Annotated in this window: 59 protein-coding genes and 1 tRNA gene (1 of these 60 running past the window's edge); 46 read left to right on the top strand and 14 right to left on the bottom strand. The window is 67.9% G+C overall.

Translation table 11 applies throughout. The annotated features are described in order from the left end of the window. The 25 genes from rpsS to O7R11_RS07985 all read left to right on the top strand — a co-directional run. On the top strand, window positions 1-104 hold the final stretch of the coding sequence (gene rpsS / locus O7R11_RS08105) for a 30S ribosomal protein S19 (protein WP_337997003.1). Its footprint begins 175 nt before the window's first position; only the last 104 of its 279 coding nucleotides appear in the window; the start codon falls outside the window, past its left edge; its stop codon occupies window positions 102-104. 1 nt (window position 105) lies between these two features. Further along, window positions 106-486 carry a 50S ribosomal protein L22 gene (gene rplV / locus O7R11_RS08100; protein WP_337997002.1) on the top strand — a complete coding sequence of 127 codons (381 nt, stop codon included), beginning with the start codon at window positions 106-108 and terminating at the stop codon, window positions 484-486. Then, window positions 486-1,157, top strand: coding sequence for a 30S ribosomal protein S3 (rpsC, locus tag O7R11_RS08095; RefSeq protein ID WP_337997001.1), 672 nt, complete (start codon window positions 486-488; stop codon window positions 1,155-1,157). Before rplV ends, rpsC begins: the two co-directional genes overlap by 1 nt. Window positions 1,158-1,171: 14 nt before the next feature. After that, complete coding sequence (rplP, locus tag O7R11_RS08090) at window positions 1,172-1,594, top strand: 50S ribosomal protein L16 (protein ID WP_337997000.1); 423 nt, start codon at window positions 1,172-1,174, stop codon at window positions 1,592-1,594. Between the two features lie 3 nt (window positions 1,595-1,597). Beyond that, entirely contained in the window at window positions 1,598-1,804 is a 207-nt protein-coding gene (gene rpmC / locus O7R11_RS08085; protein ID WP_337996999.1) for a 50S ribosomal protein L29, read from the top strand. Next, entirely contained in the window at window positions 1,797-2,036 is a 240-nt protein-coding gene (gene rpsQ / locus O7R11_RS08080; RefSeq protein ID WP_337996998.1) for a 30S ribosomal protein S17, read from the top strand. Before rpmC ends, rpsQ begins: the two co-directional genes overlap by 8 nt. A gap of 36 nt (window positions 2,037-2,072) precedes the next feature. Further along, window positions 2,073-2,441: a 50S ribosomal protein L14 gene (rplN, locus tag O7R11_RS08075; protein WP_337996997.1), complete on the top strand. Its 369-nt coding sequence runs from the start codon at window positions 2,073-2,075 to the stop codon at window positions 2,439-2,441. Further along, the gene (gene rplX, locus O7R11_RS08070; protein WP_337996996.1) at window positions 2,441-2,761 is read left to right on the top strand and encodes a 50S ribosomal protein L24; all 321 of its coding nucleotides are present in this window, start codon (window positions 2,441-2,443) and stop codon (window positions 2,759-2,761) included. The genes rplN and rplX overlap by 1 nt, the downstream gene beginning before the upstream one ends. 14 nt (window positions 2,762-2,775) lie before the next feature. Then, window positions 2,776-3,318 carry a 50S ribosomal protein L5 gene (gene rplE / locus O7R11_RS08065; protein ID WP_337996995.1) on the top strand — a complete coding sequence of 181 codons (543 nt, stop codon included), beginning with the start codon at window positions 2,776-2,778 and terminating at the stop codon, window positions 3,316-3,318. A gap of 16 nt (window positions 3,319-3,334) precedes the next feature. Then, a complete protein-coding gene (gene rpsN, locus O7R11_RS08060) occupies window positions 3,335-3,640 on the top strand; it encodes a 30S ribosomal protein S14 (protein WP_337996994.1) in 306 nt (101 codons plus the stop codon). A 13-nt stretch (window positions 3,641-3,653) separates the two neighbouring features. Further along, window positions 3,654-4,052: a 30S ribosomal protein S8 gene (gene rpsH / locus O7R11_RS08055; protein ID WP_337996993.1), complete on the top strand. Its 399-nt coding sequence runs from the start codon at window positions 3,654-3,656 to the stop codon at window positions 4,050-4,052. A gap of 13 nt (window positions 4,053-4,065) precedes the next feature. Next, complete coding sequence (gene rplF, locus O7R11_RS08050; protein ID WP_337996992.1) at window positions 4,066-4,599, top strand: 50S ribosomal protein L6; 534 nt, start codon at window positions 4,066-4,068, stop codon at window positions 4,597-4,599. A 10-nt stretch (window positions 4,600-4,609) separates the two neighbouring features. Then, on the top strand, window positions 4,610-4,972 hold the full coding sequence (rplR, locus tag O7R11_RS08045) for a 50S ribosomal protein L18 (protein ID WP_337996991.1): 363 nt from the start codon (window positions 4,610-4,612) through the stop codon (window positions 4,970-4,972). Between the two features lie 14 nt (window positions 4,973-4,986). Beyond that, a complete protein-coding gene (rpsE, locus tag O7R11_RS08040; RefSeq protein ID WP_337996990.1) occupies window positions 4,987-5,568 on the top strand; it encodes a 30S ribosomal protein S5 in 582 nt (193 codons plus the stop codon). Window positions 5,569-5,574: 6 nt separating this feature from the next. Continuing rightward, window positions 5,575-5,760, top strand: coding sequence for a 50S ribosomal protein L30 (rpmD, locus tag O7R11_RS08035; protein ID WP_337996989.1), 186 nt, complete (start codon window positions 5,575-5,577; stop codon window positions 5,758-5,760). A gap of 27 nt (window positions 5,761-5,787) precedes the next feature. Beyond that, window positions 5,788-6,282: a 50S ribosomal protein L15 gene (gene rplO / locus O7R11_RS08030; protein ID WP_337996988.1), complete on the top strand. Its 495-nt coding sequence runs from the start codon at window positions 5,788-5,790 to the stop codon at window positions 6,280-6,282. 157 nt (window positions 6,283-6,439) lie between these two features. Beyond that, window positions 6,440-7,798 carry a preprotein translocase subunit SecY gene (secY, locus tag O7R11_RS08025; RefSeq protein WP_337996987.1) on the top strand — a complete coding sequence of 453 codons (1,359 nt, stop codon included), beginning with the start codon at window positions 6,440-6,442 and terminating at the stop codon, window positions 7,796-7,798. A 62-nt stretch (window positions 7,799-7,860) separates the two neighbouring features. After that, a complete protein-coding gene (locus tag O7R11_RS08020; RefSeq protein WP_337996986.1) occupies window positions 7,861-8,517 on the top strand; it encodes an adenylate kinase in 657 nt (218 codons plus the stop codon). 137 nt (window positions 8,518-8,654) lie between these two features. Next, window positions 8,655-9,023, top strand: coding sequence for a 30S ribosomal protein S13 (gene rpsM, locus O7R11_RS08015; protein ID WP_337996985.1), 369 nt, complete (start codon window positions 8,655-8,657; stop codon window positions 9,021-9,023). Between the two features lie 14 nt (window positions 9,024-9,037). Next, entirely contained in the window at window positions 9,038-9,430 is a 393-nt protein-coding gene (gene rpsK / locus O7R11_RS08010) for a 30S ribosomal protein S11 (RefSeq protein WP_337996984.1), read from the top strand. A 105-nt stretch (window positions 9,431-9,535) separates the two neighbouring features. Further along, on the top strand, window positions 9,536-10,552 hold the full coding sequence (locus tag O7R11_RS08005) for a DNA-directed RNA polymerase subunit alpha (protein WP_337996983.1): 1,017 nt from the start codon (window positions 9,536-9,538) through the stop codon (window positions 10,550-10,552). Between the two features lie 132 nt (window positions 10,553-10,684). Further along, window positions 10,685-11,113, top strand: a complete 429-nt coding sequence (rplQ, locus tag O7R11_RS08000; protein ID WP_337996982.1) for a 50S ribosomal protein L17 — start codon at window positions 10,685-10,687, stop codon at window positions 11,111-11,113. A 79-nt stretch (window positions 11,114-11,192) separates the two neighbouring features. After that, window positions 11,193-12,620, top strand: a complete 1,428-nt coding sequence (locus O7R11_RS07995) for a DegQ family serine endoprotease (RefSeq protein ID WP_337996981.1) — start codon at window positions 11,193-11,195, stop codon at window positions 12,618-12,620. Window positions 12,621-12,870: 250 nt separating this feature from the next. Further along, on the top strand, window positions 12,871-14,217 hold the full coding sequence (locus tag O7R11_RS07990) for a replication-associated recombination protein A (protein ID WP_337996980.1): 1,347 nt from the start codon (window positions 12,871-12,873) through the stop codon (window positions 14,215-14,217). Beyond that, window positions 14,214-15,230, top strand: coding sequence for an RluA family pseudouridine synthase (locus O7R11_RS07985; RefSeq protein WP_337996979.1), 1,017 nt, complete (start codon window positions 14,214-14,216; stop codon window positions 15,228-15,230). The genes O7R11_RS07990 and O7R11_RS07985 overlap by 4 nt, the downstream gene beginning before the upstream one ends. A gap of 89 nt (window positions 15,231-15,319) precedes the next feature. Here O7R11_RS07985 and O7R11_RS07980 read toward each other — a convergent pair whose 3' ends face one another. Further along, window positions 15,320-16,819 carry an SLC13 family permease gene (locus O7R11_RS07980; RefSeq protein ID WP_337996978.1) on the bottom strand — a complete coding sequence of 500 codons (1,500 nt, stop codon included), beginning with the start codon at window positions 16,817-16,819 and terminating at the stop codon, window positions 15,320-15,322. A 182-nt stretch (window positions 16,820-17,001) separates the two neighbouring features. On the opposite strand from O7R11_RS07980, the gene O7R11_RS07975 reads away from it, so the two are divergent. The 3 genes from O7R11_RS07975 (at window position 17,002) to O7R11_RS07965 (ending at window position 20,625) form a co-directional block, all read left to right on the top strand. Further along, on the top strand, window positions 17,002-17,667 hold the full coding sequence (locus tag O7R11_RS07975; RefSeq protein ID WP_337996977.1) for an HAD-IA family hydrolase: 666 nt from the start codon (window positions 17,002-17,004) through the stop codon (window positions 17,665-17,667). Window positions 17,668-17,753: 86 nt separating this feature from the next. Beyond that, window positions 17,754-19,874, top strand: a complete 2,121-nt coding sequence (locus O7R11_RS07970; RefSeq protein WP_337996976.1) for an AsmA family protein — start codon at window positions 17,754-17,756, stop codon at window positions 19,872-19,874. Window positions 19,875-19,881: 7 nt separating this feature from the next. After that, the gene (locus O7R11_RS07965; protein WP_337996975.1) at window positions 19,882-20,625 is read left to right on the top strand and encodes an ATP12 family chaperone protein; all 744 of its coding nucleotides are present in this window, start codon (window positions 19,882-19,884) and stop codon (window positions 20,623-20,625) included. A gap of 180 nt (window positions 20,626-20,805) precedes the next feature. On the opposite strand, the gene O7R11_RS07960 is transcribed toward O7R11_RS07965, so the two are convergent. Together O7R11_RS07960 and O7R11_RS07955 are read right to left on the bottom strand one after the other, a co-directional pair. Next, window positions 20,806-22,380 carry an HVO_A0114 family putative DNA-binding protein gene (locus O7R11_RS07960; protein ID WP_337996974.1) on the bottom strand — a complete coding sequence of 525 codons (1,575 nt, stop codon included), beginning with the start codon at window positions 22,378-22,380 and terminating at the stop codon, window positions 20,806-20,808. Further along, complete coding sequence (locus O7R11_RS07955) at window positions 22,373-22,750, bottom strand: toxin-antitoxin system TumE family protein (protein ID WP_337996973.1); 378 nt, start codon at window positions 22,748-22,750, stop codon at window positions 22,373-22,375. Before O7R11_RS07955 ends, O7R11_RS07960 begins: the two co-directional genes overlap by 8 nt. Window positions 22,751-23,173: 423 nt before the next feature. Between O7R11_RS07955 and O7R11_RS07950 the strand changes: the two genes are divergently transcribed. The 6 genes from O7R11_RS07950 to O7R11_RS07925 all read left to right on the top strand — a co-directional run bounded on the left by O7R11_RS07950 (window position 23,174) and on the right by O7R11_RS07925 (window position 29,791). Next, entirely contained in the window at window positions 23,174-25,561 is a 2,388-nt protein-coding gene (locus O7R11_RS07950) for a glycyl radical protein (RefSeq protein ID WP_337996972.1), read from the top strand. A 13-nt stretch (window positions 25,562-25,574) separates the two neighbouring features. Beyond that, a complete protein-coding gene (locus tag O7R11_RS07945; RefSeq protein WP_337996971.1) occupies window positions 25,575-26,453 on the top strand; it encodes a glycyl-radical enzyme activating protein in 879 nt (292 codons plus the stop codon). 257 nt (window positions 26,454-26,710) lie between these two features. Beyond that, window positions 26,711-28,195 (top strand): methyl-accepting chemotaxis protein, encoded by a 1,485-nt coding sequence (locus tag O7R11_RS07940; RefSeq protein ID WP_337996970.1) that lies wholly within the window; start codon window positions 26,711-26,713, stop codon window positions 28,193-28,195. A gap of 142 nt (window positions 28,196-28,337) precedes the next feature. Beyond that, entirely contained in the window at window positions 28,338-28,631 is a 294-nt protein-coding gene (locus O7R11_RS07935; protein WP_420792979.1) for an acylphosphatase, read from the top strand. A 36-nt stretch (window positions 28,632-28,667) separates the two neighbouring features. Further along, on the top strand, window positions 28,668-29,573 hold the full coding sequence (gene purU / locus O7R11_RS07930; protein ID WP_337996968.1) for a formyltetrahydrofolate deformylase: 906 nt from the start codon (window positions 28,668-28,670) through the stop codon (window positions 29,571-29,573). A 77-nt stretch (window positions 29,574-29,650) separates the two neighbouring features. Further along, window positions 29,651-29,791 carry a hypothetical protein gene (locus O7R11_RS07925; RefSeq protein ID WP_337996967.1) on the top strand — a complete coding sequence of 47 codons (141 nt, stop codon included), beginning with the start codon at window positions 29,651-29,653 and terminating at the stop codon, window positions 29,789-29,791. Window positions 29,792-29,975: 184 nt separating this feature from the next. Here the strand turns inward: O7R11_RS07925 and lipB are convergent, their stop codons facing one another. Next, window positions 29,976-30,656 (bottom strand): lipoyl(octanoyl) transferase LipB, encoded by a 681-nt coding sequence (lipB, locus tag O7R11_RS07920; protein ID WP_337996966.1) that lies wholly within the window; start codon window positions 30,654-30,656, stop codon window positions 29,976-29,978. 126 nt (window positions 30,657-30,782) lie between these two features. On the opposite strand from lipB, the gene O7R11_RS07915 reads away from it, so the two are divergent. Both O7R11_RS07915 and mgtE read left to right on the top strand, forming a co-directional pair. Then, a tRNA-Leu gene (locus O7R11_RS07915) sits at window positions 30,783-30,869 on the top strand. 184 nt (window positions 30,870-31,053) lie between these two features. Next, on the top strand, window positions 31,054-32,499 hold the full coding sequence (gene mgtE, locus O7R11_RS07910) for a magnesium transporter (protein ID WP_337996965.1): 1,446 nt from the start codon (window positions 31,054-31,056) through the stop codon (window positions 32,497-32,499). Here mgtE and O7R11_RS07905 read toward each other — a convergent pair. After that, complete coding sequence (locus O7R11_RS07905) at window positions 32,496-32,936, bottom strand: C-GCAxxG-C-C family protein (protein WP_337996964.1); 441 nt, start codon at window positions 32,934-32,936, stop codon at window positions 32,496-32,498. The genes mgtE and O7R11_RS07905 overlap by 4 nt on opposite strands. A gap of 22 nt (window positions 32,937-32,958) precedes the next feature. Then, entirely contained in the window at window positions 32,959-34,407 is a 1,449-nt protein-coding gene (locus O7R11_RS07900; protein WP_337996963.1) for a hypothetical protein, read from the bottom strand. Between the two features lie 241 nt (window positions 34,408-34,648). Between O7R11_RS07900 and cobD the strand changes: the two genes are divergently transcribed. Together cobD and O7R11_RS07890 are read left to right on the top strand one after the other, a co-directional pair. After that, entirely contained in the window at window positions 34,649-35,674 is a 1,026-nt protein-coding gene (cobD, locus tag O7R11_RS07895) for a threonine-phosphate decarboxylase CobD (RefSeq protein WP_337996962.1), read from the top strand. A 50-nt stretch (window positions 35,675-35,724) separates the two neighbouring features. Further along, window positions 35,725-36,150 (top strand): hypothetical protein, encoded by a 426-nt coding sequence (locus tag O7R11_RS07890; protein WP_337996961.1) that lies wholly within the window; start codon window positions 35,725-35,727, stop codon window positions 36,148-36,150. Here the strand turns inward: O7R11_RS07890 and O7R11_RS07885 are convergent. From O7R11_RS07885 to O7R11_RS07870, 4 genes are all read right to left on the bottom strand, one after another. Continuing rightward, window positions 36,140-37,819, bottom strand: coding sequence for an AMP-binding protein (locus tag O7R11_RS07885; protein WP_337996960.1), 1,680 nt, complete (start codon window positions 37,817-37,819; stop codon window positions 36,140-36,142). The two genes, O7R11_RS07890 and O7R11_RS07885, sit on opposite strands and share 11 nt — an antisense overlap. An 18-nt stretch (window positions 37,820-37,837) precedes the next feature. Then, window positions 37,838-38,941 (bottom strand): hypothetical protein, encoded by a 1,104-nt coding sequence (locus O7R11_RS07880; RefSeq protein WP_337996959.1) that lies wholly within the window; start codon window positions 38,939-38,941, stop codon window positions 37,838-37,840. A gap of 95 nt (window positions 38,942-39,036) precedes the next feature. Next, window positions 39,037-39,558 carry a queuosine precursor transporter gene (locus O7R11_RS07875; protein ID WP_337996958.1) on the bottom strand — a complete coding sequence of 174 codons (522 nt, stop codon included), beginning with the start codon at window positions 39,556-39,558 and terminating at the stop codon, window positions 39,037-39,039. A gap of 122 nt (window positions 39,559-39,680) precedes the next feature. Then, window positions 39,681-40,619 carry an AEC family transporter gene (locus tag O7R11_RS07870; protein WP_337996957.1) on the bottom strand — a complete coding sequence of 313 codons (939 nt, stop codon included), beginning with the start codon at window positions 40,617-40,619 and terminating at the stop codon, window positions 39,681-39,683. A gap of 268 nt (window positions 40,620-40,887) precedes the next feature. Between O7R11_RS07870 and O7R11_RS07865 the strand changes: the two genes are divergently transcribed. From O7R11_RS07865 to pgmG, 4 genes are all read left to right on the top strand, one after another. Further along, the gene (locus O7R11_RS07865; RefSeq protein WP_337996956.1) at window positions 40,888-41,694 is read left to right on the top strand and encodes a division plane positioning ATPase MipZ; all 807 of its coding nucleotides are present in this window, start codon (window positions 40,888-40,890) and stop codon (window positions 41,692-41,694) included. A 116-nt stretch (window positions 41,695-41,810) separates the two neighbouring features. Beyond that, window positions 41,811-42,683, top strand: a complete 873-nt coding sequence (gene galU, locus O7R11_RS07860) for a UTP--glucose-1-phosphate uridylyltransferase GalU (protein ID WP_337996955.1) — start codon at window positions 41,811-41,813, stop codon at window positions 42,681-42,683. Between the two features lie 36 nt (window positions 42,684-42,719). Next, on the top strand, window positions 42,720-44,051 hold the full coding sequence (locus O7R11_RS07855; RefSeq protein WP_337996954.1) for a UDP-glucose dehydrogenase family protein: 1,332 nt from the start codon (window positions 42,720-42,722) through the stop codon (window positions 44,049-44,051). Beyond that, window positions 44,048-45,442: a phosphoglucomutase/phosphomannomutase PgmG gene (pgmG, locus tag O7R11_RS07850; RefSeq protein ID WP_337996953.1), complete on the top strand. Its 1,395-nt coding sequence runs from the start codon at window positions 44,048-44,050 to the stop codon at window positions 45,440-45,442. Before O7R11_RS07855 ends, pgmG begins: the two co-directional genes overlap by 4 nt. Here the strand turns inward: pgmG and O7R11_RS07845 are convergent, their stop codons facing one another. Beyond that, window positions 45,443-46,243, bottom strand: coding sequence for a substrate-binding periplasmic protein (locus O7R11_RS07845; protein WP_337996952.1), 801 nt, complete (start codon window positions 46,241-46,243; stop codon window positions 45,443-45,445). A 40-nt stretch (window positions 46,244-46,283) separates the two neighbouring features. Further along, window positions 46,284-47,585 (bottom strand): D-alanyl-D-alanine carboxypeptidase family protein, encoded by a 1,302-nt coding sequence (locus O7R11_RS07840; RefSeq protein ID WP_337996951.1) that lies wholly within the window; start codon window positions 47,583-47,585, stop codon window positions 46,284-46,286. Window positions 47,586-47,801: 216 nt separating this feature from the next. On the opposite strand from O7R11_RS07840, the gene O7R11_RS07835 reads away from it, so the two are divergent. The 4 genes from O7R11_RS07835 to O7R11_RS07820 all read left to right on the top strand — a co-directional run bounded on the left by O7R11_RS07835 (window position 47,802) and on the right by O7R11_RS07820 (window position 52,293). Then, a complete protein-coding gene (locus O7R11_RS07835) occupies window positions 47,802-48,443 on the top strand; it encodes a hypothetical protein (protein ID WP_337996950.1) in 642 nt (213 codons plus the stop codon). A 155-nt stretch (window positions 48,444-48,598) separates the two neighbouring features. After that, window positions 48,599-48,919: an ATP-dependent Clp protease adapter ClpS gene (clpS, locus tag O7R11_RS07830; RefSeq protein WP_420792978.1), complete on the top strand. Its 321-nt coding sequence runs from the start codon at window positions 48,599-48,601 to the stop codon at window positions 48,917-48,919. Window positions 48,920-48,924: 5 nt separating this feature from the next. After that, a complete protein-coding gene (gene clpA, locus O7R11_RS07825) occupies window positions 48,925-51,243 on the top strand; it encodes an ATP-dependent Clp protease ATP-binding subunit ClpA (protein ID WP_337996949.1) in 2,319 nt (772 codons plus the stop codon). A 258-nt stretch (window positions 51,244-51,501) separates the two neighbouring features. Then, entirely contained in the window at window positions 51,502-52,293 is a 792-nt protein-coding gene (locus O7R11_RS07820) for a tetratricopeptide repeat protein (RefSeq protein ID WP_337996948.1), read from the top strand. Between the two features lie 2 nt (window positions 52,294-52,295). Here O7R11_RS07820 and O7R11_RS07815 read toward each other — a convergent pair whose 3' ends face one another. Both O7R11_RS07815 and O7R11_RS07810 read right to left on the bottom strand, forming a co-directional pair. Further along, window positions 52,296-52,886: an LOG family protein gene (locus tag O7R11_RS07815; protein WP_337996947.1), complete on the bottom strand. Its 591-nt coding sequence runs from the start codon at window positions 52,884-52,886 to the stop codon at window positions 52,296-52,298. 96 nt (window positions 52,887-52,982) lie between these two features. Next, window positions 52,983-54,251, bottom strand: a complete 1,269-nt coding sequence (locus O7R11_RS07810) for a glycerate kinase type-2 family protein (protein WP_337996946.1) — start codon at window positions 54,249-54,251, stop codon at window positions 52,983-52,985. Window positions 54,252-54,539 lie beyond the last annotated feature (288 nt).

The following is a 54,539-nucleotide window of genomic DNA, read 5'->3' as shown; positions in this document are numbered from 1 at the left end:
CGGTGCTGGTCACCGAAGAGATGGTCGGTCATAAGTTCGGCGAGTTCGCTCCGACCCGTACCTACTACGGGCACACCGCCGACAAGAAGGCGAAGAGGAAGTAACATGGGCAAGCAGCCGGCCAAACGCGCGCTGCCGGAGAATTCGGCGAAGGCGTACAGCCACGTCATCCGCACCAGCCCGCGCAAACTCAACCTGGTCGCCGCGGCGATCCGGGGCAAGAGCGCCGAATCCGCGCTGGCGGAACTGACGTTCTCGAAGCGCCGCGTCTCGGGCGAGGTCAAGAAGTGCCTCCAGTCCGCCATCGCGAACGCGGAAAACAATCATCAGCTCGACGTCGATGCCCTGGTGGTGTCGGAGGCCTTCGTCGGCAAGTCGATCTCGATGAAGCGCTTCCAGGCCCGTGCGCGTGGACGTGCCGGCCGGGTCGAGAAGATCTTCTCGAACCTGACCATCGTCGTTACCGAACGCGAGGAGACCGTCTGATGGGACACAAAGTCAACCCGATCGGCCTGCGCGTCGGGATCAACCGTACCTGGGATTCCCGCTGGTACGCCGACGGCGCCGATTATGCCCAGCTGCTGCTCGAGGATCTGTCGATCCGCGAGCATCTGAAGGGCCGCCTGCAACAGGCGGGGGTCTCGCGCATCGTCATCGAACGCCCGGCCAAGAAGGCGCGCATCACCATCCACTCCGCGCGTCCGGGCATCATCATCGGCCGCAAGGGCGCCGACATCGAGACCCTGCGCAAGGAGCTCTCGAAGAAGGTGGGCAGCGACGTTCATCTGAACATCGTCGAAATCCGCAAGCCGGAACTCGACGCGCAGCTCGTCGCCGAGAACATCGCCCAGCAGCTGGAACGCCGCGTCGCGTTCCGCCGCGCCATGAAGCGCGCGGTGCAGTCGGCGATGCGGCTGGGCGCCCTGGGCATCCGGATCAACTGCGCGGGCCGCCTGGGCGGCGCGGAAATCGCCCGTACCGAATGGTACCGCGAGGGCCGCGTGCCGTTGCACACCCTGCGCGCGGACGTCGATTACGGCGTCGGCACCGCCAAGACCACCTATGGCACCTGCGGCGTCAAGGTCTGGATCTTCAAGGGCGAGATCATGGCCCACGATCCGATGGCCCAGGACAAGCGCGCGCAAGAGCAGCGCTAAGAAGGGTAAGAACGATGCTGAGTCCAAAGCGCACGAAGTTCCGCAAGCAGCACAAGGGCCGCATTCACGGCCTGGCCAAAGGCGGATCGGATTTGAATTTCGGGGCCTACGGCCTCAAGGCGATGGAGCCGGACCGCGTGACCGCGCGGCAGATCGAGGCGGCGCGGCGCGCCATCACCCGCCAGATGAAGCGTCAGGGCCGGGTGTGGATCCGCGTGTTCCCCGATGTTCCGGTGACCGCGAAGCCCGCCGAAGTCCGTCAGGGCAAGGGCAAGGGCTCCGTGGAGTTCTGGTCCTGCCGGGTGAAGCCGGGCCGGATCATGTTTGAAGTCGATGGCGTTGCCGAAGACGTGGCGCGTCGGGCGTTCGAATTGGCCGCGGCCAAGCTCCCGATCAAGACCCGCTTCGTCGCCCGCCTGATTGCCGAGGAGGCGTAAACCATGGCGAAGGCGGAAGAGTTGCGCGCGAAATCGATCGACCAGCTTCAGGAGGACCTCGTCGCCCTGAAGAAGGAACAGTTCAACATGCGGTTCCAGCGCGCCTCCGGGCAGTTGGAGAACACCGCCCGGGTGCGTCAGGTGCGCCGCGATATCGCGCGCATCAAGACGGTGATGGGCGCCAAGCGTGGAGAGGCGAAGAATGCCTAAGCGTATCCTGCAGGGCGTGGTGGTCAGCGACTGCAACGACAAGACCGTCACGGTCAAGGTCGAGCGCCGCTTCATGCACCCCGTCTACAAGAAGTTCATCCGGCGTAGCAAGAAGTACGCGGCCCATGACGAGAACAATGCGTTCAAGGTGGGCGACGTGGTGCGTATCCGCGAATGCGCTCCGATTTCCCGGACCAAGACCTGGGAAGTCATGGCGGCGGATGCGGAATAAATTCGAATATCTGTTTCAAGATAAAGGAAACGGTCCATGATTCAGATGCAAACCAACCTGGACGTTGCCGACAACTCGGGGGCGAAGCGGGTGCAGTGCATCAAGGTGCTTGGCGGCGCCAAGCGTCGGTTCGCCTCGGTCGGCGACATCATCGTGGTGTCGGTGAAGGACGCGATCCCGCGCGGTCGCGTCAAGAAGGGCGATGTGCACCGCGCCGTCATCGTGCGGACGGCGAAGGAAGTGCGCCGTCCCGACGGCAGCGTCATCCGCTTCGACCGCAACGCGGCGGTTCTGATCAACAAGCAGAACGAGCCGATCGGCACCCGTATCTTCGGCCCGGTGGTGCGCGAGCTGCGCGCCAAGGGCTACATGAAGATCATTTCGCTGTCGCCGGAGGTGCTGTGATGTCCGCTGCGAAGATCAAGAAGGGCGACTTCGTCGTCGTGCTGGCCGGCAAGGACAAGGGCAAGAAGGGCGAGGTGATGCGTTCGCTTCCGTCCGCTTCCCGCGTCGTGGTGCAGGGCGTCAACGTGGTGAAGCGCCATACCCGTCCGAGCCAGATGTCGGCCGGTGGGATCGTGGAAAAGGAGGCTCCGATCCACGTCTCCAACGTCGCGCATGTCGATCCGAAGGAAGGCAAGCCGACCCGCGTCGGGTTCAAGACTCTCGAAGACGGCCGAAAGGTTCGCGTTGCGAAGCTTTCCGGCGAAGTCCTCGACAAGTAAGGGGAGCGGGATCAATGGCTGCTCGTTTGCGCGAACACTACGACACCGTGGTTCGCAAGGAATTGCAGGATAAGTTCGGCTACGCGAACCCGATGATGGTTCCGAAGCTGACCAAGATCGTCCTGAACATGGGCGTCGGCGACGCCGTCGCGGACCAGAAGAAGGTCCAGGGCGCCGCCAAGGAAATGGCCGCGATCGCCGGTCAGCGTCCGGTCGTCACCAAGGCGCGCAAGTCCGTCGCCACCTTCAAACTGCGTGAAGGCATGTCGATCGGCTGCAAGGTGACGCTGCGTAAGGACCGCATGTACGAGTTCCTCGACCGTCTGGTCAACATTGCGCTGCCGCGCGTCCGCGACTTCCGCGGCATCCGCGGCAAGTGCTTCGACGGCCGCGGCAACTTCGCTTTCGGCCTGAAGGAACAGATCGTCTTCCCGGAAATCGAGTACGACCAGGTCGATACCGTCCGGGGTATGGACATCATCATTTGCACGACGGCGCAGACCGACGAGGAAGCCAAGGCGCTTCTGGCCGGTTTCAACATGCCGTTCGCCAAGTAAGGCCGGGAGAGGAACCATGGCGAAAACCAGTGCTGTCGAACGCAACAAGAAGCGCGCCAAAATGGCCGCGAAGTGCGCCGCGCGCCGCGCGCGCCTGAAGGCCGTCGTGATGAACCGTGAGGTCACCCCGGAAGAGCGCTTCGAGGCGACCATAAAGCTGGCCGAGGTGGCGCGTAACTCCGCCCCGGTGCGCCAGCGCAACCGCTGCGACCTGACCGGTCGTCCCCGCGGGACCTACCGCAAATTCAAATTGGGCCGCGTGATGCTGCGCGATCTGGCCTCCTTCGGCCAGATCCCGGGCATGACGAAGTCCAGCTGGTAAGGGGGGCGCATCCATGTCGATGACAGATCCTTTGGGCGATATGCTCACCCGCATCCGGAACGGCCAGCGGGCGCGCAAGCCGTCCGTCGCCGCTCCGGCTTCCCGCTTCCGCAAGAGCGTCCTGGACGTTCTGGTGCGCGAGGGCTACATCCGCGGTTACGAGGAGGTCGAGGTCCGCAAGGGCATCGCCGAGCTCAAGATCGAGCTGAAGTACCACGAGGGCGAACCGGTGATCTCGCAGATCGCGCGGGTTTCCACCCCGGGCCGCCGCGTCTACTCCGGCGCCAAGGGCCTGCCGCGCGTCTACAACGGGCTGGGGATTTCCATCCTCTCCACGCCGCGTGGCGTGATGTCCGACTACGAGGCGCGCCAGGCGAACGTCGGCGGCGAAATCCTCTGCAAGGTGTTCTAAGGAAGGGACGGTCATGTCGCGAGTTGGCAAATATCCGGTCGTGGTGCCGGCCGGCGTGACGGTCTCTGTCGAAGGGCAGACCGTGCGCGCCAAGGGCAAAATGGGCGAGCTTTCCTATGACGTCGTCGAGGACGTCGAGGCGAAGCTCGAAGACGGCAAGGTGTGGGTGAAGCCGCGCAGCGAAACCAAGTTTGCGCGCTCCATGTGGGGCACCAGCCGCGCCCGCATCAACAATCTGGTCAAGGGTGTGAGCGAAGGCTTCACCAAGAAGCTGGATATCGTCGGCGTGGGTTACCGCGCGCAGGTTCAGGGCAGGATCCTGAAGCTCGCGCTCGGCTTCTCCCACGATGTCGATTTCCCGATCCCCGACGGCATCACCATTGCGTGTCCCCAGCCGACGCAGATCGAGATTTCGGGCAACGACAAGCAGCGTGTCGGGCAGGTGGCTTCCGAAATCCGCTCCTATCGCGGCCCCGAACCCTATAAGGGCAAGGGCGTGAAGTATGCGGACGAGAAGATCCTGCGCAAGGAAGGCAAGAAGAAGTAAGGGCTTGATCATGAAGACGGCAAAAGAACTCATGGTACGCCGCAAGGCCCGCAACCGCTGGTCCCTGCGCAAGAAGGCCGCCGGACGTCCGCGTCTGTCGGTGCACCGCACCAACGAACACATGTATGCCCAGGTCATCGATGACGTGAGGGGCGTGACCATCGTCGCGGCCTCCACGCTGGACAAGGACCTGCGCGGCACTCTGGAGAAGACCTCGGATGCGGCCGCGGCCGTCGCGGTGGGCAAGCTGCTCGCCGAGCGCGCCAAGGCGAAGGGCGTCGTCGAGGTGGTCTTCGACCGCGGCGGCTTCATGTTCCACGGCCGCGTCAAGGCGCTCGCCGACGCGGCCCGCGAAGGCGGACTGCAGTTCTGAGGGGATGAAGAAGTATGGCTCGTAATCCGAATTCCGAACGTCGTCCGCAGAAGGGAAACGGTCCCGAGAGGGAGCGTGACCGCGAGGACGATTTCATCGATAAGCTGGTGCACATCAACCGCGTCGCCAAGGTGGTGAAGGGCGGCCGGCGTTTCTCGTTCGCCGCGCTCGTCGTCGTCGGCGACCAGAAGGGCCGTGTCGGCTACGGCACCGGCAAGGCGCGCGAAGTGCCGGAGGCGATCCGCAAGGCCACCGACCAGGCGAAGCGCAACATGATCCGCGTGCCGCTGCGCGAGGGCCGGACGCTGCATCACGACATCCAGGGCCACTTCGGCGCCGGCCGCGTGATTCTGCGCACCGCCGAACCCGGCACCGGGATCATCGCGGGCGGCCCGATGCGCGCGATCTTCGAGACCATGGGCGTGCAGGACGTGGTGGCCAAGTCCACCGGCTCGGCCAACGCGCACAACATGATCAAGGCGACGTTCGACGCCCTTTCGCTCTTGAATTCGCCCCGCATGGTGGCGAACAAGCGCGGCAAGAAGGTCGGCGACATCGTCGGGCGCCGCGACGGCGCCGCCGCGGTGAAGGAGTAAGAAGCGATGGCCGCCAAGACGATCAAGGTCACCCAGACCGGCAGCCCGATCGGCCGCAAGTCCGACCAACGGGCGACGCTGGTCGGCCTCGGGCTGAACAAGATGCACCGCACCCGCGAGCTGGAGGACACTCCCTCGGTGCGCGGTATGATCAACAAGGTCGCCCACCTCGTGAAGGTGGCGGACGAATAAGCGGACGCATAGGAAGGTCATAGAGCGATGAAACTCAACCAGATTGCCGACAACGCCGGGGCCCGCAAGGTCCGTACCCGGGTGGGCCGCGGCATCGGCTGCACCAAGGGCAAGACCGGCGGCCGCGGCGTCAAGGGCCAGAAGTCTCGCACCGGCGTCTCGATCAACGGTTTCGAAGGCGGGCAGATGCCGATCTACCGCCGCCTGCCGAAGCGCGGCTTCAAGAACCCGAACCGCGTCGAGTTCGCCGAGCTGACGATCGCCCGCCTGCAGCAGGCGATCGACGGCGGCAAGCTCGATCTCGCCCAGACGCTGAACGCCGAGGCGCTGAAGGCCGCGGGCGTGATCCACAAGCCTCTGGCGGGCATCCGCCTGATCGGCACCGGCGAACTTTCCGCCAAGGTGACGATCGAGGTGGTGGGCGCCACCCCGGGCGCCATCGCCTCCGTCGAGAAGGCGGGCGGCGCGGTCACCGTGCTGGCTCCGGCCCCGGCCCCGGCCGAGGCTCCGGCCAAGGCCTGATCAGAACGCGGGGACCGGCGCGGCATGCGTCCGCGCCGGTCCCCTTTTTCCTCCGCGGCCCGTCCGCGCCGTTTGGTTTTCCCCGTTTTTCCGCCGCAGGCCGCATCGGGCCGTTCCGCGGTGGATTTGATGGCTTTCGCAACCGAGGTTTTTGCCCATGGCGTCCGCTGCCGAACAACTCGCCTCGAGTATGAGCTGGGACGCTCTGTCGAAGGCGACGGAGCTCAAGAACCGCATCTGGTTCACGCTGTTCGTTCTGGTGATCTACCGTCTCGGCACCTGGGTGCCGGTGCCCGGCATCGACGCGACGGTGCTGTCGCAGGTGTTCCAGCAGCACGGCGGCGGCATTCTCGGCAACTTCGACATGTTCGCCGGCGGCGCGCTGAAGCGCATGTCGATCCTCGCGCTCGGCATCATGCCCTACATCTCGGCCTCGATCATCATGCAGTTGATGGGCGTCGCCTCCGAGACCGTGGCGGCGATGAAGAAGGAAGGCGAGGCCGGCCGCAAGAAGATCAACCAGTGGACGCGCTACCTCACCGTGGTGCTCGCCGCGGCGCAAGGCTACGGCATTGCGACCGGCTTGGAGAACATGGTGACCGCAGGCGGCGTCTCGCCGGTGATGGAGCCGGGCATGTTCTTCCGCGCCGTCACCGTGACGACCCTGGTGGGCGGCACGATGTTCCTGATGTGGCTGGGCGAGCAGATCACCCAGCGCGGCATCGGCAACGGCATTTCTCTCATCATCTTCGCCGGTATCGTCGCGGGCATTCCCGCGGCGTTGGCGCACACCCTGGAACTCGGCAAGACCGGCGCTCTGCCCGCCTTCGTCATCGTCGGTTTTCTGGCGATGGCGCTGGCGGTGATCGCGGGCATCGTCTATGTGGAGCGCGCGCAGCGCAAGGTGCTCATCCAGTATCCGAAGCGCCAGGTCTCGGCGACGCGGATGACCGGCGGCGACACCCAGCACATGCCGCTCAAGATCAACACCTCGGGCGTGATTCCGCCGATCTTCGCCTCCGCGCTGATGGGCCTGCCGGTCACCTACGCGCAGATGGCGGGGGCCAACATGCCGGAATGGATCCGCCCGATCCTCGCGATGTTTTCGCGCGGCAACCCGGTCTACATGATCGCGTTCTCGTCGCTGGTGGTGTTTTTCGCGTTCTTCTATACCACGGTGGTGTTCAACCCGGACGAGACCGCCGACAACCTGAAGAAGGGCGGCGGCTTCGTGCCCGGCATCCGCCCCGGCAAGAACACCGCGGACTACCTGCGTTTCGTGCTGAACCGCCTCACCGCGGTCGGCGCGGCCTACCTGGTGCTGGTGACGCTGTTGCCGGAACTGCTGATGTTCAAGTGGGGCCTGCCGTTCTACTTCGGCGGCACCTCGCTGCTCATCGTGGTGTCGGTGACGCTGGATACGGTGACGCAGGTGCAGTCGCATCTCTTGGCACACCAGTACGAGGGTCTGATCAAGAAAAGCCGCTTGAACAACCGCAGCGGCCGCCGCCGGTAACTTGGGCGGGCAGGGCGTAGGCAAGGGGGCTCCCGCACGGCGGGCGAGTATAGGGAATGGAGATGAAAGGCAAACGGATCATCCTGATGGGGCCGCCCGGCGGGGGCAAGGGCACCCAGGCGCGGATCCTGCAGGATACCTTCGGCATCGTGCAGCTTTCGACCGGCGACATGTTGCGCGCCGCGGTCAAGGCGGGCACCGAGATCGGCAAGACCGCCCAGAAGATCATGGAGGCGGGGGCGCTGGTCCCCGACGCCGTGATGGTGGGGGTGATCGCCGCGCGGATTGCCGAGCCGGATTGCGTGAAAGGCTTCATTCTCGACGGTTTTCCGCGTACCATTCCGCAGGCGGAAGCGTTGGATGCGATGCTTGCGGAGCGTGAGCTTTCGCTGGATGCGGTGATCGAGGTGCGTGTTCCCGATGCGATGATCGTCGAACGCATCACCGGGCGGTATTCGTGCGCCAAGTGCGGCGCGGGATACCACGACACGTTCCAGAAGCCGAAAGTCGAGGGCGTCTGCGACGTCTGCGGCTCGACCGAATTCATCCGCCGCAAGGACGACACCGCGGAAACCGTGGCGACGCGCTTGCAGGCGTATCACGACCAGACGGCGCCGCTGCTGCCTTACTACGAACAGCGCGGCCTGTTGAAGACCATCGATGGCGCTGCACCGATCGAAGACGTGACGCGGCAGTTGGTGGAGACAGTGGCCGGTTAGAACCGGCCGTGGGAATTATTATCCGGTGCCCTCAAGGGAAGCCGTTGACTCGGGAAAAGTTCTTCGTATAATCCCGCGACTTCGGTTTTTCCGCGAAATCAGGCGGCACCAAAGGCAAGTGCTAGGGAGAAGCGGCATTGGCGCGTATTGCAGGCGTTAATATCCCGACCAACAAGCGCGTTTTGATCGCCTTGACCTACATCTACGGCATCGGTCCGAAGATGGCCAAGGAGATCTGCGGCAAGGTCGGCATCGGCGACGAACGGCGGATGAATCAGCTTTCCGACGAGGAAGTGCTGCGCATCCGCGAGGTCATCGACAGTGACTACACCGTCGAGGGCGACCTTCGTCGTGAAACGACGATGAATATCAAGCGGCTGATGGACCTCAAGTGCTACCGCGGGTTGCGTCATCGCCGCGGCCTCCCTGTTCGCGGACAGCGCACGCATACCAACGCGCGCACCCGCAAGGGCCCGGCTAAACCGATCGCTGGCAAGAAGAAATAAGGGGCTGATGGCACATGGCTAAGACAGCTGCCGCGCGTCCGCGTCGTCGCGAACGCAAGAATATCGTTTCCGGCGTCGCGCACGTCAACGCGTCGTTCAACAACACCATGGTGACCATCACCGATGCGCAGGGGAATGCGATCTCCTGGTCGTCGTCGGGCACCATGGGCTTCAAGGGTTCCCGCAAGTCCACGCCGTATGCGGCGCAGATGGCCGCCGAAGACGCCGGCAAGAAGGCCATGGACCACGGCATGAAGACCCTCGAGGTCGAGGTCAAGGGTCCGGGTTCCGGGCGTGAGTCGGCGCTGCGCGCGTTGCAGGCGGTGGGCTTCACCATCACCGCGATCCGCGATGTCACCCCGATTCCGCACAACGGTTGCCGTCCGCGCAAGCGTCGGCGCGTGTAATTCGGCTTATCCGGGATGAGGCGACGGCTTCCCAGGCGGGAATCCGTCGCTTCACCTGTTCGTCTTTGGGGATGAAATCTCCCCCTCTGTCTGATGAGGCACCCCGTGATTCAGAAGAATTGGCAGGAATTGATCAAACCGAACAAGCTGACCATCGAGCCGGGTGACGATCCGACGCGGGTTGCGAAGATCATCGCCGAGCCTTTGGAGCGCGGTTTCGGCATGACCGTGGGCAACGCGCTGCGCCGCGTTCTGCTCTCGTCGCTGCAGGGCGCCGCAGTGACCGCGATCCAGATCGAGAACGTGCTGCACGAATTCTCCTCGGTGCCGGGCGTGCGCGAGGACGTCACCGATATCATCCTCAACGTCAAGAACATCGCGCTGCGCATGCATGCCGAAGGCCCGAAGCGCATGGCGCTGAAGAAGGTGGGTCCGGGCGTGGTCACCGCCGGGATGATCGAGGCGGGCTCCGACATCGAGATTCTCAACCCCGACATCGTGCTCTGCACGCTGGACGAGGGCGCGGCGTTCAACTGCGAATTCACCGTCAACACCGGCAAGGGCTACGTGGCGGCGGCGATGAACCGCCCCGAGGATTGCCCGATCGGGCTGATCCCGGTGGACGCGATCTTCTCGCCGGTCTTGAAGGTCGCCTACGAGGTGGAGAACACCCGCGTCGGCCAGGTCACCGACTACGACAAGCTGATCATGAACATCGTCACCGACGGCACGGTGACCCCGGAAGACGCGGTGGCTCTGGCCGCGCGCATCGTCCAGGACCAGATGCAGCTGTTCGTCAATTTCGAGGAGCCGCAGAGCCAGCCGGAAGCCGAGAAGGCCGACGAGCTGCCGTTCAACAAGAACCTGCTGCGCAAGGTGGACGAGCTCGAGCTTTCGGTGCGCTCCGCCAATTGCCTGAAGAACGACAACATCATCTATATCGGCGACCTCGTCCAGAAGACCGAGACCGAGATGCTGCGGACCCCGAACTTCGGCCGCAAGTCCTTGAACGAGATCAAGGAAGTTCTGGCCTCCATGGGCCTGCACCTCGGCATGGACATTCCGAACTGGCCGCCGGAGAACATCGAGGAACTGGCGAAGAAGCTGGAAGAGCCGTACTGAGGCGCTGCCGGCCTTCGCGGGTGAGAATGGGCTCATGGGGAGCCCGGCGCGCCGTCCCCGGGGCATGCCCCGCGGCGGTGTCGCGAACGTCATCGGTCTCGTGCGCGAGCCGACAGCTTTGAGGAGGATGGAATGCGTCACCGCATGAGCGGCCGTAAACTCAACCGTACCAGCACGCACCGCAAGGCGATGTTCGCCAACATGGCGTCTGCGCTGTTGAAGCACGAGCAGATCAAGACCACGCTGCCGAAGGCGAAGGACCTGCGTCCCATCGTCGAGAAGCTGATCACGCTGGGCAAGCGCGGCGACCTGCACGCCCGCCGTCAGGCCTATGCGCAGTTGCGCGACGAGGCGGTCGTCGCCAAATTGTTTTCGGTCCTCAAGGACCGCTACGCGACCCGTCAGGGCGGCTACTCCCGCGTGCTGAAGGCCGGCTTCCGGTACGGCGACTGCGCGCCGATGGCGATCATCGAACTGGTCGATCGCGATCCGGCGGCGAAGGGCCTGGACTCCGGTCCGACCATGATGCCGGACGAGGAAGAGGCCGCGGCCGAGGCGTAAAGCCCGCCCCGACGAGATCATCGCGAAGGCGGCCCCCGGGCCGCCTTTGTCGTTTCACGGAAAGAAGGAGCCGGACGGGATGATGCGGACGATGCGCGCCTGGGGGATGGGGGTTCTGTTGCTGGCGGCGCTCGCCGCTCCGGCGCAGGCGGAGGACCGGGCGGTCCCGGCCAACCGGGCGGAGGTGCAGCTCTCCTTCGCGCCCCTGGTCAAGGCGGCGGCCCCCGCGGTGGTCAACATCTACACCCGCAAGGTGGTGACGGTGCGCCAGCGGGCGAACCCGCTGATGAACGACCCCTTCCTCCGCCAGTTCTTCGGCGACCAGTTCGGCTTCGGCCAGTCGGTGCCGCGCGAGCGGGTGGAGCGCGCGCTGGGCTCCGGCGTGATCATCCGTCCCGACGGGGTGATCGTCACCAACAACCACGTGGTGGACGGCGCGGACGAGATCACCGTGGTGCTCGCCGACCGCCGCGAGTTCCCCGCCGTGCTGGTCGGCCGCGACCCGCGCACCGACATCGCGGTGCTGAAGATCGACGCCAAGGGCCACGCCCTGCCGCACCTGGAATTCGGCGAGGAGGACGCGCTCGCCGTGGGCGACCTGGTGCTCGCCGTCGGCAACCCCTTCGGCCTCAACCAGACCGTCACCTCGGGCATCGTCTCGGCGCTGGCGCGCACCTCGGTGGGCATCGCCGACTACGGCTTCTTCATCCAGACCGACGCGGCGATCAACCCCGGCAACTCCGGCGGCGCGCTGATCGACATGAAGGGCCGCCTCGTCGGCATCAACTCGGCGATCTATTCCCGCGGCGAGGGCGCGGGCTCCATCGGCATCGGCTTCGCCATCCCCAGCCCGATGGTGCGCGCCGTGGCCGCCAGCATCCTGGCGCACGGCCACGCGGTGCGCTCGTGGTTCGGCGCCAACGGCGATACCGTCTCCGCCGACATGGCGGACAGCCTGGGCCTCGACCACCCCTTCGGGGCGATCATCGCCGATGTCTACCCCGGCAGCCCGGCGGCGCACGCGGGGCTGCGCTCCGGCGACATCGTGCTCGCGGTGGACGGGCGCGAGGTCGCGGACGTCGCCGCCCTGCGCTACCGCCTCGCCACCGTGCCGGTGGGCGACCAGGCGGCGCTCACCGTGCTGCGCCAGGGCCGCCGCATCGCACTCGCCGCCACCCTGATCGAACCGCCGGAGACGCCGCCGCGCGACGCCACCGCCATCGGCGGCCGCCTGCCGCTCTCCGGCGCGGAAATCGCCAACCTCAATCCCGCCCTGGCGGAAGAGGCGGGCCTGCCGCTGGGCACCGGCGGCGTGGTGGTGACCAAGGTGGCGCGCGGCTCGCTCGCGGCGCGCCTCGGCTTCCGCCCCGGCGACCGCATCGTCGCGATCAACCGTCACGGCGTGAAGGCCGTCGCCGCCACGCTCAAGGCGCTGCGCGCCGCCTCCGACGGCTGGCAGGTGGAAATCGACCGCAACGGCGAACGCCTCTCGGTGACGGTGCAGTAAAGCAAAAACTTTGCGGAGGGACTCGGTCCCTCCGCGCCTCCCATAACCGTTTTTTCGCCGCGTAGCGGCAGACAACGCCCCCGTGGCGGACGCACGGGCTTATGGCGCTTCGCGCAAAAAAGAAGAAGGAGCATCGTTGCCTGTAGCGATCGGCTCCTTGGTATATAAGTTATGGGATCAAAGGGCCCGCGGCCCTTTGCGGGGTCCAGGGGCAGCGCCCCCGGCCTGGTTCTAGGAAAGCCTTTGAGCCATGAGCGACGAGTTGTTCGACCGGGACGAGAAGAAGCCGAAGGCGGGGCGCGCTGCGCCGCATCCTTTGGCCGACCGTCTGCGTCCGGCGGAGGTGGAGGGGATTCTCGGCCAGGACCACGTGCTCGGGGCGGATGGGCCGCTGTCGCGCCAGTTGGCGCAGGGGCGGGTGCCGTCGCTGATTCTGTGGGGGCCGCCCGGCTGCGGCAAGACGACGCTGGCGCGCGCCCTGGCGGCGCGCACCGATCTGGCGTTCCGGCCGCTTTCGGCGGTGTTCTCCGGCGTCGCCGACCTGCGCAAGGTGTTCGAGGAGGCGAAGCAGCAGCGCAAGGCCACTGGCCGCGGCACGCTGCTGTTCGTCGATGAGATCCACCGTTTCAACAAGGCGCAGCAGGACGGTTTCCTCCCCTATGTGGAGGACGGCACCGTGGTGCTGGTCGGGGCGACCACCGAGAACCCGTCTTTCGAATTGAACGCGGCGTTGATGTCGCGTTGCCAGGTGATCGTGCTGAAGCGCCTGGACGATGCGGCGCTGGAGGCGCTGCTCGCCCGCGCCGAGGCGGACCTCGGCCGCGCGCTGCCGCTCGACGCCGCGGCGCGCGAGGCGCTGAAGGCGATGGCCGACGGCGACGGGCGGATGCTGCTGAACATGGTGGAGACGGTGACCGGCATGGCCGGGGAGGGGGAGGTGTTCGCACCCGCGGACCTCGCCCGCGTGGTGCAGCGCCGCGCCCCGGTGTTCGACAAGGCGGGGGAGGGGCACTACAACCTGATCTCCGCGCTGCACAAGTCGCTGCGCGGCTCCGACACCGATGCCGCGCTCTATTGGCTGGCGCGCATGCTGGACGGCGGCGAGGACCCGGCCTACATCCTGCGCCGCCTGACGCGCTTCGCCGTCGAGGACGTGGGCCTGGCCGATCCCGGGGCGCTCGCCCAGGCGATTTCGGCGTGGGAGACCTACGACCGCCTCGGCTCGCCGGAGGGCGACCTCGCGCTCACCTACCTCGTCATCTACCTCGGCACCGCGCCGAAGTCGGTGGGCGCGTACAAGGCGCACGGCGCGGCGAAGCGCGCGGCGAAGCGCACCGGCTCGCTGGCGCCGCCGATGCACATCCTCAACGCGCCGACCAAGATGATGCAGGAGCTCGGCTACAGCGCGGGCTACCAGTACGACCCCGACACCGCCGAGGGCTTCTCCGGGCAGAACTACTTCCCCGAGGGCATGGAGCGGGAGACCTTCTACCACCCGGTCGAGCGCGGCTTCGAGCGCGAGATATCCAAGCGTCTCGCCTACTGGAACCGGCTGCGCGCCGAGAAGAAATCCACCGACGAAAGCGGCACCCGATGACCCTCCAGGACACTTCCGGCGTGCGCACGCTCGCCGTCTCCGCCGACGACGACGGCATCCGCCTCGACCGCTGGTTCGCCCGCCACGTGCCGGAATGCGGCCGCATCCAGGTGGAGAAGCTCTGCCGCACCGGCCAGGTGCGGCTCGACGGCAAGCGCGTCAAGGCGGGCGACCGGGTTTCCGCCGGGCAGGCGGTGCGCATCCCGCCGCTCGCGCCCAGGCCGCAGCACGCCGCGCCCAAGCCGCCGCCGCCGCTGCCCGAGGCGCTGGTCGCCGAGCTGCGCGCCGCGGTGCTGCACAAGGACCCTCACGTGCTGGTGATCAACAAGCCCGCGGGCCTGGCGGTGCAGGGCGGCACCGACACCGCGATGCATGTGGACGCGCTGCTCGACGCCTTGAAGTTCGGCCTGGAGGAGCGTCCTCGCCTGGTGCACAGGCTGGACAAGGACACCTCCGGCGTGCTGGTGCTGGCGCGCACCCGCGCCGCGGCGCAGGCGCTCACCGCCGCCTTCCGCGAGCGCCGCACCCAGAAGCTCTATTGGGCGATCGTCGCGGGGGTGCCGCAGCCGCGCCAGGGGCGCATCTCCGCACCGCTCGCCAAGGTCAAGCACGGCCCGGTGGAGAAGATCGCGGTGGACGACGACGAGGGCAAGACCGCGGTCACCGACTTCCGCGTCGTCGATGCGGTGAAGAAGCGCGCCGCCTGGGTGGCGATGATGCCGCGCACCGGGCGGACGCACCAGTTGCGCGCCCACATGGCCCACATCGGCACGCCGATCCTCGGCGACGGCAAGTACGGCGGCCGCGCCGCCTTCTTCCCCGAGGCGGCGGACGGGGTGACGCGGATCAAGCAACTGCACCTGCACGCGCGCAGCATCGTGGTGGCGCATCCGGCGGGGGGCGTGCTGCGCGTCACCGCGCCGCTGTCGCCGCACATGGCGGCGACCTTTGCCGACCTCGGCTTCGAAGAGGTGCTGGGCCGCGACGAGCCGATGTTCGACCTCGACGCGTGAACTTCCGCGCAAAAGAAAACCGGCCGCTCGCGCGGCCGGTTTTTGCATGACCGGCGGCTCCTTGCGGAGCCGCCGGAAATCCGTTCGCTTTACAGCCTCACGCCGAAGGCGATCGGCATCATCACGTACATCGAGATGACGGAGATGACGATACCGATGAGGTTGTAGGTCATGCCCGATTTGAACATGTCGGGCACGCGGATCAGGCCGGAACCGAACACGATGGCGTTCGGCGGGGTGGCCACCGGCAGCGAGAAGGCCAGCGACGCGCCCAGAGCCACCGGGATCGCCATGATCAGCGGCGAAACGCCGAGACCCTGGGCGATGGAGATGGCGAGCGGCACGAAGGTCGCGGCCACCGCGGTGTTGGAGGTCATCTGGGTGAGCAGCATGGCGACCAGGGCGAGGATGGTGATCATCACGATGGAGCTCATGCCCGCCAGGGACTTCATCTGTTCGGCCACGTAGGTGGTCACGCCGGCCTTGGCCAGGGCGCCGCCGAGGGCGAACCCGCCGCCGAACAGCAGGATGGCGTCCCACGGAATGCCCTTGGTGAAGAGGGAGGTGTCGAGCACCATCCTGCCCTTCTTGAAGTCCACCGGAATGACGAAGCAGAGCAGCAGGGTGGTCATGCCGATGGTGGAGTCGGTGATGAACTTCTTGAGCGGCACGATCTTGCCGCCGACATCGACCGACGGCAGAAGGCCGACCAGCTGCGGACGCAGGATCCACGCCAGAGCGGTGCCGACGAACAGGATGGTGGTGATCGTCTCGCCGCGGCTCATCTTGCCGAGCTTCTCGAGTTCCTCATCGACGATCGCGCCGGCGTGGGAGAGGTCGAGCGCGGCGATCGGGAAGAACATCGGGAGCGTCCACCAGGAGATCGCCAGGAGGGCGATACCGGCGGGCGCGCCGACCATGATGAAGTTGGCGAACGGCACCGCGGTGCCGGTCATCTGGGCAACCTGCCCGGCCATCACCGCGTTGGGCGGGGTGCCGATCAGGGTGGCCATGCCGCCCATCGAGGCGGAGAACGCGATACCCAGCATCACGCAGATACCGAAGTTGGTCGCGGCCTTCTTCTCCACGTCGCTCTTGCCTTCGCCTTCCTGCACCATCTTCACGATGGCCATGCCGATCGGCATCATCAGGGCGGCGCAAGCGGTGTTGGACATCCACGCGGAGAGGAAGCCGGTGGCCACCATGAAGCCGAGGATCAGCATCTTCGGGTTGGTGCCGCAAATCTTCAGAACCAGCAGCGACACGCGACGATGCAGGTTCCAGGATTCCATGGCGTAGGCCAGCGCAAAACCGCCGACGAACAGCCAGATCAGATTGCCCGCGTAGTTGGGCGCCACCACCTTGGCCGGCACGACGCCGAGCCAGGGGAACAGCACCAGCGGGACGAGCGCGGTCACCGCGATCGGCACCGCCTCGAGCATCCACCACGTCGCCATCAGCAGGGTGACGCCGATCGCCTTCCAGGCGGTGACGGACAATCCTGTCGGCGGAGTGGTGAACAAGGTGTAGAGCAGGAACGCCACACCCAGAAACAAGCCAACGATTTCCTTCTTGCGGTCCCCGGTCATCGCCGAGTCCGCACTGCTAGCAGAATTACTCATTCTGGCCCCCAGAAAAGTAAATTTATAGGTCTTTGAAAGCCCCAAGGTCCTCGCCGTGCTAGAGTGGCGCAGCGGCGCGAATTGGACCTTTTCCCGGGCCAAGGGATAGTGCAATTCGCCACACATGTAAAGCTAATTGGGGCAAAATAGTGGCAACCAAGTTGGTGGTGTTCGACGTAGACGGAACCCTGGTGGACAGCGCCGCAACCATAGTGCGTTGTATGACCGAAGCTTTTATCGAGTGCGGGCGAGAGCCGCCGGAACCTGCGGCGATCCGCGGCATTATCGGGCTCTCCCTGCCCGAAGCGGTTGGCCACATTGTCGGCAAAATTTCGCCACAATTCGTCGAGGCAATCGTCGCCGCCTACAAGCGCCGCTACCAACTCGACCGCGAAACCCGGCCGATGCCGGACGGGCTTTTCCCCGGCGCGCTCGCCTGCCTGGACGCGCTCGAAGAGGCGGGCTGTCTGCTCGCCCTCGCCACCGGCAAGTCGCGGCGCGGCCTGCTTGCGTTGATGCAACGCCACGGTCTCTTGCACCGCTTCGCCGCGATCGGCACCGCCGACGACGGACCGGGCAAGCCCGATCCCTTCATGCTGCACAAGGTGATGGCGGAGGCGGGCGCGGAGCCCGCGGGCAGCGCCATGGTCGGCGACACCGTCTACGACATCGCAATGGCCCGCGCCGCCCGCGTCGCCGCCTTCGGAGTCGCCTGGGGCAACCACGACGGCGGCGCGATGCTCGCCGCGGGGGCCCGCGCGGTGGCGCCGGATTTCGCGGCGTTGACGGGCATGCTTTTCGAGACATTGCCGTGACGAGGGGGTGTCGGGATACCGGCGAATACCTAAATCCTTGATATGCGGGCGCCTGCGGCGTCATCACCAGAAGAAGGAACGGGAACATGACTATCCGGCGGGTCGTGCAGATCGTGGTGGGGGTCGTCGTGGTGGCGTTGGCTGCCGCCTACGGCATTCTGTCTTCCATCGACGTGGATTCCTATCGCGGCACCATCATCAAGGCGGCCGAGGACGCGACCGGCCGCAAGGTCGAGATTTCCGGCCCGCTCAAGCTCAAGGTCTCGTTCTCCCCGGCGGTGGTGGTGGAAGGCGTCAAGCTGTCCAACGCGCCGTGGGCGAAGGCGCCGCAGATGCTCACCATCGGCCGCGCCGAGGCGGAGATCGGCCTTCTCGCCGCGCTCACCGGCACGGTGCAGGTCAACCGCCTGGTGATCCGCGACACCACGGTGGACCTGGTGCGCCGCAAGGACGGCAGCGCCAACTGGGAGTTCTCGCCCGCCGCCCAGGGCCCGGCGATGACAGGCGGCCCGGCGATGACCGGCCCGGCCCCCGCGCAGAAGGCGGAGGAGAAGAAGGGCGGCGCGATGCCCGCCGTCGCGGTGCGCGAGGTTGACGTGAAGAACCTCACCCTCTCCTTCGACGACGCGGTGAGCGGCCAGACCATCGCGCTCGACGTCAAGTCGCTCTCCGCCGCCGCATCCAGCTTCTCCGACCCGGTGAAGCTCGCCCTCGACGTGGTCTACAACGGCCTGCCGGTCGGGGCGAAGGGCAGCCTCGGGCCGATCGAGAACCTCACCCAGAACAAGCCCGCCACCCTCGACCTCGGCGTCACCGTGCCGGGCGTCACCCTCTCCGCCAAGGGCCGGGTCGGCAAGCCGATGACCGGCGAGGACGCGGACGTCGCGCTCGTCTTCGACGGCAAGTCCTATGCCGAGATCGGCAAGGCGCTGGCGATCGACCTCGCCGCGGTGCCGCCGCTCGCGTTCACCGGCACGGTCAAGACCTCGGCCGCGGCCTACCGCCTGGAGAACGCAGTGCTCCAGCTCGGCGGCCAGGAGATCAAGCTTGCGGCGAACGCCGTGCTTTCCGGCGCGAAACCCAAGATCACCGCAACCCTCACCGCCGAATCCCTCGACCTGCAAAAGCTGCTCGACGGCCTGCCCAAAGCGCAGCCCGCGGCCCCGGCCAAGGGCGGCAAGGCGGCCCCGGCGGCCAGGAGCGACGGCAAGGTGTTCCCGGCCGATCCGCTGCCGCTCGACGGCCTGTTCGCCGCGGATGCCGACGCGCAAGTGAAGATCGCCTCCCTCGTCCTGCCCGGCGGCGTCAAGCTCGCCCCGGCGGCGCTCTCCGTCTCGCTCAAGGACGGCCTCTTCTCCGCCGCGCCGGACCTCGGCGTCGGCGGCGGCACGGTGGGCGGCAAGGTGGTGCTCGACGCGCGGCCCAAGGGCGGCCCCGCGGGCCTCGACATCGCGCTCTCCGGCAAGGACGTCACCCTCGGCCAGGTGGTCAAGGACATGGGCATGACCGGCATGATCTCGGGCGTGCCCACCACCCTGCAGATCAACCTCAAGGGCACCGGCAAGTCGGTGCGCGCCCTGATGGCGGGCCTCAACGGCGACATCGACGTCGAATCCGGCAAGGGCGAGATCGTCAACGCCGAACTGCGCAAGGCGATCGGCGATTGGGCGATGTCGGGCCTCACCCTGGTCGATTCCGGCTTCGCCACGCGGCAGAAGACGGTTCTCTCCTGCCTCGTCGTCAAGGTGCCGGTGAAGCAGGGCGTCGCCACCATCAACAAGAGCATCGCAGCGGAAACCGACGCCCTCAACGTGGTGATGGCGGGCTCCGTGGACCTGCGCAGCGAGGCGCTCGACATCGGCATCGACCCGATGCCGCAGGAGACCGCCAACGTCGGCATCACCCAGACCGCCGCCGGGCTGGTGCGGGTGCGGGGAACGCTCGGCAATCCCTCCACCGGCATCGACATGGTGGGCGCGGGCAAGGCGGCGCTGAAGGTCGGCGCGGCGGTGGCCACCGGCGGCCTGTCGCTCTTGGGCGATGCGCTGATCGGCGAGGCGACCAAGGACCCGCACCCCTGCCTCACAGCAAAAGGCTTGACCCCGGCCAAGAGTTCCGGCACCTCCTCGTCCACCAAGTCGTCGGGATCGTCCAGCAATCCCGTGGACGCCCTCGGCGGCGCGATGAAGGGGCTGTTCGGCAAGTAGGGGGGAGATGACCAAGGACCGCATCCGCGCCGCGGCGTTGCCGCAGGCGCCGAAACCCAAACGCGTCTACACCGCCGTGGGAGTCGCCGTGCATGACGGCGGCTTCGCGGTGGTGCTCGACGGGCGCACCGCGAAAACCCCGAAACGCCGCCCCCTGGTGCTGCCCACCCGGGCGCTCGCCGAGGCGGTGGCCGCGGAATGGGACGCGCAGCAAATCCACGTGGACGCCCGCGCCATGCCGCTGACGCAGATCGCCAACACCGCCATCGACGGCGTCGCCGAGGCGCGCGAGGCGGTGATCGACGCCCTGCACGGCCATGCCGCCGCCGACCTCCTGTGCTACCGCGCCGCCTATCCGCAAAACCTCGCCGCCGCCCAGGCGGAGGCCTGGCAGCCGCTGCTCGATTGGGCGGCGGCGGCGCTCGGCGCGCGCCTGCGCGTCACCGTGGGCATCGTCGCGGTGGACCAGCCGCAGGACTCGCTCGCCGCCATCCGCGACGCCTTCGCCGCCTACGACGCCTGGAGACTCGCCGCGGCGCAGGTGCTGGCCGGGGCCTTCGGCTCGGTCGTCCTGGCGCTCGCCGTGGTGGAAGGCCGCATCGCCGCCGACCGCGCCTTTGCCGCCTCGCGCCTCGACGAAACCCACCAGGCCGCAACCTGGGGCGAAGACGCCGAAGCCGCCCGCCGCGCCGCCGCCATCGCCCGCGAAGTGGAAGCCGCCGCCGCGTTTGCAGCGCTTGCGGTGGGGTGAAAAACCAAAGCTTTCGGAAGATAAAACTTTGCGAGGGGACATTTCCGCCTTGGGAACGCCGACGGGGCGTTCCCACTGCCTCCGGCAGTCGGCTCCAATCCCCTCGCGCACCCCATAACTTCCCGTTTTTGCGCGCAGCGCGGTAAAGCCATCACGTGGCCCGACCATAATCGGACGAGATCAGTGGGTACTGTTCTCATACTGATGTTGCACTACCACCGGCATGACGCCGAAATGCTCGGCAATCCGCGTAACCGGTTGATCCTCCTCTTCCACCATACGAACCACTGCGCCAATCGGGGCCATGAATTCGGCCGCAAAGGCACGCCCGACCGCTTGCCGGTCGGTGTAGAGGTCGGCAACGCACGCGGTCCGACTGCCGAAGGCGAGGAAATCGCCAATTCCACGTGCAAGAATGAATGCACTCGACTGCGGCCCTTCATCTTCGACGATGATCGTGGGCCTCCCATCGTCGAACCCCTGAAAGGCACGCAACGCTCCAGGCGCTTTTGGGCTCAAACCGATGCTATCGTCCGCACCGAACAGTTTCGACAACCCTTCGACACCTCCCACGGGCTGGTCTTCCGCGAGTTGCAGGGCTATACGCGCGCTGCGTGCCAGATCATAACCTTTTCGGTAGGAACGCATGGCTGGGTTGGCGTCACCGCCGCATCGAGCCCGCAAACCGGCCAAGATGGGCATCGCATTGCGTTGCTGAAACCGCTTGAACTGTTCCCTTGTCCAGAGCTGCCCCTCGGCCAAGGAATCGGCCAGTACCGCCGAGCCGAAATCGAGACGGGCATCCTCATCCGGGATAAGTTTCAAGAGGTCGCGAATCTCGATCGCACGGGCATCCTCAAGGTCATAGGCCGTCAACCCCAACGCACCCGCCGTACGGCAAAAGGCACGTTCGGCCGGTTGATCGCGTGAGTCCTCGATCCGTGCCAACAACGCGTGGAATGGACGCGCGCTACGCCCCTGAAGCCGATGGTGTGCGGCAAGCGGCCGCAAAAACTCCACGAGCAAAAGCTCTTCGAACGCATCTATCTGGGATGTTCTCGACGCAACTCCGAGGTCGAGCGCGGGCTTACCGTCGCCTCGCGCAGAGAGCTTGAGCCTGCTTCCGGTGACGGTCGCGAGCAACGCATAGTTCGGCCTGGATTGGTCCTCTAGCGTGAAGTCCCACAAACGGAATGGTGCATCGCGGCGATAGAGAATACGCCACCAGTTCTCAAGCACGCGCCGTCCGAGCGCGTCGAGGTCGGTCTTCGTCTGCGCGGCAACCCGCTCCTCGGATGACGACAGCCAAAGCCAGCACGTCAGCAAGCCATCGACAACGTCATTCTCTTGGTTTTCTGCGTAGCAATTTCCCTCTGTGGTATCAATTGAGAACAGTTCGGCGGTTCGTCCGGAATCTGCATCGCGATTTTTGCCGGGTTCAATCAAACCAAGTTCGCGCACCTTGTCGGTACCGACATCCGTAATCTTCGGAACGGACCGCCTGCCATCCGACACGACCTCAACCAAACCCGCCGACACAAGAGCATTCAACGCCCGGCTGACGTTCGGTTGCGCCCGGCCTGCGAGTTCGGCCAGAGCGCCGATACTCAATGGACGGTGGCGCGCGATCAACGCAAGCAGTTCGCGATGGCCTGGGATACCGAGCACGCGCACCCAATCCTCGCTCTTTCGAGGCGCCTGGAGGCGCGCCAGTAGTCGGTCGCGCATTGCGGAGGCGGGAATCGTCTTACTCATGATCGTCTTCCACTATGAATGCCGACGAAACATTCTGATCTGCACAGTAGTGCTCCACTTTATCGAAAAAATCCGAAATCAGCCGCGAGGCGGAGACGAAATCGTAGCGAAAGCGCTGCCCCATGTGGTCAACTCTGTGCTCATGATCCCAAGGGTCCTGCTCATCGGCGCCGTCAAAACCATGCGAATTGTCAAAACCGAGAATTCGTTCACCGCACTCATTCTGCAGGATAAGCGCGTAACTGAGGCCGTGCGGCTGTTGTTCGGTTACATCGGCCCAATCTGCCCGGATGACCACCTGCCAACCATTTTCCATCCGGCGAACACCGGCCATGTCGATCAGGTTTGACAGTTCTTCATGCCTGAACATATATCACTCTCTGATATGGATTGAAAGGCCCTGTCAATGGAGAGAATCCAGACTCTCCAGCCGGAGCGGAAAATCCATCGTTGATTTAAGGTTTGATCATAATCGATGCCGTGAAAAGGGGGATCCGGGTTTCAGCGATGAGGGCATTTTTGAATTCGACCCTGTGCTCGTTGATTATGGATGGCAGGAGCTGCTCCATCGCGTCCGTCTGTGATGTCTGCTAACCGCAACGCCATCTATAAACCAGACAGGCAGCTTCCAGTCCCTTCCCAGTCATGGGGTCGAGGGGGACTGAGTCCCCTTGCGGGTCCGGGCAGGGCCCGGCCCGGTTTTTGCCGGACCGCCGTTCGCCGTTGCGGTTGAGAATCCGGGCGGGGGGGTGGATAATGCGTGTTTAGAACGCATCGAATTGGGGCGGGATTCATGGACAGTGTGGTGAAGCGGGTGACGGACCGCATCGAGCGGCTGCGGTTGAACTATGTCAACACGAGGCCTTCGATCTGTTGCGAGCGTGCGAAGATCTATACGGACTCGCACAAGAGGACGGAGGGCAAGGCCGTCATTCTCCGCCGCGCCCAGGCGTTCCATGACTTCTGCGCCGAGTTCGAGGTGCGGATATTCTCCGACGAATTGATCGTCGGCACCGCGGGCAAGTTCCGCCGCACTGGGATTCTGACGCCGGAGTATTCCTGGAAGTGGGTGGACCGGGAGATGGATACCTTCCCCTCCCGTCCGCAGGACCCCTACCAGATCACCGAGGAGCAGTGCCGCTTCGTCCGCTCCGAGATTTTCCCCTATTGGCGGGGCAAGTCGCTGGAGGAGCACTTCCTGGCGTCTCTGCCCGAGGCGACGGCGCGGATCGCCGTGGACACCGGGATCATCGACAACGATTCGAAGTGGCGCCAGGCGGTGGGCGAGATCACGCCGGATTACGAGGGGCATCTGTTCCGCCTGGGCTATCGCGGCATTCTGCAGAAGGCCGAGGAAAAGCTCGCGGCGCTCGACTACCTCAATGCGGAGGCGATCGACAGGATCCACTACTACCAGGCCACGGTTCTGACCGCCAAGGGCATCATCCTGCTCGCCAACCGCTATGCGGACCTGGCGGAGGAGATGGCGGCGGCGGAGCCGGACGCCGCGCGCGCCGCCGAACTGCTGGAGATCGCCCAGGTGTGCCGGCGGGTGCCGGAGCATCCGCCGCAGAGCTTCCACGAGGCGATCCAGTTCGTCTGGTTCGTGCAGTTGGGCGGGATCGTCACGGAAAATCCGCTGGCGTTGAATCCCGGCCGCTTCGACCAGTACATGTATCCCTATTACGCCGCGGACATCGCCAACGGCACCCTGAGCCGGGAGCAGGCGAAGGAGCTGATCCACGCGCTGTGGCTCAAGTTCTCGGAGTGGGTGTGGACGATCTCCGAAAACACCACCGGATACTTCGCCGGGTACAACCAGTTCCAGAACCTCACCGTCGGCGGCAGGAAGCGCGACGGCAGCGACGCCACCAACGAGCTGACCTACCTCTGCCTGGAGGCGACCGACGAGGTGCGCACCCATCAGCCGGGGCTGAGCGTCCGCATCCATTCGGACTGTCCGCACGAATTCCTCTATGCGGTCACCGACCTGGTCAGCAAGGGCACCGGCTTCCCGGCGATTCACAACGACCAGGCGGGCACGCAGATGCTGCTGCAGGCAGGCTACGAGCCCGAGGACGCGCGGGACTGGAACAACTGCGGCTGCGTGGTGCCGCACTTCCGCAAGACCGGGCAGTGGACCTCCGCGGTCAACGTCAACTTCGCCGCGGCGATGGAATACGCCCTGAACGGGGGCAAGAGCCGCCTGACCGGGGAAAAGCTGGGCCTCCCCGCCAAGCCGGTGAAGGACTACGCGAGCTATCGGGAGGTCGAGGACGCCGTCTTCGCGCAGGTCGGCAACCTCGTCCATCATTCGGTGATTTCCACCGTCGTCGCGCAGCAGCTGCATGCCGAGATGGTGCCGCGGCCCTTCCTCTCCACCTGCATCGAGAACTGCGTGGAGACCGGGGTCGATCTCTCCCGCGGCGGCGCGAAATACAACGTCGGCCCGGTGCTCACCGGCATCGGCCTCGCCGTGGTGGCGAATTCGCTGGCGGTGATCAAGAAGCTGGTGTTCGAGGACAAGGCCGCCACCCTGGCGGAGCTGGACGCGGCGATGAACGCGGACTGGGAGGGTTATGAAAGCCTGCGCGCCAAGGCCCTGGCGGTGGTCAAATACGGCAACGACGACGACTACGTGGATGCCATCGCCCGCGACCTCGCCAACACCTACTACCGCACCACCCGGTCGTATAAGGACAACTTCGGGTCGCCGTTCAACTCCGCGTTCATGGGCATCTCCAACTACATCCCGACGGGGCGGATCGTCGGCGCGACGCCGTGCGGCCGCAAGGCGCGGAAGCCGATCACCGAAGGCGTGTCGCCCTACGCGGGCAGCGACGTGACCAGCCCGCTCGCCGCGATGCGCTCCAGCGCCAAGATGAACCACGACGTCCACACCGGCGGCACCCTGTTGAACCTGCGCCTGGGCGAGGACCTGGTCGCCACGCCGAAGGGCAAGCGCGATCTCGGCAACGTCATCCGCGCCTATTTCTCCCTCGGCGCGTTCCACGTGCAGTTCAACACGCTCTCGACGGAGACCCTGCGCAAGGCGCAGCAGCACCCGGAAGACTACAAGGACCTGCTGGTCCGGGTCGCGGGCTACAGCACCCAGTTCGTCAACCTGTCGCCGGAAATGCAGGAAGCGATCATCGCGCGTTCGGCACATGGAACCTTCTGAAGGCGCAAAAGGGGTGATCCTGCAAATGCAGGATTACTCCATCCACGACGGCGACGGCGTCCGCACCACGATCTTCCTGGCCGGGTGCGGCTTGCGCTGCCGGTGGTGCGCCAACCCGGAAAGCTGGACGCAGCAGCGGAAACTGGCCTTCCACGCGCACAAGTGCGCCGCCTGCCATCGCTGCGCGCAGGCCTGCCGCGAGGGCCTCGACCCGGCGGCAAAGGATTTCGACCCGGCCCGCTGCACGTTTTGCGGCGATTGCGTCGCGGCCTGTCCGGAACAGGCGCTGCAACTCGCCTGCCTGGAAAGCGGGGTCGAGGCCGTCGCCGCCAAGCTGCGGCGGGACGAGATCTTCTTCCGCCACTCCGGCGGCGGCGTCACTTTTTCCGGCGGCGAGCCGTTCGTGCAGCCCGCGTTCCTGGGGCAGGTCATCGACGCCTGCGAAAGGCTCGGCGTGTCGGTCTGGGTGGAGACGTGCGGCTTCTTCGCGTGGGATGCGTGCAAGGACCTGATGCCGAAAATCGACCATGTGTTCTTCGACATCAAGCACATGGATGCGGAGACGCACCGCCGCTTCACCGGGCAGGGCAATGCGGCGATCCTGGAGAACGCCTGCCGCATCCATGACCTGAAGATTCCGATGACGGTGCGCATCCCGCTGATCGTCGAGGTCAACCTCGACGAAGACAATCTGCGCGCCACCGCGGCGTTCATGCGCGCCCGCCTCGAAGGCAGTACCATCGAGCTGCTGCCCTACCATGAGCTGGGGAAAGCCAAATACCTGTCCTTCCGCATGGCGGAGGACTTTCATTCCTTCTCGACGCCCTCGGCCGAACAGATGGAATGGGCCTACGGCATTTTCGCCGAATACCGGATCGCGCGGCATCGGTAGCCGACGGCCTTCCGCGGCGAGCGCCGCGCCCGGATTCGCGTTTTGCTAAGCCTTCCGCCAAGGGGTGCGTATATTCGCTGCGTGTTGCGCGTGCGCCAAGGCGCGAATGAAAATCAAAAGCAACATGAAATCAAGGCGAAGGCGTGGGGCTTGCGCGGCCGCCGCGTTGCGGCGACTCTTGGCATGCCGGTTGCTCCTCCCGCTGCGTCATAACAGCAACGGGGCACAGCCCCTACGGGAAGGAATACATCATGGGCATGAGGCTCTTTTCTTTCGGGTCGGGGCAGCCGGACGCCGAGGCGGTTCTGGCCGCGATCAGCCGCAGCCAGGCGGTCATCCAGTTCGACGTGAACGGCACGATCCTGGACGCCAACGCCAACTTCCTGGCGGCCATGGGCTACGCCCTGGACGAGATCAAGGGCAAGCACCACAGCATGTTCGTCGAGCCCGGCTATGCCAAGAGCGCGGAATACGCCGCGTTCTGGGAGGATCTGCGCCACGGCAAGGCGCAGGTGGCGCAGTTCAAGCGCCTCGGCAAGGGCGGGCGGGAAGTCTGGATCGAGGCCTCCTACAACCCCATCCTCGACGGCAAGGGCAAGCCGGTGCGCGTGGTCAAGTACGCCACCGACGTCTCGGCGGAGAAAAGCCGGTTCGCCGACCTCGCCGGACAGGTGCAGGCGATCGGCAAGAGCCAGGCGGTGATCAGCTTCGCCCTCGACGGCACCGTCCTGGACGCCAACGAGAATTTCCTCGCGGCGATGGGCTACGCCCTGGACGAGATCAAGGGCAAGCATCACAGCATGTTCGTCGAGTCCGGCTATGCCAAGAGCCCCGAGTACGTGCGGTTCTGGGAGAAGCTGCGCGCCGGGGAATACCAGAGCGCGCAGTACAAGCGCATCGGCAAGGGCGGCCGGGAAGTCTGGATCGAGGCGTCCTACAACCCCATCCTCGACCTCAACGGCAGGCCGGTGAAGGTGGTCAAGTACGCCACCGACATCACCAAGCAGGTCGAGCTGCTCTCCAACCTCAAGGTCCTCATCGACCAGAACTTCACCGAGGTGGAAAGCGCCATCGACCGCACCCGCAGCCAGGCGGAGAACGCGGCGCACGATGCGGAGGCCACCTCCAGCAACGTCGAAACCGTCGCTTCGGCCTCGGAGGAACTGGCCGCCTCCATCGCCGAAATCTCGCGCAGCATGTCGCAGTCGCGCATGGCCGCGGACGACATGGTGGACAAGCTCTCCACCGCCGATGTCGCGTCGCAGCGCCTGACCCAGGCCGCCGGGGCGATGACCAGCATCGTCGAGATGATCCAGAGCATCGCCGGGAAGATCAACCTGCTGGCCCTCAACGCGACGATCGAAAGCGCGCGTGCGGGCGACGCGGGCAAGGGCTTCGCGGTGGTCGCCAACGAGGTGAAGAACCTCGCCAACCAGGCGGCGCGGGCGACCGAGCAGATCACCAGAGAAATCGGCGGCGTGCAGAACGCCTCCACCGAGGTGGTGCGGGTGATCGAGGATATTCGCAACGGCATCGCCGCGATGCGCGACTACGTCGCCGCCACCGCGGCGGCGGTGGAGGAACAGAGCGCGGTCACCCGCGACATGTCCTGCAACATGCAGGAAGCCTCCACTTCGGTGACGCGCATCAACAGCGGCATCGCCGAAATCTCCGCCGCCTCCTCCCAGGCCGGGCACGCCATCGCCCAGACCAAGGAAGCGGCGGGCGTGCTGCAACGCTGATTCTGCGCACGGTTTCGGCGCGGCGGGCAGGGGCGGCAGGAATGCCGCCCCTTCGTCCGTCCGGAAAAATCTTGGATGCGGGGGCGATTTGGGGCAAACTGCGCCCGCGCCGGAGGTCGTGACTCGACTAGGGATGCGGACGATGGACGAAGGCGATCGGTTGCGCGCACGCGTGGTGATCGAGGGCAAGGTGCAGGGGGTCTGGTTCCGCGCCTGGACGCAGGAGCAGGCGGCCGCGCGCGGTTTGTCCGGCTGGGTGCGCAATCGCCGCGACGGCGCCGTCGAGGCGGTGTTCGACGGCCCTGCCGCCGTCGTCGAGGCGATGATCCGCACCTGCTGGGACGGCCCGCCCGCCGCCCGCGTGCAGGCGGTCAGGGTCGAGCCGATGCCCGCCGACGAGCCGCTGGAAGGCTTCACCATTTTGCCGAGCGCGTAGCCCGCGCTCCGGCCTTGCAAGGATGTTTCCGTAAAAGTGTCCGCAGCTTCTTTACCCGTTTCCGCAGGAGCGGCGCCCGCCGCGCCCGCCTTCGACCGCTTCGTGATGACGGTGCGCTGCGCCGACGGCATCGGCGTGATCGCCACGGTCACCCAGGCGCTCGCCGACTGCACCGTCAACGTCACCGAGTCCGCCACCTATTCCGACCCCTCCACCGGGCGCTTCTTCATGCGCTCGGAGTTCGAGGTCGCCGCCGACCCGCACGCCCTGCGCGCCGTGCACGCGGCGCTGGAGTTCTGCCGGGTGCGCCGCGACATGACCATCGACGTGTTCCCCGCCAGCCGGCGCAGCCGCGTGCTCCTGATGGTCTCCAAGGCCGACCACTGTCTCAACGACCTGCTCTACCGCCACCGCACCGGCGAACTCGCCGTGGATATCCCCGCCGTGGTCTCCAACCACCCGGACCTGCGCGATCTGGTGGAGTGGCACGGCATCCGCTTCGTCCACCTGCCGGTGAACAGGGATACCCGCGCCGAACAGGAAACCGCGCTGCTCGACCTGGTGCAGGCGGAAAAGGTCGATGTGGTGGTGCTCGCCCGCTATATGCAGGTGCTCTCCGCCGCCGCCTGCGCCGCGCTGCCGGGGCGGATCATCAACATCCACCACTCCTTCCTGCCCGGTTTCAAGGGCGCGCGCCCCTACCATCAGGCGCACGCCCGCGGCGTCAAGCTGGTGGGCGCCACTGCGCATTACGTCACCGACGCCCTCGACGAAGGCCCGATCATCGAGCAGGAGGTCGAGCGCGTGGACCACACCTATACGCCGGAAAAGCTCACCGCCATCGGCCGCGAGATCGAAAGCCGCGTCCTCGCCCACGCCCTGCGCTTCCACGTCGAGCACCGCGTCTTCCTCAACGACGGGCGCACCGTCGTGCTCAAGTGATTGCGCCGCGCCGCGGCGAGAACCATATGTGTCTTCAGCGGTCCTTCCGGGACCGCGGCAGAAAAAGGCACAGCCAAATGTCGTTCAAGGATTTCAGTTCCAGCCATCGCGGCATGAACCATGCCCAGCCGTCGAACGTAAAATCGGCCCCGGCGGCCAAACAGGCAGCCCCCGCCAAATCCGGCGAACCGGCAAAGACGCAGGCTCCGGCCAAATAGAGGCTCCGGCCTCCGACCGAACGAACGGGGGAAGGCACGAGCCTTCCCCTTTTTGCTGGGGGGTGCAACAAGGCTGAGGGCGCTGCCCCCTGTCCCCCGTTGGGGCCTGGAGGCCCCAACCCCCCGATAGTTTTTCGTTCTTGCGCGTAGCGCGATAGAGCCATCGCGCGGTGTGACGGTCGATTTACCCCTTCGCCAGCGGCCCGAACACCTCGGCGAAGGTTTCCGCGAGCGCGGCGTCGAGGTCGGCCATGGCGGCTTTCATGCCGAGGTCGGCAAGGCTGGTGACGCCGTGGTCGGCGATGCCGCAGGGGACGATGCCGGAGAAGTGGGAGAGGTCGGGGCAGACGTTGACCGACATGCCGTGAAAGCTGACCCAGCGGCGCACCCGCACGCCGATGGCGGCGATCTTGTCTTCGCGGCCGCCGCCGCGGTCCACCCACAGGCCGACGCGGTCGGCGCGCGGTTCGGCTGCGACGCCCATGCGGGCGAGGGCGGCGACGCCCCAGGTTTCCAGCGCGTGGACGAAAGCGCGCACGTCGGCGCCGAAGCGTTTGATGTCGAGCATGACGTAGATCACCCGCTGGCCCGGCCCGTGGTAGGTGTATTGCCCGCCGCGGCCGCTGGCATAGACGGGGAAGCGGTCGGGCATCAACAGGTCCTTGGGATCGGCGCTGGTTCCGGCGGTGTAGAGCGGCGGATGTTCGAGCAGCCAGACCGCCTGGGTTTCCGCGCCTGCGCGGATCGCCGCGACGCGGTCTTCCATGAACGCCACGGCTTCGGGGTAGGGCACCGGCGCGGCGGAGGCGAGCCAGGTGACGGGAAGGCCGGTGGCGGGTTGCGGCGAAATCGGCGAAGGGGACATTGCACGCTTCCGAAAAGTGGTGAAAAGGGCCAACATGGCCTCTGGACATCGGGAAAGGGATTTGGTATGTCACCTTTCCTTCGTTGGCAACCCCCCGCCGCGAGGCGGTTGCGGGGTCCACGGGATGCGGTCGTGGCGGAATTGGTAGACGCGCAGCGTTGAGGTCGCTGTCCGGTAACACGGGTGGAAGTTCGAGTCTTCTCGACCGCACCAAGGATCATCTGAAAAACCCGCCGATAATTATCCTCGGCGGGTTTTTTCTTTTCGCGGGGCGCGACGGAATTTCCCGACAAGCCCTTTGGAATTGGGCGTATGTTCCCATCTTGGGGGTACGCGCTTTTCCCGCCCCTGCCCTGCAAAACACGTTTCCGCGACGCGGAGGACAACGGAGGTTCCGATGGCTCCCGAGCAGACGCCGAAGCATCCCGAAGACGGCAAGCCCGGTCTCGCGGAGGTCGAGGCCCGCGCCGCCGCGCTGGACGGGGACGAGGCGTTCCCCGACGAGGGGTTCACCGACGCTCTGCTGCGCCTGGTTTCCGAGGCGATCGCCGCGGGAGACATGGCGCGCGCCCGCGCCCTGGTGCTGGACCAGCACTATGCCGACGTCGCCGACATCATCGAGCGCATGGAGGCGGACGACCGCGCCCAGCTGGTGCTGGCGCTCGGCCGCGACATCGACCCCGACATTCTCCCCGCGCTGGACGGGGACGTGCAGGACCACGTGCTCAACATGATGGGCGCGGACGGCGTCGCCGCGGCGGTGGAGGCGATGGACTCCGACGACGCGGTGGCGGTGCTCGAGCAGTTGGACGACGACGAGCGCCGCCGCGTCATCCAGGCGCTGCCCGCCGCGGACCGCGCGGGGATCGAGCAGGCGCTGGCCTATCCGGAGTCTTCCGCGGGCCGCATGATGCAGCGGGAGCTGATCGCGGTGCCGGATTTCTGGGCCGTGGGCGACGTGCTCGACTACCTGCGCACCACCAAGGACGAGTTGCCGGAGACCTTCTACGAGGTGTTCGTGGTGGACCTGCGGCACCATCCGGTGGGGCGGGTTTCCCCCGCGCGGCTGTTGCGCGCCGCGCCGGAGACCCCCTTGCGCGACATCTTCGACGAGGATGTGGAGCCGATTCCCGCCACCATGGACCAGGAAGCGGTGGCGATGACCTTCCGCGACCGCGACTGGGTTTCCGCCATGGTGGTGGACGGCGACGGACGCCTGATCGGCCGCATCACCGTGGACGACATCGTGGACGTCATCGACGAAGAGGCGGAGGACGACATGCTGCGCCTCGCCGGCGTGTCGGATTCCGACATCTTCCGCGCGGTGTGGGGCACGGTGCGCACCCGATTCGGCTGGCTGTTCGTCAACCTCGGCACCGCGTTGATCGCCGCCACGGTGATCAGCCTGTTCGAGAACACCATCGCCCGCGTCGTCACGCTGGCGGCCTTGATGCCCATCGTCGCGGGCCTGGGCGGCAATGCGGGAACCCAGACGCTGGCGATTTCGGTGCGCGCCCTGGCGATGAAGGAACTGACCCCGGGCAACGCGCGCCGCGTCATCGGCAAGGAGGTCGGCGTGGGGCTGGTCAACGGCCTCGGTCTCGCGGTGGTGGGCGGCACCATCGCCTATTTCTGGTCCGGCAACGTGAAGATCGGCCTGGTGCTGGCCGGGGCCATGGTGTCCAACATGGTGGTGGCGGGCCTGGCGGGGATTCTCATCCCGCTCACCCTCGACCGCTTCAAGGTGGACCCGGCGGTGGCCTCCGGGGTGTTTCTCACCGCGCTCACCGATTCGGTGGGCTTCTTCGCCTTCCTCGGCCTGGCGACGGTGTTTCTGCTTTAGATCAGGTCCGCGGCGATCTCCACCGCGGAGCGGACGCATGCCATGCAGACGCTGTCGCGCAGGCCGCGTTCCTTCACTTGGCGCGTGCCTTCCGGCGTGGTGACGTCGCAGCCCTGCAGCAGCTCGCGGCAGAGGCAGGAACCGTGCCGCGCCTCGAATGCGGACATCAGCGCATAGACCTTGTCGTAGGTGGCCTGGGTCATCGCCTTGTCGCCGCCCTTACCGCGCCCGTGGACGAGCCCGAGGGCGAGGATGGCCCCGGACACCGCGCCGCAGACCTCCTGCTTGCGGCCCATGCCGCCGCCGAAGCCGCAGGCGAGGCGCATCGCCAGGTCCTCGTCGAGGCCGTGCTCCGCGCAGAAGGCGGAGACCGCCGCCTGGGCGCAGTTGTATCCGCCGGTGAAGGTGGCGAGGGCGGTGTCGGTCTGCTTGCTCATGGGGGATGTTCCCTGCGGAGGTTCACGCGCTGATGTAGCGGGCGATCGCGCGGTCCAGCACCGTGGAGGTGATGATGATCGTGGCGATGTCCTGTTTGCGTTGGATCGAGCCGCGCAGCACCATCTCGCGGTAGTCGTCCACCAGGCCGCGCAGCGCCATCACGCCGTCCTTGCGTTGCAGGTGCTGCTCGAAGAAGACCCGCCCCAGCCCCGGCTTGCCCCAGATGCCGTTCATGATGCCGACGATCTCCGGGATGGTCGGTCCCGCGGTTTCGTCCGGTTCGATCTCGGTGGAGAGTTCGAGCGCCGCCAGCGCCTCCGGCGTCATGTAGTCGAGGTAGCGGGCGCAGAAGGTCTTGATGTGCTCGATGATGCCGCTGCGTTCCGGCCCCGGGTTCATCATGCGGATGTTGCGCAGAAGCTCGCCGAAGGCGGTGATGATCGGCGCGGGCTGCTTCACCAGGGAGGCGAAGTCGCTCCCCAGCATGGCGCGGAACACCGCGATGTCGGTTTCGTGCTGGCGCTCGCGCAGGTCGGGGCGGCCGCGCTTGTTGAGTTCCTCGTTGATCTTGTCGGTGACGTCGCGCACCGCCCAGGTGCCGATGGCGAGCAGCGCCTCCGGCGAGCGGATGAGGCGCAGGTCGAGGCCGAGTTCGGCGATCTGCTCCGGCGCGGAGAACGCCTGGGCGAAGGCGAGCAGGTAGCGCGGGTCCCAGTCGAGGATCTCCGTCGCCGCGGGGCCGAAGGCGTTGCCCAGCGCATGCATCTGGAACGCCTTGATGTGGGTCAGCGCGTTGAGCCAGTCGGTGTCCACCTGATCGGTGAGGATCGCGCCGAAGCGGTGGCCGAGCTTGACCCGCACCTCGCCGAGCGCGCCCGCGTTCATCCCCGCGAGGATGCGCAGGCGCGGCAGGGCGTCGAGCGCCATCGCCTCGCCGGGCAGGCGTTCCAGCGCGCCGGTGTTCTTGGCGAAGATGACGCGCACCGCACGTTCCACGTAGATGCGTTCCGCCTGATCCACGGAAAGCCCGCACGCCCCGGCGGGCACGGTGCGCTTGCCGGAGCCGATGCGCTGCCCCGAGGGGCCGACGATGGCGATCAGGTCGAGCTGCCAGGCGACCTCGAACACCTTGATCGCACGCTCGATCGCCGCGTCGTTCTTCAGCGCCGCCTCCAGCGGCAGCGCGCCGATCAGCGAACCCTCCGCCCCCAGGGCGGCGCTCTCCAGCTTCTGCAGGAAGGGATAGAGCTTGCGCACGGCGCGGTGCAGCCGGGTCTTGCGGCCGTTCCGGGAGTGCAGGGCGAGGCCGCGGAACGGCAGCGACAGCCCGAAGGGGAGAATCCGCAACAGGTCGGAATCGCCGTCGGCGACGCGCAGGATCAGGCGCGCGCGGTCCGGCTTCTTGCCGTTTGCGGCCTTGGCGCTGCCGCTCTTGGCCTTGGCGGGCTTTTGCGCGGGTTTTTTGGCCATGCGGATGCGGCCCCGGTGAGAGTGCAAAAGCGGCGGCAGACGTGCGCCGTGTCAACGAGTGGGTTGCTGCCGACTGTGCCCAACGTCGGGAACGAAATCAAGGATTCCATCGAAAGGGTGAAACTCTGCGGCGGATGGCGTACGGATTTTTCATGCCTCCGCCGCAAATCTCCATTGGGTTCCCTCGCGGGCGAAACTGCTCTATGGTGCGCGGCGATAGGCTTTTTGGGGGAGTGTGGCGGTGATCGACGACGACGCCCTGCCGATACACGGCGGCGATCTGGCGGCTGCGGAGGCGCGCTACGGCGTGCCGCGCGCGGAGTGGCTCGACCTTTCCACGGGGATCAACCCCAACCCGTACCCGGTGGCGGGGGTTTCCGCCGCGGCGTGGGGGGCGCTGCCCGACGCCGCGCGCAACGAGGCGCTGCTCGCCGCGGCGCGCGCCGGATACGGCGTGGCCGCGGCCGCGGCGGTGGTCGCCGCGCCGGGCACCCAGGCGCTGATCCAGTGGCTGCCGCGCCTGATCGCCGCGCCCGGCGTGGCGGTGGTCTCCCCCACCTACGGCGAACATGCCGCCGCCTGGGCCGCCTGCGGCCTGCCGGTGCGCGAGGTCGCGGGGATCGAGGCGGGGGACGACGCCGCGGTGCTGGTGGTGGTCAACCCCAACAATCCGGACGGCCGCGCCTATGAGGCGCTGGACCTGCTGCGCCGCGCGGAGCGCCGCGGCCGCGATGGCCGCTGGCTGATCGTGGACGAGGCGTTCTGCGACGTCACGCCGGAGATCAGCCTGGCGCGCCATGCGGGGATTCCCGGCCTCATCGTGCTGCGGTCCTTCGGCAAGTTCTTCGGCCTCGCCGGGGCGCGGCTGGGCTTCGCGCTGTGCCCGCCGGAATTCGGCGCGCGGCTCGCCGCCGCCATGGGGCCGTGGGCGGTTTCCGGCCCGGCGGCGGAACTCGGCGCGCGGGCGCTTGCCGACAGGCCGTGGATTTCCGCGGCGCGGCGCGAACTGGCGGCGATGGCGGCGCGCCTCGACGACCTCTTCGCGCGCTGCGGGCTGACCGTGGCCGGCGGCACAGATTTATTCAGACTGACACACTTCGAGGCCAGCCTCGCATTGTATCATGCGCTCGCGAGGCAAGGCGTGCTGGTGCGGGCCTTCGCCGCCCGCCCCGAATGGCTGCGGTTCGGTCTGCCGGGGAATTCGGCGGCGTTCGACCGCCTGGAACACGCCCTGCACGCCGCGATGGACGAGACCGGGCGATTCTGAAGACTCCCCGGTCGGTCCCGCGCAGGTAGGACCGGATACGGGGAACCCGCATGAATGCATGGATGATCGGCGTCGGTTATGCGGGCGGCTTCGCCTGCTGTTCGCTGTGGGCGCGCGAGTGGGCGCGCCGCAAGGGGCTGAACACCAAGGTGTGGGGCACCGCCGGCGCGGCCGCCGGGCCGATCGGCGTGATGGCCGTGGGCCTGTGGCGCGCGCGCGCGTCGCTGTGCCCCCATTGCCTCGCCCCGATGCCGTTCGAGGCGCGCTATTGCCCCACCTGCCGCGCCCGCGAGCACGGCGCGGCCGAGGCTCCGGCGCCGCGTCCGCGCCGCCTCGTCCTGCCGCCCCTGCCGCTGCCGCGCCGGATACGCGCCCATCAGGCGGCGCGCCTTGCCGCCCGCCGCGCCGCCGAGCCGTTGTTCGCGCCGCACGGTTATTTCGAGACCCCCGCGGAAACCCCCGCCGTCACGAACTGACGGAGGGTTTTTCCAGAAGGCCGCGCAACCGCGCGCGGTGCACCCGGTTTTCGTTGGTGCGCGGAATCTCCGCCACGAAGATCAGCCGCTTGGGCAGCGCATAGGGCGCAAGGCTCTTCGCCGCCGCAGCCAGGATGTCGGCGGCGAGCAGGGCCTCCGCCGCGGCGTCGCCGCGGCCCGAGCCCGGCTTGGCCACCACCGCCGCCACCACTTCCGGATTGCCCGCCGCGTCCGGCAGGGCGAGCACCGCCGCCGCCTCGACCATGCGGTGGGCGGCGAGCACGCGCTCCACGTCGTCGGGGAGGAAGCCCGCCTGCTCGGCGGGGAGGACGTCGTCCGCCTTGGCGACGAAGGAGAGGTTGCCGTCGTCGTCGAGGCTCGCGATGTCGTCGGTGAGGAACCAGCGGCCGACGTATTTGCGCCGCGCCCACTGCGCCACCGCTGCGGCCTGCCCCTCGTAGCCGAGGCAGAGGCCGGGGTGGTCCTGGGTCACCGCGACATGGCCGACCGCGCCGATCGGCACGCTCTGGCCGTCGGCGTCCACCACGCCCAGCACCGTGCCGGGAATGGCGCGGCCGATCGCCGCGTCGCCCTCGCCGGAAAACCAGTGGGGGTGGGTGGCGGCGATCGGGCCGGTCTCCGCCTCGCCGTAGATGCGCCCGAGCGGCAGGCCGAGGGTTTCGCGGCACCAGTCGTCGGCGTCCTGCGGCGGGCGTCCGCCGACGCAGGCGGCGGCGCGCAGGGCGAAGCTGTAGTGGGCGCGCGGCTCGGGGAAGCGGCGCAGGCCGTCGATCGCGGCGGGGGTGAAGAGCGCCAGGCGCACGCCGTGGCGGGCGATGTGGGCGAAGCACGCCTCCGCCGCCGCGCCGGTGGCCGGGGCCGCCATGGCGAGCACCGGAACCCCGAGAATCCACGGTCCGAACAGGCCGGAGATCAGGCCCATGGGGTGCGCCGGTTCCGCCGCGCACCACAGCATGTCGCCGCCGCGCGGAATCTCCTCGAACACCATTTCCAGGCCGGGCAGATGGCCCAGCACCGCGCGGTGCGCGTGCAGGATCGCCTTGGCCGGGCCGGTGCGCCCCTGCGAGAACACCAGGAAGGCGGGATCGCCGGCGTTGGTGGACGCGCTCACCGGCACCGGCGGCGCGCCGTAGAGCGCCGCCCAGAAGTCCTCCGCCTCGTCCGAGGGGGAGGAGACGCAAAGCACGGCGGGCACGGGGTCCAGCCGTGCGGCGGCGCGCCGCGCCACGGCGAGAGAGGCGCGGTCGGCGACGATGATGCGGGGTTCCGCCGCCGCCATCGCCGCGGCGAGTCCGGCGGGGGGCCAGGCCGCGTCCATCGGCGCGACGACGCCGCCCGCCTTGAGCGCGGCGAGCGCGGAAAGCGCCATCTCCAGCCCCTGCGGCAGCAGGGTGGCGACGCACGCTCCGGGCTCCAGCATGCGCCCGGCGAAGGCGGCGGCGAGCAGGTCGGACAGGCGCTTCAGCGCGCCGTAGCTGAAATGCGCGGTGGTGCCGTCGGCGAGCGGCGCGACGAGAGCGGTGCGGTCCGGATCGGCGCCGGGGCGGCACTGGCGGTCGAGGCTGTCCGCGGCGGCGTTGAACGCCTCCGGAATGTGCCAGCGGAACGCGCGGCGCGAATCCTCATAGGAACGGACGGTCGGCAGCATGGCGGTTCGATCCCAGGTTCATTCGAGGAAGACCTCGTACTCCAGACGGTCGGGGGCGTTCAGCCCGTCCAGCAACACGCCGTCGAAGCCCAGGTCCATCAATCCCTTGAAGTATGCCCCGAGGATTTCTTTCCACTCCGGCATCCAGTAGTTGACGAGAATGTCCGAGGGCATGCCCGGCAACGGCTCGCGCAGGAAGGCGGGTTCCCCGACCCGCCAGCCGCGCTTCCAGTAGTAGCGGTCGTCGCGCGCCGCGGAAAGGTTGATCTCCGCCAGCAGCAGGCGGCGCGCGCCCAGGCGCTTGTATTTCAGGCCGCGCACGTCGGTGCGGGTCAGCGGCTTGTCGGCGGCGTAGAAGGCATCGACGATCACCAGATCGGCGTTGCTTTCACCCAAGGCCATCAGCCAGTCGTCCTTCGACGCATAGGCGCGCGGGCCGCGCATCCACAGGCCGTTCTTCACGTCGCCCAGGTTGTCCACGTTGGCGGCGTTCTCGAACGGCGGGCGGCCCTTGGGCAGGCGCTGCGGCGCGTCCGGGGCGCCGATTTCGGCGATGCTCAGCGTCTTCTCCGCGCGGCCGCGCTTCGCCGTGGCGAAGGGGTCGGCGGCGGCGCACGGGTCCAGCGAGATCACCCGCATCCCCGAGGCGCGGACCGCCGCGATGCGTTGCGCGATCGCCTGCGCCTTCATTTCCTCGGCGCGGGAGGGCTTGGGCGCGTCGGGTTTCGGCGGCGGTTTGGGGCAGTTGACGCCGTCCAGCGCCACCGCGTCGAGATCGTGCAGGATGCGGCGGAACGGCGCGCCCGGCGCGGTGTCGGGCACCGGCTCGCGGTCGAGGGAGGCCGGGTCGAGCAGGCTTTCGCGCTGCTGCTCCCAGGGGCTCGTCGCCATCAGGCCCAAGGGCATCCGCCCGACCAGAAGGAAGCGCGGGTCGCGGCTTTCCGCATATTGCGCCAGGCCGTCCACGATGAGGCGCAGTTCCTCGCGGAAGCGCGGAATCGCCATCAGCTTTTCCATGCGGGTGAGCGGCTTGCGGCTCTGCGCCGCGGCCTCGCGCACCGGCAGCGCGGCGGCGAGCGCGGCGGCGAGAATGCAGACGATGCGCGGGAAGATGCGCGGCAAGGGGGCCTCCGCCGGAAACAGCCGAACCGGACCGCGCGCTCGCGCGCCGGTCCGGTTTTCACCTTAGCGGGGCAGGTTTAACAAAGGGATAAAAATCAAACGCCGGCGAAACGCCTGCGGACGATGCCGCCATAGGGCGCAAGCATCAGGAGCGCCATGCCGATCTTCACCGCGAAGTCGCCATAGGCCCAGGTCAGCCACGGCAGGCCGGAACCGGCGAAGGCGAGGGAGAAGAACAAGGTGGTGTCGATCGCCGAGCCGATCACCGAGGAGGCGAGCGGCGCTTTCCACCAGCTTTCCTTGCGCAGGCGGTTGAACACGAAGACGTCCAGCAACTGCGCCACCAGGAAGGCGGAGCCGGAGGCGAAGGCGATGCGCGGCGTCGCCACCCATGCCGAGAGGACCACCGCGCAGAAGAACCCCCAGCGCACCACGCGGCGCGCCTGCGCCGGGCCGAAGGCGCGGTTGGTCAGGTCGGTGACGAAAAACGCCACCGGATAGGTCAACGCGCCATAGGTCAGCCAGTCGTTGATCGGGTACTGCACCATGATGTTCGAAACCACCACCACCACCACCATGGCGGCGACCGGCAGGGCAAGCTGCTTGTTCACGGGCATCCGTTCCATTCTCCACGCATAGCAAACCTGCCGGGTCTCCAGCGAAACCGGGCATGTGCGAAAAACTCAGGGGGCGGAGATAACCACGCCGGAGGGGCGCTGTCCAGCGGAAAACCGCCGCTTCAGCGCACCAGGGCGATCGCCACCGGCGTGGTCACCGCGGCGAGGAGGGTGGACATGACGATGGCCGAGGCGGTGGCGGCGCCCATCTTGCCGAACTGGTCGGCCATCAGGTAGACGTTGAAGCCGACGGCGATCGACGCGAGCATGACGATCGACTGGGTTTCCAGGGGCGGCAGGCCGAGCAGCAGCGCCAGGACCCAGACCACGGCGGGCTGCACCGCGAGCTTGAAGACGGCGATCGCCGAACCCTCGCGCCAGCCCGCGCGGAAGCCGAACTTGGCGAGCCCCATGCCGAGGGTCACCAGCGCCATCGGCGAGGTGGCCTTCGCCAGCATCTGGACCGGCGCGTCGATGAGCGCCGGCAGGGCGAGGCCGCTCGCATCGAAGGCCAGCCCGGCGACGATGGCGACGATGATCGGGTTGAGGAGGACGCTCCGCAGCATCTTGGCGAAGCCCCGGAACGACAGGCTGCCGTGCAGCGACCACTCCACGGAAACGGTGACCAGGGTCCACAGGACCAGCGCGTTGAACGCGACGATCAGCGACACCGACGGCAGCGACGCCTCGCCGAGGGTCGCCTTGGCCAGAGGAATGCCGAGGAACACGTTGTTGGAGAAGATGCAGCCGACGCCGAACACCGACTGCGACACCCCATCCAGCCGGAACAGCCTCCAGGCGGCGAGGCGGCCGATCGCGAAGACGATCAGGCAACTGCCGAAAAAGGCGATGAGCAGCCGGGAGTCCACGGGCGGCAGGGAGGAAAACCGCGACATCGTGCTGAACAGAAGCGCCGGGACGAGGATGTTGAAGACGAACTTCGACAGGTGGTCGGCCATCGCGTGCGGCCATTTGAAGGCGCGCATCGCCGCGTAACCGATGAAAATCAGCAGGAACAGCGGCGCGGAGAGCAGGATGTGGTGGAGACTTTCGGACAGCATTTCACGGGCACGCGGCAGGGGTGGGGAACGACGGGGCGGAAACCTCCCGCGGCGCGGCTGCGGGCATGCGGGCGTATTCGATTTCCACGTACGCTACCGGGCTTTGTGTACAATGTAAATCCACGGCGGGCATATTCCGCCGCGGCGGTTTTTGCGCGGTTTTTTTGCGCTTCGCCGGGGTTGCGGCGGGGCGTGGAATGTGGCTTCCTGATGACACCGCGCCTTTTGTAAAACCAAGGACATGGCGGCGCGGCGGACGGGGGGCAAGGTGGCCATCGGCGCGCAACAAGAAAGACCGGCCCACGTGGTGGTGATCGGCAACGAAAAGGGCGGCACCGGCAAATCGACGATCGCCATGCACATGGCGGTGGCCTTCGCCAACGCGGGCGGGCGCGTCGGCATCATCGACCTCGACCCGCGGCAGAAGTCGGTGTCGCGCTATGTGGAAAACCGCGTGGAGACGGTGCGCAAGACCGGCGTCATCCTGCCGGTGCCGACGGTCTACACCATGGCGGGCGACGGCATCGAGGAACTGGCGGAACTGGCGCTGACGGCGATCCGCAACGAGGAACTCCTGATCGTCGATACCCCCGGCGCGGCGACCGGGCTGTCGCGCGCCGGGCATGTCTTCGCCGACACCCTGATCACGCCGCTGAACGACAGCTTCGTCGATCTCGACGTGCTCGGCCGGGTCGAGCCGGAGACCCACCGCGTGCTCGCGCCCAGCCATTACGCCGAGCTGGTGTGGGACACCCGCAAGGAGCGCGCCCGCCAGGGCCGCGCGGCGTTGCGCTGGTTCGTTTTGCGCAACCGCCTGTCCAACCTGGATGCGCACAACAAGCGGGCGATGGAGGCGGCGATCGCCTCCCTGGCGGAGCGCATCGGCTTCACCCCGGTGGCGGGGCTGGGCGAGCGGGTGATCTACCGCGAACTGTTCCTTTCCGGCCTGACCCTGCTCGACCTCAGGCGTCCCGGCATTGCGGTGGACCTTTCGGTGTCCCATATCGCAGCACGCCAGGAATTGCGGGCGTTGTTCAACGCCATCGGCTTCACCGGCCTGATCCCGAACGCCTGAGCGGCGGTCATCGTTCGGTCACCTGCCGGGTCTGGACTTCCCGCCGCGCCCCGGCTTATAAGAACCCCGCGCGGTGTGTGTGAAATCCGCGCTTCGCAGAGACGTTGGAGTCTTTCATGGGTCATCGAGTTCGCAAGGCGGTTTTCCCGGTCGGCGGCATGGGTACGCGCTTCCTGCCCGCGACCAAGGCGATGCCGAAGGAGATGCTTCCGGTCGTCGATAAACCGCTGATTCAGTACGCGGTGGAGGAAGCCGCGGCGGCGGGGGTGGAGCACTTCATCTTCGTCACCGGGCGCGGCAAGAACGCGCTGGAGGATCACTTCGACTACGCGCCGGAGCTGGAGCGCATGCTCGAGGAGCGCCACAAGGACGAGGCGCTGGACGCGGTGCGCCGCTTCATGCCGCGCTCCGGGCAGATCAGCTACACCCGCCAGACCGAGCCCTTGGGCCTCGGCCATGCGGTGTGGTGCGCGCGCCACCTGGTGGGCGGCGAGCCGTTCGCGGTGATCCTGCCGGACGACCTGATCCTCGCCGACGAGCCGGTGCTCAAGCAGATGACCGACGTCTACGATCCGCTGGGCGGCAATCTGGTGGCGGTGCAGGACGTGCCGCGCGAGCACACCTTCCGCTACGGCATCCTCGACATCGAGACCGACGACGGCAAGCTCGCCAAGGCCAAGGGCCTGGTGGAGAAACCCAAGCCCGCGGACGCGCCCTCGACGCTGTCGATCATCGGGCGCTACATCCTCGACCCGGTGGTGTTCTCGCCCTTGGGGCGGCGGATGATCGGCGCGGGCAACGAGATTCAGCTCACCGACGCGCTGGCGACGACGCTCGCGGTGGTGCCGTTCCACGGCCTGCGGTTTGAGGGCGTGCGCTTCGACTGCGGCGACAAGGTGGGCTTTTTGCAGGCCAACGTGGCCTTCGCGCTGCACCGGCCGGATCTGGCCGACGACGTGCGCGCCGCGCTGAGGGATCTGGTCTGCTGAAGGCAGGCACGCGTTTACAGGTGGAGTGAAGCGACAATGCGTATTGCGATGATCGGCACCGGCTATGTCGGTCTGGTGTCGGGAACGTGTTTTTCCGAATTCGGCATCGACGTGGTCTGCGTGGACAAGGACGCCCGCAAGATCGAGATGCTGAAGCGGGGCGAGATTCCGATCTTCGAACCCGGCCTCGACGACATGGTTCGCTCCAACGTCAAGGCGGGGCGGCTGTCGTTCACCACCGATCTTGCGGATGCGGTGCGCGCGGCGGATGCGGTGTTCATCGCGGTGGGCACGCCGTCGCGCCGCGGCGACGGCCACGCCGACCTCTCCTACGTCTATGCGGCGTCGGAGGAGATCGCCGCCGCGATGGACGGCTACACCGTGGTGGTGACCAAATCGACGGTGCCGGTGGGCACCGGCCGCGAGGTCGAGGAGATCATCCGCAAGACCTGCCCGGACGCCGATTTCGACGTCGTCTCCAACCCCGAGTTCCTGCGCGAAGGCTCGGCGATCAACGACTTCATGCGCCCCGACCGCGTGGTCATCGGCACCGAGAGCGAGCGCGCCCGCGAGGTGATGCGCCAGCTCTACCGCGTCCTCTACCTGATCGAGACGCCGATCGTCTTCACCTCCCGCGAGACCTCGGAACTCATCAAGTACGCGGGCAACGCCTTCCTGGCGATGAAGATCACCTTCATCAACGAGATCGCCGATCTCTGCGAGGCGGTCGGCGCGGACGTGCACGACGTTTCCCGCGGCATCGGACTGGACGGCCGCATCGGCAAGAAGTTCCTGCACCCCGGGCCGGGCTACGGCGGCTCGTGCTTCCCCAAGGACACGCTGGCCCTGGTGCGCACGGCGAAGGACTACGGCTCGCCGATGCGCCTGATCGAGACCACGGTGGACATCAACGACAGGCGCAAGAAGGCGCTCACCGGCCGCGTCGCCGCGGCGGTGGGGGGCGTTCTCGCGGGGAAGACGGTGGCGGTGCTGGGGCTGACCTTCAAGCCCAACACCGACGACATGCGCGACAGCGCCAGCCTCGACCTCGTTCCCGGGCTGCTCGCCGCGGGCGCCAGGGTGCGCGCCTTCGACCCCGAGGGCATGGCCGAGGCGAAGCCGCTGCTGCCGCCGGAGGTGGCCTATTGCGCCGATGCCTACGCGGCGATGGAGGGGGCGGACGCGCTGGTCATCCTCACCGAGTGGAACGCCTTCCGCAGCCTCGACCTCGCCCGCGTCAAGGCGCTGATGGCCGCGCCGGTGATGGTGGACCTGCGCAACATCTACGATCCCAGGGAGATGACGGAGCGGGGCTTCGCCTATTCGTGCGTCGGCCGCCCGGTTGCGGCCTCCGGGACGGCCGGGTGACGGTGCACGGCCACCGCTTCCACCCCGCGATCCTGCGCGACTACGACATCCGCGGCGAGGTGGGGCGCACCCTGCGCATCGCCGACGCGGTGGCCCTCGGCATGGCCTTCGGCTCGCGGCTGATCGAGGCGGGCGGCGGCACCGTGGCGGTGGCGCGCGACGGGCGGCTTTCCTCCCCCGATCTCGCCGCCGCGCTGATCGACGGGCTGACCGCCTCCGGCGTCACCGTGCTCTCGGTGGGGCGCGGCCCGACGCCGATGCTGTTCTTCGCGGTGGAGGCGCTCAAGGCCGACGCCGGGATCATCGTCACCGCCTCGCACAATCCGGCGGACCACAACGGCTTCAAGATGGTGATGGGCGGCCGCCCGCTGTTCGGCCCGGATATCCGCGCGCTCGGCGCGCGCGCCGCGGCGGGGGACTTCGTCTCCGGCGACGGCGCGGTGGAGGAACGCGAGGTGGAGGACGCCTACGTCGCCCGCCTGCTGCGCGACATCGCCCCGGCGCGGCCGCTTTCGGTGGTGTGGGACTGCGGCAACGGCGCCACCGGCCCGGTGGCGGAGGCACTGGCGCGCCGCCTGCCCGGGCGGCACCGGGTGCTGTTTCCCGAGGTGGACGGGCGCTTCCCCCATCATCACCCGGACCCGGCGGTGGCCGCCAACCTTGCGCCGCTCGCCGCGGCGGTGCGCGCCGAGGGGGCGGACCTCGGCGTCGCCTTCGACGGCGACGGCGACCGCCTCGGCGTGGTGGACGAGACCGGCGAAATCCTCTGGGGCGACCGCATCCTCGCGCTGCTCGCCGAGGACGTGCTGGCGCGCCGCCCCGGCGCGACGGTGATCGCCGACGTGAAGTCCTCGCAGACCCTGTTCGACCGCATCCGCGCCCTCGGCGGCGCGCCGCTGATGAGCCGCACCGGGCACTCGCTGATCCGCGCCCGCATGGCGGAGGAGGGCGCGCCGCTCGCCGGGGAGATGAGCGGCCACATCTTCTTCGCCGACCGCTACTACGGCTTCGACGACGGCCTCTATGCGGCGCTGCGCCTGATCGAGGGCCTGGCGGCGCGGCAGGGCGGACTCTCCGCCTGGCACGGCGCGCTGCCGCGCCTGCCCGCGACGCCGGAGGTGCGCATTCCCTGCGGCGAGGAGGAGAAGTTCGCCGTGGTCGATGCGGTGGCCGCGCGCCTGGCGGAGGCGGGCGCGGAGGTGGAAACGGTGGACGGCGTGCGGGTGAAAACGGCGGAGGGCTGGTGGCTGTTGCGCGCCTCCAATACCCAGGCGGAGCTTACCGTCCGCGCCGAGGCGAAGACCGAGGCCGGGCTGGCCGCCGCGGTGGCGGCGGTGGCCGCGCACCTGGCCGCCGCGGGCGTCGCGCCGCCGGAGGCCTTGCGGGCGTAGTCAGAAGGCGGCGCGGGTGGGCGGCGCGCCGGGCGGCTCCATCGGGTCGATGCCGCGGGCGATGGCGGCCGCCAAGCTGCCGTCGTCGTGCATTTCGGCGATGGCGCGGTCGATCGCGGGCAGCGCCGCACGCCCCGCGGGCGAGCGCTTCGACGCGGCGATGTGGTAGGAAAGGTCGGCCACCGCAAGGCCGCTCGGCTCCGCCGCGGCGACCGACGGGCTGAGAATGCGGGCGTGCAGGCAGTAGACCTGCCAGTCCATGACGAAGGCGTCGATGCGCCGCGAGGCCAGCATCTGGATCAGCGCGTCGTCGCCGCTCACCAGTTCGAAGCGGGTGCCCTGGCGGCGCAGCGTTTCGCGGTCGAGGCCGTAGTTGTAGCCGCGCACCATGCCCAGGGTCTTGCCCGCCAGTGCGCCCCAGCCGCTCCACGGCGCGGCCTCGCGGCGGCGGAAGACCAGATTCGACGACAGCCACAGCGGACGGGAATAGGCGAGATAGGTCTCGCGCTCCGGGGTGAGGGTGATGCACCAGATCAGGTCGGCGGCACCGCTTTTCGCCTCGGCGTGACAGCGCGGCCAGGGCTGCAGGGTCATGCCGACGGAAAGCCCGGCGCGCAAAAACACCTGCCGCGCGAGCCGCGCCGCCACCCCTTCCACCGCGGTCTCCCCGGCCTTGCCGACGTTCCACGGCGCCCAGGGGAAGCTCACCGCCCGCAGCGCCGCGGCGAACGACGGCGCGGGCGCGCAGACGGCGCTTGCGGCGATGCCGGCGAGAAGGGTTCGGCGGGTCAGATGAGGCACGGCGCGCCCCTTGCGGCGGAGCGTGCGGCGCGAAGCGGCGTCAGGGTTTGATCACCATGCACGGCTTGGCCTCCCGCTGGATCAGGGTGCAGGCGCGGTTGGCGTCGCCGGAGGAGAGGCCGATGATGCGCGCGCGGTAGAGCGTTCTGGTCTTGGCCTTGAGGGGTTCGATGCGGCTTTGCGCGCGCGCCGCCGCGGCGTCGGTCTGCATCGCCATGGCGTGGCGCGCCGCGCCCTCGGCCGCGGCGCGGTCGGAGAACGCCCCGACCTGGATGCCCCAGGCGCCGGGCCGCGCCGCGACGGTGCGCGGCCTCTCGGGGGCGGGTTCGGGCAGGGCGGCGGCGTCGGTGTCGCCTTCGCCCACGCCCGCCGGCAGCGCCAGGGCGGCGACGCGTTCCTCGCCTTCGCCCGAGAGCGAAGCGAGCGCGCGCGGATTTTCCGGGTTCATCGGCGGGCGCGGCAGGCGGTTGTCGGCGAACGCGATCTCCTGGAAGCCGCGGTCCAAGAGGCCGGCGGTGCGGTGGTCGCGCCAGCGCGCGGTGTTGCCGCCCATCACCACGGCGATCAGGCGGTGGCCGCCGCGCACCGCCGAGGCCGCGAGGTTGAAGCCCGAGGCCTGGATGAAGCCGGTCTTGAGGCCGTCGGCGCCGGGATAGGACTTCAAGAGGTTGTTGTGGGTGGAGATGGTCTGCCCGTCGAAGTCGAATTCCTTGAGGGCGAAGTATTTGTAGTATTTCGGGAAATCGTGCTGCAAGGCGAGCGCCAGGCGCGCCAGGTCGCGCGCCGTGGTGAGCTGCGCACGGTGGTGCAGGCCCGAGGCGTTGCGGAAGGTGGTGCGGCTCATTCCGAGCTGGCGCGCCTTCGCGGTCATCCGCTGGGCGAACAGAACCTCGCTGCCCGCCAGGTTTTCCGCCACGGTGACCGCCACGTCGTTGGCCGACTTGATGACCAGCGCCTCGATCGCGGTGTGCACCGGGATGATCTGTCCCTTGTGCAGGCCGAGGCTGCTCGGCGGCTGGCGCTCCGCCCGCGCGGTGACGGTGAGCGGGCTGCGCAGGGTGATGTGCCCGGCCTGTAGATCCTCGAACAGGAGGTAGAGGGTCATCATTTTGGTGAGAGAGGCGGGGTGGTTCTGGACGTCGGCGCCGTCGGCGTAGAGGGTGCGGCCGGTATTGGCGTCGATGACGAAGGCGGCGTACTTGGCCGTCGCGTCCGGAGCGCCGGCCAGCCAGAAGCAGGCCAGGGCGAGGAGAGCGATCACCCGGACCGCCGCGCCGCGCCGGAACGCGCCTTGAATCGGCCCGTTGAGCGATGAGGGCCGTGCCGCCACGCGCTCGCGCATGAGATATCGTCCTTCGTCGAGTCATACCGGTATCGGAGCGGCCCTTGCGCCGCCGCCCCGGTATTCCCCGGGGTTCTTAAGGTCACCATAAGATATCCGCGACTCGGCTGTCCAGGCCGTTTTTTGCCGCCGAGTCGCGGCGAATCCGAAAGCCCTGGATTCTCGCCGTGCGCGACCCCAAAATCCGGGAAGGCGACAACGACGAAAGGACCTCCGGTGAACCACCGTTCGACCCCATTCCGCGCGGCGCGGGCGGCTTTGGCCGTTTGCGCCGCCGGTGCGCTTCTCTCCGGCTGCGCCGCCACCGGCGACGTCGCCGACCCGGCGGTGCGCCGCCTCACCTGGTTCTCCTTCATTTCGGGGGACGACCTGCATGCCGCCTGCGCGCCGGGGACCACCTCGCTGCGCCTGGCGCACAACGCGGTGTGGGACGAGGACGTGCGCGTCATCGAGGCGGGGCTGCTGCCCTGGCGCGGCGAGCGCTTCGCAGCGCGCTGGACGGCGGAGCAGGCGGAGGCGGTGACCGCGGCGCTGGCCGCCGACGGCGCGTTCACGCCGCTTGCCGCGCCGGTGCGCCTGAGCGGGCAGGGGTTCTTCTGGACCGGGGCGGGCTGTCTCGACGGCAAGCCGTGGTTCCACGCCTGGGCCGCGCCCGGCGCGGCGTACGACGCGCTGCGGTTCCCGGCGGCGGCGCTGCTGCCCTCGGGCCGCGCCTTCGCCGCGCCCCGCCCGCAGGATCAAACCTACCCCGAGCAGAACCGCAAGGAGAGCCGCGCATTCTTTCTCACCGCGACCGCCGATGGCGTGAGCGGACGGGCGGACCTGCCGCCGCCGCCGTTCTCGCGGTTTCTGCCGTGAGGCGGCCGGGGGTGTTTGTTGGGGGAGGGCCTTCCGTAGGCGGGGGGCTTCTCCCATATCAAAGTCGAAGGCCGCGGCGGGTGGGGCCGCGCAGGAGGTTGGAAACGGAGATGAGGCACCAGGCGACGATGTCCGGGGGCGGATTGCCGCCCCGTATGGGGGACGGACAGAACGACGACGACGGCCGCGTCGGCGTTTCCGTGCAGGCGCGGACGATGGTCAAGCGGCCGTCGATGTATCGCGTGTTGATGTTGAACGACGACTACACGCCCATGGAGTTTGTGGTTCACGTGCTGGAACGGATTTTCAACAAGAGCCATGATGAAGCCACCGAGATCATGCTCAAGGTCCATCATCGCGGCGTCGGCGTCTGCGGCGTCTTCACCTTCGAGGTCGCGGAAACCAAGGCCGGGCAGGTGATGGATCTGGCGAGGCGGAATCAGCATCCGTTGCAGTGCACGATCGAGAAGGAGTGACGCCGATGTTGTCGCGCAATCTGGAACGCAGCCTGCACCGCGCCCTCGCCGAAGCCACGGCGCGCCGCCACGAATACGCGACCCTGGAACACCTGCTCTACGCGCTCGCCGAGGACCGCGACGCGGTGGCGGTGCTGCGTGCCTGCGGCGTCGATCTCGACAAGCTGAAAAGCGATATCGAAGCCTTCATGGACACCGAGCTGACGCCGCTGATCACCGCACAGCCGGGCGATCCCAAGCCCACCTCCGGCTTCCAGCGGGTGGTGCAGCGCGCGGTGATCCACGTGCAGTCCTCGGGCCGCGAGGAGGTGACCGGCGCCAACGTGCTGGTCTCGATGTTCTCCGAACGCGAGAGCCACGCCGTCTACTTCTTGCAGTTGCAGGACATGACGCGCCTGGATGCGGTCAACTACATCTCCCACGGCATCGCCAAGAACCCGGAGATGAGCGACGCGCGCCCGGTGCGCGGCACGGACGAGCCCGCCGCCGCCGAGGCGCCGCCGCCGAAGTCCGTGGGCGAGGCGCTCAAGGCCTATTGCATCAACCTGAACGACAAGGCGCGCGAAGGGCGCATCGACCCGCTGATCGGCCGCGATGCGGAGATCGAGCGCACCATCCAGGTGCTCTGCCGCCGCGCCAAGAACAACCCGCTCTACGTCGGCGACCCCGGCGTCGGCAAGACCGCCCTGGCCGAGGGCCTGGCGCTGCGCATCGTCGATGGCGCGGTGCCGGAGGTGCTGGCCGACGCCACGGTGTTCGCGCTCGACATGGGGGTGCTGCTGGCGGGCACGCGCTATCGCGGCGACTTCGAGGAACGCCTGAAGCAGGTGATCAAGGAGATGGAATCCTTCCCCGGCGGGGTGATGTTCATCGACGAGATCCACACCCTGATCGGCGCGGGGGCCACCTCCGGCGGTTCGATGGACGCTTCCAACCTGCTCAAGCCCGCGCTCGCGGCGGGCAAGCTGCGCTGCATCGGCTCCACCACCTACAAGGAGTTCCGCAACCAGTTCGAGAAGGACCGCGCCCTGGTGCGCCGCTTCCAGAAGATCGACGTGCCGGAGCCCTCGCGCGACGATACGGTGAAGATCCTCAAGGGGCTGAAACCCTACTACGAGTCCTTCCACGGGGTGCGCTACACCCTGCCCGCGATCGAGGCGGCGGTGGACCTCTCGGTGCGCTACATCTCGGACCGCAAGCTGCCGGACAAGGCGATCGACGTGATCGACGAGGTGGGCGCGGCGCGCATGCTGCTGCCGCCCGCCAAACGGCGGCGCACCGTCAGCGTCGCCGATATCGAGGCGGTGGTGGCGAAGATCGCCCGCATCCCGCCCAAGGCGGTGTCCAAGGACGACCGCAGCGCGCTCAGGACCCTGGAACGCGACCTCAAGACCGTGGTGTTCGGCCAGGATGCCGCGATCGAGGAACTCGCCGCGGCGATCAAGCTCGCCCGCGCCGGGCTGCGCGACCCGGACAAGCCGATCGGCAACTACCTGTTCTCCGGCCCCACCGGCGTCGGCAAGACCGAGGCGGCGCGCCAGCTGGCGAAGAGCCTGGGCATCGAACTGGTGCGCTTCGACATGTCGGAATACATGGAGCGCCACACCGTCTCCCGCCTCATCGGCGCGCCGCCCGGCTACGTCGGCTTCGACCAGGGCGGCCTCTTGACCGACGCGGTGGACCAGCACCCGCACTGCGTGCTGCTGCTCGACGAGATCGAGAAGGCGCACAACGACGTCTACAACCTGCTGCTCCAGGTGATGGACCACGGCCATCTCACCGACCATGCCGGCAAGTCCGTGGACTTCCGCAACGTCATCCTCATCCTCACCACCAATGCCGGGGCCTCCGACATGGCGAAAGCGCCCTTGGGCTTCGGCCGGGGGCAGCGCGAAGGCGAGGACACCGAGGCGATCGAGCGGATGTTCACGCCGGAGTTCCGCAACCGCCTGGACGCGATCATCGCGTTCTCCCACCTGCCGCCGGAGATCGTGCTCAAGGTGGTGGACAAGTTCGTGATGCAGCTGGAAAGCCAGCTCGGCGACCGCGCGGTGGGGATCGAACTCTCCGCCGAGGCGCGCGCCTGGCTCGCCGACAAGGGCTTCGACGCCGCCTTCGGCGCGCGGCCGCTCGCCCGCGTCATCCAGGAACACGTCAAGAAGCCGCTCGCCGAGGAGCTCCTCTTCGGCCGCCTCGCCCACGGCGGCACGGTCAAGGTGACGGTCGCGGACGGCAAGCTCGCCTTCGCCATCTCCGAAGACCCGCACCACCCCCGCCACCGCCCGGAAAAACAGGACGAGGAACCGGGCCTGGTGCCGGTGTAGGGGCGGAAAAATAAAACTTCGTGGGGGGACTCGGTCCCCCCACTCCCCCCATAACTTTGGTTTTTCGCCGCGCAGCGGCTATCAACCGTCACGCCGCGTGACGGGTCTATCGCGCTTCGCGCAGAAACCAGAAAGTTATGGGGTCAAGGGGCCGTCCGGCCCCTTGCGGGTCCGGGGCAGCGCCCCGGCTTGGTTTTAACCTTTTGTTTTCGCCCGCGGCGGCATAATTCCGTGTCCAGGTTTTCCGGAGGGCATCGGATGCGTTTGAGGATCGCGGCGGCGGGTTTGGCGTTGCTTCTGGCCGCGCCCGCGTGGGCGGGCGTGGAGGAGGGGCGGGCGGCGTTGCGCGCCGGGGATGCGGCGGCGGCGTTGCGCGAGTTCGGCGATGCGGCGCGCGGCGGCGATGCGGAGGCGGAGTATCTGTTCGCCACCATGCTGAAGGACGGCGTGGGCCTCGGCACGCCGGACCTGCCCGCGGCGCGCGCGTGGTACGAGCGCGCGGCGGCGGCGGGGCATGCGGCGGCGCAGCTGGACCTCGGCTACATGCTGTTTCATGGCGAGGGCGCGGCGGCGGACCGCGAGGCCGGGATGTTCTGGTACGGGAAGGCGGCGGCGCAGGGGCTGGCCGCGGCGCAGTACAACATGGCGAAGGTGCTGTGGGACGGCGACGGGGCGAAGCGCGACCCGGCGCGGGCGGTGGGTCTCTTCCACGAGGCGGCGGAGCAGGGGCTGGCGGAGGCGCAGTTCGCCCTCGGCGTGGCGTTGCTGGCGTCGCCCAAGCCGGACGAGGCGGGGGCGTTCGCGTGGTTTTCCCGCGCCGCCGGCCAGGGCATGGCGGCGGCCTACGGCAAGCTGGCGGGGCTTTACACCCTGGGGCGCGGCACGGCGAAGGACCCGGTGGCCGCGGCGACATGGGCGGTGCTGGCCGAGGGCGCGGGCGACCCGGTGGCCAAGCAACTGCGCCTGAAGTTGGAAAACGATCTGACTCCGGAACAAAAAGCCGCGGCGATGGCCAAGGCCCGCGCCTTCGCCCCGCGCCTGGAGAAATAGGCTCAGGCGCGTTCCAGGCGGGGCTTGCCGCCGGGGCCCGCCGCGGCGGCGCGTGCGAGCGCTGCGAGCAGGCCGCGCGGGGTTTCCGCCACCGCCAGGGTGGCGCGGCTGGTGCCCTGCATGAAGCCCTCCGTCACCACGGAATCGAGGAAGGCGTTGAGCCCGTCGTAGTATCCGGCGGTGTTGAGCAGGCCGCAGGGCTTGGCGTGCAGGCCGAGCTGCGCCCAGGTCCAGATCTCGAAGAGTTCCTCCAGGGTGCCGATGCCGCCGGGGAGAATGGCGAAGGCGTCGGAGAGTTCCGCCATCATCGCCTTGCGGGCGTGCATGGTTTCCACGACGTGCAGTTCGGAGAGGCCGTGGTGCTCCACCTTGCGGCTGGTGAGGAAGCGCGGGATCACGCCGATCACCTCGCCGCCCGCGGCCATCGCCGCATCCGCCGCCTTGCCCATCAGGCCGACGTTGCCGCCGCCGTAGACGAGGCGCAGCCCCGCCTCGGCGACCGCCGTGCCCATTTCCGCCGCCGCAGCGGCATACTCCGGCCGCGCCCCTGCGCCGGACCCGCAGAACACGCATACCGCACGCAACCCGCTCATCGCTTCCGATCCTTCCGTCTTGCCGTTCGAAGACATCCGTTTTACCCGCCTGCGCGCGCGGCGCAAGGCCGCGGTGCGGCGGTTCGCCGAAATGTCTCAGACCGGGTCGATCAGGATGGCGCGGAAGTCGTTGACGTTGGTCAGCGTCGGGCCGGTTTCCACCAGGGCGTCGATCGCCTGGAAGAAGCCGTAGGCGTCGTTGTTGTCCAGGTAGTCGGCGGGCGACAGGCCGAGGGACTGCGCCTGATCCCAATGGTCGGGCACATAGAAGGCCCCGGCGTTGTCCTCGGTGCCGTCGATGCCGTCGGTATCGCAGGCAAGCGCGAAGATGCCGGGTTCGCCCGCCAGCGCCAGGGAGAAGGCGAGCAGGTATTCGGTGTTGCGTCCGCCGCGGCCGGAGCCCTTGACCTGCACCGTGGTCTCGCCGCCGGAGAGGATGCAGGTCTTTTCGCCGCGGCGCTTCGCCGCAAGCGCCATCGCCGCCTGTTCGCGCGCCACGTCGTGGGCGTCGCCCGCGATGCCGTCGCCGAGGTTGACCACCTTGTAGCCCGCATTCGCGGCGAGGGCGGAGGCGGCCTCCAGCGAGGCGACGGGGCTGCCGATCAGGCGGTATTCGCCGCGCGCCAGGCGCGGGTCGCCGGGCTTGGGGGTTTCCGCCGCGGGGTCCGCGAGGCGGGCGGTGATTTCCAGCGGGCAGGCGAGCTTGTAGCGCGCGACGATTTCCCGCGCCATGGCGAGGGTGGAGGGGTCGGGCACCGTGGGGCCGGAGGCGATGGTCGCCGGGTCGTTGCCCACCACGTCGGAGATCGCGAGCGTGAGCACCCGCGCCGGTGCGGCGGCGGCGGCGAGCCGTCCGCCCTTGATCGCCGAGAGGTGCTTGCGCACGCAGTTGATCTCGGCGATGTCCGCGCCGCAGAGGAGGAGCTGCATGTTGATGTCGCGCTTCGCCTCGAAGGAGATGCCGGGCGCGGGCAGGGCGAGCAGAGCGGAGCCGCCGCCGGAGATCAGGCAGACCACGAGGTCGTCGGCGGAAAGCCCCTGCATCATCGCCAGCATGCGCTCCGCCGCCTGCCGCCCCGCGGCATCGGGCACCGGGTGCGACGCTTCCACCACCTCGATCTTGCGGGTCGGGCAGGCATGGCCGTAGCGCGTGACCACCAGGCCCTCCAGGTTGCCGCCGGTCCAGTGCTTTTCGAAGGCGAGGGCCATGGACCCCGCGGCCTTTCCCGCGCCGACCACGATGGTGCGTCCGGCCGCCGCGGCGGGCACGTGGGGCGCGAGGCAGAGCTCCGGCGAGGCGGCGTGGAGGCCGGCCATGAAGAGGGAGCGCAGCAGGGTTTCCTGGGGGGTGACGGAGAGGGCCATTTGGAGGTCTCGCCTTGTCTGTGAAGGGTGAAAAAGTTTAGACCATTCCGCCCCGTAACGAAACATATCCGGTTGTTCTCCGGGCGCTCCCGCGGCCTGCGGAAGCGCCCGGCGCACGGCTTACGCGGTGCGGATGCGGGCGATGAAGTCGTTGACCTCGCCGTCCAGGCGCGTCGATTGGCGGGCGAGTTCCCCCGCCGCGGAGAGCAGTTCGTCGGCGCCGCCGCCGGCGCGCCCGGCGGCGTCGGTCACCTCGGAGATATGGGCGGAGACCTCGCGGGTGCCCGC

Origin of the sequence: Oleispirillum naphthae (assembly GCA_027864655.1) — a bacterium.
Lineage (GTDB): Bacteria > Pseudomonadota > Alphaproteobacteria > Rhodospirillales > Rhodospirillaceae > Oleispirillum > Oleispirillum naphthae.
The sequence above is the reverse complement of the archived record's forward strand: the minus strand, read 5'-3'. Positions and strand labels throughout refer to the sequence as shown.

Coding starts and splice junctions, on each gene's coding strand:
- rplV (WP_337997002.1), top strand. CDS start 106: ATGGGCAAGCAGCCGGCCAAACGCGCGCTGCCGGAGAATTCGGCGAAG.
- rpsC (WP_337997001.1), top strand. CDS start 486: ATGGGACACAAAGTCAACCCGATCGGCCTGCGCGTCGGGATCAACCGT.
- rplP (WP_337997000.1), top strand. CDS start 1,172: ATGCTGAGTCCAAAGCGCACGAAGTTCCGCAAGCAGCACAAGGGCCGC.
- rpmC (WP_337996999.1), top strand. CDS start 1,598: ATGGCGAAGGCGGAAGAGTTGCGCGCGAAATCGATCGACCAGCTTCAG.
- rpsQ (WP_337996998.1), top strand. CDS start 1,797: ATGCCTAAGCGTATCCTGCAGGGCGTGGTGGTCAGCGACTGCAACGAC.
- rplN (WP_337996997.1), top strand. CDS start 2,073: ATGATTCAGATGCAAACCAACCTGGACGTTGCCGACAACTCGGGGGCG.
- rplX (WP_337996996.1), top strand. CDS start 2,441: ATGTCCGCTGCGAAGATCAAGAAGGGCGACTTCGTCGTCGTGCTGGCC.
- rplE (WP_337996995.1), top strand. CDS start 2,776: ATGGCTGCTCGTTTGCGCGAACACTACGACACCGTGGTTCGCAAGGAA.
- rpsN (WP_337996994.1), top strand. CDS start 3,335: ATGGCGAAAACCAGTGCTGTCGAACGCAACAAGAAGCGCGCCAAAATG.
- rpsH (WP_337996993.1), top strand. CDS start 3,654: ATGTCGATGACAGATCCTTTGGGCGATATGCTCACCCGCATCCGGAAC.
- rplF (WP_337996992.1), top strand. CDS start 4,066: ATGTCGCGAGTTGGCAAATATCCGGTCGTGGTGCCGGCCGGCGTGACG.
- rplR (WP_337996991.1), top strand. CDS start 4,610: ATGAAGACGGCAAAAGAACTCATGGTACGCCGCAAGGCCCGCAACCGC.
- rpsE (WP_337996990.1), top strand. CDS start 4,987: ATGGCTCGTAATCCGAATTCCGAACGTCGTCCGCAGAAGGGAAACGGT.
- rpmD (WP_337996989.1), top strand. CDS start 5,575: ATGGCCGCCAAGACGATCAAGGTCACCCAGACCGGCAGCCCGATCGGC.
- rplO (WP_337996988.1), top strand. CDS start 5,788: ATGAAACTCAACCAGATTGCCGACAACGCCGGGGCCCGCAAGGTCCGT.
- secY (WP_337996987.1), top strand. CDS start 6,440: ATGGCGTCCGCTGCCGAACAACTCGCCTCGAGTATGAGCTGGGACGCT.
- O7R11_RS08020 (WP_337996986.1), top strand. CDS start 7,861: ATGAAAGGCAAACGGATCATCCTGATGGGGCCGCCCGGCGGGGGCAAG.
- rpsK (WP_337996984.1), top strand. CDS start 9,038: ATGGCTAAGACAGCTGCCGCGCGTCCGCGTCGTCGCGAACGCAAGAAT.
- rplQ (WP_337996982.1), top strand. CDS start 10,685: ATGCGTCACCGCATGAGCGGCCGTAAACTCAACCGTACCAGCACGCAC.
- O7R11_RS07995 (WP_337996981.1), top strand. CDS start 11,193: ATGATGCGGACGATGCGCGCCTGGGGGATGGGGGTTCTGTTGCTGGCG.
- O7R11_RS07990 (WP_337996980.1), top strand. CDS start 12,871: ATGAGCGACGAGTTGTTCGACCGGGACGAGAAGAAGCCGAAGGCGGGG.
- O7R11_RS07985 (WP_337996979.1), top strand. CDS start 14,214: ATGACCCTCCAGGACACTTCCGGCGTGCGCACGCTCGCCGTCTCCGCC.
- O7R11_RS07980 (WP_337996978.1), bottom strand. CDS start 16,819: ATGACCGGGGACCGCAAGAAGGAAATCGTTGGCTTGTTTCTGGGTGTG.
- O7R11_RS07970 (WP_337996976.1), top strand. CDS start 17,754: ATGACTATCCGGCGGGTCGTGCAGATCGTGGTGGGGGTCGTCGTGGTG.
- O7R11_RS07965 (WP_337996975.1), top strand. CDS start 19,882: ATGACCAAGGACCGCATCCGCGCCGCGGCGTTGCCGCAGGCGCCGAAA.
- O7R11_RS07960 (WP_337996974.1), bottom strand. CDS start 22,380: ATGAGTAAGACGATTCCCGCCTCCGCAATGCGCGACCGACTACTGGCG.
- O7R11_RS07955 (WP_337996973.1), bottom strand. CDS start 22,750: ATGTTCAGGCATGAAGAACTGTCAAACCTGATCGACATGGCCGGTGTT.
- O7R11_RS07950 (WP_337996972.1), top strand. CDS start 23,174: ATGGACAGTGTGGTGAAGCGGGTGACGGACCGCATCGAGCGGCTGCGG.
- O7R11_RS07940 (WP_337996970.1), top strand. CDS start 26,711: ATGAGGCTCTTTTCTTTCGGGTCGGGGCAGCCGGACGCCGAGGCGGTT.
- O7R11_RS07935 (WP_420792979.1), top strand. CDS start 28,338: ATGGACGAAGGCGATCGGTTGCGCGCACGCGTGGTGATCGAGGGCAAG.
- O7R11_RS07925 (WP_337996967.1), top strand. CDS start 29,651: ATGTCGTTCAAGGATTTCAGTTCCAGCCATCGCGGCATGAACCATGCC.
- lipB (WP_337996966.1), bottom strand. CDS start 30,656: ATGTCCCCTTCGCCGATTTCGCCGCAACCCGCCACCGGCCTTCCCGTC.
- mgtE (WP_337996965.1), top strand. CDS start 31,054: ATGGCTCCCGAGCAGACGCCGAAGCATCCCGAAGACGGCAAGCCCGGT.
- O7R11_RS07905 (WP_337996964.1), bottom strand. CDS start 32,936: ATGAGCAAGCAGACCGACACCGCCCTCGCCACCTTCACCGGCGGATAC.
- O7R11_RS07900 (WP_337996963.1), bottom strand. CDS start 34,407: ATGGCCAAAAAACCCGCGCAAAAGCCCGCCAAGGCCAAGAGCGGCAGC.
- O7R11_RS07890 (WP_337996961.1), top strand. CDS start 35,725: ATGAATGCATGGATGATCGGCGTCGGTTATGCGGGCGGCTTCGCCTGC.
- O7R11_RS07885 (WP_337996960.1), bottom strand. CDS start 37,819: ATGCTGCCGACCGTCCGTTCCTATGAGGATTCGCGCCGCGCGTTCCGC.
- O7R11_RS07875 (WP_337996958.1), bottom strand. CDS start 39,558: ATGCCCGTGAACAAGCAGCTTGCCCTGCCGGTCGCCGCCATGGTGGTG.
- O7R11_RS07870 (WP_337996957.1), bottom strand. CDS start 40,619: ATGCTGTCCGAAAGTCTCCACCACATCCTGCTCTCCGCGCCGCTGTTC.
- galU (WP_337996955.1), top strand. CDS start 41,811: ATGGGTCATCGAGTTCGCAAGGCGGTTTTCCCGGTCGGCGGCATGGGT.
- O7R11_RS07855 (WP_337996954.1), top strand. CDS start 42,720: ATGCGTATTGCGATGATCGGCACCGGCTATGTCGGTCTGGTGTCGGGA.
- O7R11_RS07840 (WP_337996951.1), bottom strand. CDS start 47,585: ATGCGCGAGCGCGTGGCGGCACGGCCCTCATCGCTCAACGGGCCGATT.
- clpS (WP_420792978.1), top strand. CDS start 48,599: ATGGGGGACGGACAGAACGACGACGACGGCCGCGTCGGCGTTTCCGTG.
- clpA (WP_337996949.1), top strand. CDS start 48,925: ATGTTGTCGCGCAATCTGGAACGCAGCCTGCACCGCGCCCTCGCCGAA.
- O7R11_RS07820 (WP_337996948.1), top strand. CDS start 51,502: ATGCGTTTGAGGATCGCGGCGGCGGGTTTGGCGTTGCTTCTGGCCGCG.
- O7R11_RS07815 (WP_337996947.1), bottom strand. CDS start 52,886: ATGAGCGGGTTGCGTGCGGTATGCGTGTTCTGCGGGTCCGGCGCAGGG.
- O7R11_RS07810 (WP_337996946.1), bottom strand. CDS start 54,251: ATGGCCCTCTCCGTCACCCCCCAGGAAACCCTGCTGCGCTCCCTCTTC.